General features: G+C 63.2%; 52 protein-coding genes and 2 pseudogenes (1 of these 54 cut by a window edge). 25 read left to right on the forward strand and 29 right to left on the reverse strand.

Going from position 1 to position 55,747, the window contains the following annotated elements; all coding sequences use genetic code 11:
* Positions 1 to 61: 61 nt before the first annotated feature.
* The 9 genes from BLQ09_RS29840 to BLQ09_RS29880 form a co-directional block, all read right to left on the reverse strand.
* A complete protein-coding gene (locus BLQ09_RS29840) occupies positions 62 to 1,861 on the reverse strand; it encodes a glycosyl hydrolase family 28 protein (RefSeq protein WP_092359631.1) in 1,800 nt (599 codons plus the stop codon).
* A gap of 192 nt (positions 1,862 to 2,053) precedes the next feature.
* On the reverse strand, positions 2,054 to 2,965 hold the full coding sequence (gene kdgD / locus BLQ09_RS29845; RefSeq protein ID WP_027603513.1) for a 5-dehydro-4-deoxyglucarate dehydratase: 912 nt from the start codon (positions 2,963 to 2,965) through the stop codon (positions 2,054 to 2,056).
* 197 nt (positions 2,966 to 3,162) lie between these two features.
* The gene (locus tag BLQ09_RS29850; protein WP_065939670.1) at positions 3,163 to 3,939 is read right to left on the reverse strand and encodes an ABC transporter ATP-binding protein; all 777 of its coding nucleotides are present in this window, start codon (positions 3,937 to 3,939) and stop codon (positions 3,163 to 3,165) included.
* A gap of 11 nt (positions 3,940 to 3,950) precedes the next feature.
* Positions 3,951 to 4,790 carry an ABC transporter ATP-binding protein gene (locus BLQ09_RS29855; protein ID WP_065923972.1) on the reverse strand — a complete coding sequence of 280 codons (840 nt, stop codon included), beginning with the start codon at positions 4,788 to 4,790 and terminating at the stop codon, positions 3,951 to 3,953.
* A 14-nt stretch (positions 4,791 to 4,804) separates the two neighbouring features.
* A complete protein-coding gene (locus tag BLQ09_RS29860) occupies positions 4,805 to 5,722 on the reverse strand; it encodes an ABC transporter permease (RefSeq protein ID WP_027603510.1) in 918 nt (305 codons plus the stop codon).
* Positions 5,723 to 5,764: 42 nt separating this feature from the next.
* Positions 5,765 to 7,375: an ABC transporter substrate-binding protein gene (locus BLQ09_RS29865; RefSeq protein WP_092359633.1), complete on the reverse strand. Its 1,611-nt coding sequence runs from the start codon at positions 7,373 to 7,375 to the stop codon at positions 5,765 to 5,767.
* A gap of 45 nt (positions 7,376 to 7,420) precedes the next feature.
* Positions 7,421 to 8,458, reverse strand: a complete 1,038-nt coding sequence (locus BLQ09_RS29870) for an ABC transporter permease (RefSeq protein WP_065923970.1) — start codon at positions 8,456 to 8,458, stop codon at positions 7,421 to 7,423.
* Between the two features lie 20 nt (positions 8,459 to 8,478).
* A complete protein-coding gene (locus BLQ09_RS29875) occupies positions 8,479 to 10,089 on the reverse strand; it encodes an ABC transporter substrate-binding protein (protein ID WP_092359635.1) in 1,611 nt (536 codons plus the stop codon).
* Between the two features lie 72 nt (positions 10,090 to 10,161).
* Positions 10,162 to 11,316, reverse strand: coding sequence for a mandelate racemase family protein (locus tag BLQ09_RS29880; RefSeq protein WP_092359637.1), 1,155 nt, complete (start codon positions 11,314 to 11,316; stop codon positions 10,162 to 10,164).
* Positions 11,317 to 11,675: 359 nt separating this feature from the next.
* On the opposite strand from BLQ09_RS29880, the gene BLQ09_RS29885 reads away from it, so the two are divergent.
* Entirely contained in the window at positions 11,676 to 12,401 is a 726-nt protein-coding gene (locus BLQ09_RS29885; protein WP_092359640.1) for an oligogalacturonate-specific porin KdgM family protein, read from the forward strand.
* A gap of 81 nt (positions 12,402 to 12,482) precedes the next feature.
* A complete protein-coding gene (locus tag BLQ09_RS29890) occupies positions 12,483 to 13,316 on the forward strand; it encodes an NAD-dependent epimerase/dehydratase family protein (RefSeq protein WP_092359699.1) in 834 nt (277 codons plus the stop codon).
* Here the strand turns inward: BLQ09_RS29890 and BLQ09_RS29895 are convergent.
* A complete protein-coding gene (locus BLQ09_RS29895) occupies positions 13,256 to 14,035 on the reverse strand; it encodes a FadR/GntR family transcriptional regulator (protein ID WP_027603503.1) in 780 nt (259 codons plus the stop codon). The two genes, BLQ09_RS29890 and BLQ09_RS29895, sit on opposite strands and share 61 nt — an antisense overlap.
* 221 nt (positions 14,036 to 14,256) lie before the next feature.
* Here BLQ09_RS29895 and BLQ09_RS29900 point away from each other — a divergent pair, with 221 nt between their 5' ends.
* A complete protein-coding gene (locus BLQ09_RS29900) occupies positions 14,257 to 15,120 on the forward strand; it encodes a sensor domain-containing diguanylate cyclase (RefSeq protein WP_092359701.1) in 864 nt (287 codons plus the stop codon).
* A 62-nt stretch (positions 15,121 to 15,182) separates the two neighbouring features.
* Here the strand turns inward: BLQ09_RS29900 and BLQ09_RS29905 are convergent, their stop codons facing one another.
* The 6 genes from BLQ09_RS29905 to hpaA all read right to left on the reverse strand — a co-directional run bounded on the left by BLQ09_RS29905 (position 15,183) and on the right by hpaA (position 21,541).
* Positions 15,183 to 16,631 (reverse strand): amidase, encoded by a 1,449-nt coding sequence (locus tag BLQ09_RS29905; RefSeq protein ID WP_092359642.1) that lies wholly within the window; start codon positions 16,629 to 16,631, stop codon positions 15,183 to 15,185.
* A gap of 16 nt (positions 16,632 to 16,647) precedes the next feature.
* On the reverse strand, positions 16,648 to 17,880 hold the full coding sequence (locus BLQ09_RS29910) for an MFS transporter (RefSeq protein WP_027603500.1): 1,233 nt from the start codon (positions 17,878 to 17,880) through the stop codon (positions 16,648 to 16,650).
* Between the two features lie 10 nt (positions 17,881 to 17,890).
* Positions 17,891 to 18,823: a SphA family protein gene (locus BLQ09_RS29915; RefSeq protein ID WP_175472343.1), complete on the reverse strand. Its 933-nt coding sequence runs from the start codon at positions 18,821 to 18,823 to the stop codon at positions 17,891 to 17,893.
* 68 nt (positions 18,824 to 18,891) lie between these two features.
* Positions 18,892 to 19,872 (reverse strand): helix-turn-helix domain-containing protein, encoded by a 981-nt coding sequence (locus tag BLQ09_RS29920; protein WP_065939661.1) that lies wholly within the window; start codon positions 19,870 to 19,872, stop codon positions 18,892 to 18,894.
* Positions 19,873 to 20,039: 167 nt separating this feature from the next.
* The gene (gene hpaR, locus BLQ09_RS29925) at positions 20,040 to 20,462 is read right to left on the reverse strand and encodes a homoprotocatechuate degradation operon regulator HpaR (RefSeq protein ID WP_027603497.1); all 423 of its coding nucleotides are present in this window, start codon (positions 20,460 to 20,462) and stop codon (positions 20,040 to 20,042) included.
* A gap of 173 nt (positions 20,463 to 20,635) precedes the next feature.
* The gene (hpaA, locus tag BLQ09_RS29930) at positions 20,636 to 21,541 is read right to left on the reverse strand and encodes a 4-hydroxyphenylacetate catabolism regulatory protein HpaA (RefSeq protein WP_027603496.1); all 906 of its coding nucleotides are present in this window, start codon (positions 21,539 to 21,541) and stop codon (positions 20,636 to 20,638) included.
* 161 nt (positions 21,542 to 21,702) lie between these two features.
* On the opposite strand from hpaA, the gene BLQ09_RS29935 reads away from it, so the two are divergent.
* From BLQ09_RS29935 to hpaI, 8 genes are read left to right on the forward strand one after another with little or no spacing between them, the layout of a single operon-like run.
* Positions 21,703 to 22,371: a fumarylacetoacetate hydrolase family protein gene (locus BLQ09_RS29935; protein WP_065939659.1), complete on the forward strand. Its 669-nt coding sequence runs from the start codon at positions 21,703 to 21,705 to the stop codon at positions 22,369 to 22,371.
* Entirely contained in the window at positions 22,368 to 23,138 is a 771-nt protein-coding gene (locus BLQ09_RS29940; protein ID WP_027603494.1) for a fumarylacetoacetate hydrolase family protein, read from the forward strand. The genes BLQ09_RS29935 and BLQ09_RS29940 overlap by 4 nt, the downstream gene beginning before the upstream one ends.
* Before the next feature lie 5 nt (positions 23,139 to 23,143).
* A complete protein-coding gene (hpaE, locus tag BLQ09_RS29945) occupies positions 23,144 to 24,604 on the forward strand; it encodes a 5-carboxymethyl-2-hydroxymuconate semialdehyde dehydrogenase (RefSeq protein WP_092359646.1) in 1,461 nt (486 codons plus the stop codon).
* 49 nt (positions 24,605 to 24,653) lie between these two features.
* Entirely contained in the window at positions 24,654 to 25,511 is an 858-nt protein-coding gene (gene hpaD / locus BLQ09_RS29950; protein ID WP_027603492.1) for a 3,4-dihydroxyphenylacetate 2,3-dioxygenase, read from the forward strand.
* Positions 25,512 to 25,556: 45 nt separating this feature from the next.
* Positions 25,557 to 25,949, forward strand: a complete 393-nt coding sequence (locus BLQ09_RS29955; RefSeq protein ID WP_092359648.1) for a tautomerase family protein — start codon at positions 25,557 to 25,559, stop codon at positions 25,947 to 25,949.
* Positions 25,950 to 26,000: 51 nt separating this feature from the next.
* Positions 26,001 to 27,305 carry an MFS transporter gene (locus tag BLQ09_RS29960; protein ID WP_092359650.1) on the forward strand — a complete coding sequence of 435 codons (1,305 nt, stop codon included), beginning with the start codon at positions 26,001 to 26,003 and terminating at the stop codon, positions 27,303 to 27,305.
* A 12-nt stretch (positions 27,306 to 27,317) separates the two neighbouring features.
* Complete coding sequence (gene hpaH / locus BLQ09_RS29965; RefSeq protein WP_027603489.1) at positions 27,318 to 28,121, forward strand: 2-oxo-hept-4-ene-1,7-dioate hydratase; 804 nt, start codon at positions 27,318 to 27,320, stop codon at positions 28,119 to 28,121.
* Between the two features lie 13 nt (positions 28,122 to 28,134).
* Complete coding sequence (hpaI, locus tag BLQ09_RS29970; protein ID WP_027603488.1) at positions 28,135 to 28,938, forward strand: 4-hydroxy-2-oxoheptanedioate aldolase; 804 nt, start codon at positions 28,135 to 28,137, stop codon at positions 28,936 to 28,938.
* A 41-nt stretch (positions 28,939 to 28,979) separates the two neighbouring features.
* Here hpaI and hpaR (BLQ09_RS29975) read toward each other — a convergent pair whose 3' ends face one another.
* Complete coding sequence (hpaR, locus tag BLQ09_RS29975; protein WP_027603487.1) at positions 28,980 to 29,402, reverse strand: homoprotocatechuate degradation operon regulator HpaR; 423 nt, start codon at positions 29,400 to 29,402, stop codon at positions 28,980 to 28,982.
* 239 nt (positions 29,403 to 29,641) lie between these two features.
* On the opposite strand from hpaR (BLQ09_RS29975), the gene BLQ09_RS29980 reads away from it, so the two are divergent.
* From BLQ09_RS29980 to BLQ09_RS30005, 6 genes are all read left to right on the forward strand, one after another.
* Positions 29,642 to 30,940 carry an NAD(P)/FAD-dependent oxidoreductase gene (locus BLQ09_RS29980; protein WP_027603486.1) on the forward strand — a complete coding sequence of 433 codons (1,299 nt, stop codon included), beginning with the start codon at positions 29,642 to 29,644 and terminating at the stop codon, positions 30,938 to 30,940.
* Positions 30,941 to 30,971: 31 nt separating this feature from the next.
* The gene (locus BLQ09_RS29985; RefSeq protein ID WP_027603485.1) at positions 30,972 to 31,337 is read left to right on the forward strand and encodes a cupin domain-containing protein; all 366 of its coding nucleotides are present in this window, start codon (positions 30,972 to 30,974) and stop codon (positions 31,335 to 31,337) included.
* A 57-nt stretch (positions 31,338 to 31,394) separates the two neighbouring features.
* A complete protein-coding gene (locus BLQ09_RS29990; RefSeq protein WP_065923952.1) occupies positions 31,395 to 32,054 on the forward strand; it encodes a response regulator transcription factor in 660 nt (219 codons plus the stop codon).
* Positions 32,055 to 32,139: 85 nt separating this feature from the next.
* A complete protein-coding gene (locus tag BLQ09_RS29995; protein WP_092359652.1) occupies positions 32,140 to 32,961 on the forward strand; it encodes a molybdenum cofactor biosynthesis F family protein in 822 nt (273 codons plus the stop codon).
* Entirely contained in the window at positions 32,954 to 33,754 is an 801-nt protein-coding gene (locus tag BLQ09_RS30000) for an SDR family NAD(P)-dependent oxidoreductase (RefSeq protein ID WP_092359654.1), read from the forward strand. The genes BLQ09_RS29995 and BLQ09_RS30000 overlap by 8 nt, the downstream gene beginning before the upstream one ends.
* Positions 33,747 to 34,517 (forward strand): SDR family oxidoreductase, encoded by a 771-nt coding sequence (locus BLQ09_RS30005; RefSeq protein ID WP_027603481.1) that lies wholly within the window; start codon positions 33,747 to 33,749, stop codon positions 34,515 to 34,517. The genes BLQ09_RS30000 and BLQ09_RS30005 overlap by 8 nt, the downstream gene beginning before the upstream one ends.
* 23 nt (positions 34,518 to 34,540) lie before the next feature.
* Here the strand turns inward: BLQ09_RS30005 and BLQ09_RS30010 are convergent, their stop codons facing one another.
* The 4 genes from BLQ09_RS30010 to BLQ09_RS30025 form a co-directional block, all read right to left on the reverse strand.
* Complete coding sequence (locus BLQ09_RS30010) at positions 34,541 to 35,170, reverse strand: TetR/AcrR family transcriptional regulator (RefSeq protein ID WP_092359656.1); 630 nt, start codon at positions 35,168 to 35,170, stop codon at positions 34,541 to 34,543.
* A 15-nt stretch (positions 35,171 to 35,185) separates the two neighbouring features.
* Positions 35,186 to 36,148: a transcriptional regulator FeaR gene (gene feaR / locus BLQ09_RS30015; protein WP_090402384.1), complete on the reverse strand. Its 963-nt coding sequence runs from the start codon at positions 36,146 to 36,148 to the stop codon at positions 35,186 to 35,188.
* 116 nt (positions 36,149 to 36,264) lie between these two features.
* A complete protein-coding gene (locus BLQ09_RS30020; protein ID WP_092359658.1) occupies positions 36,265 to 36,885 on the reverse strand; it encodes a DUF3156 family protein in 621 nt (206 codons plus the stop codon).
* Positions 36,830 to 38,329 (reverse strand): APC family permease, encoded by a 1,500-nt coding sequence (locus BLQ09_RS30025; RefSeq protein ID WP_092359660.1) that lies wholly within the window; start codon positions 38,327 to 38,329, stop codon positions 36,830 to 36,832. The genes BLQ09_RS30020 and BLQ09_RS30025 overlap by 56 nt, the downstream gene beginning before the upstream one ends.
* Before the next feature lie 291 nt (positions 38,330 to 38,620).
* On the opposite strand from BLQ09_RS30025, the gene BLQ09_RS30030 reads away from it, so the two are divergent.
* Positions 38,621 to 39,949, forward strand: coding sequence for an alginate export family protein (locus tag BLQ09_RS30030; RefSeq protein WP_092359662.1), 1,329 nt, complete (start codon positions 38,621 to 38,623; stop codon positions 39,947 to 39,949).
* 46 nt (positions 39,950 to 39,995) lie between these two features.
* Here BLQ09_RS30030 and BLQ09_RS32095 read toward each other — a convergent pair.
* Both BLQ09_RS32095 and BLQ09_RS31780 read right to left on the reverse strand, forming a co-directional pair.
* Positions 39,996 to 40,307 (reverse strand): annotated as a pseudogene (locus BLQ09_RS32095) (methyl-accepting chemotaxis protein); the annotation flags it as partial.
* Positions 40,293 to 41,261 (reverse strand): annotated as a pseudogene (locus tag BLQ09_RS31780) (PAS domain-containing protein); the annotation flags it as partial. The pseudogenes BLQ09_RS32095 and BLQ09_RS31780, both read right to left, overlap by 15 nt.
* Between BLQ09_RS31780 and BLQ09_RS30040 the strand changes: the two are divergent.
* The 4 genes from BLQ09_RS30040 to BLQ09_RS30055 all read left to right on the forward strand — a co-directional run bounded on the left by BLQ09_RS30040 (position 41,219) and on the right by BLQ09_RS30055 (position 45,537).
* Entirely contained in the window at positions 41,219 to 42,196 is a 978-nt protein-coding gene (locus BLQ09_RS30040) for a helix-turn-helix transcriptional regulator (protein WP_092359664.1), read from the forward strand. The pseudogene BLQ09_RS31780 and the gene BLQ09_RS30040 overlap by 43 nt on opposite strands.
* Positions 42,197 to 42,328: 132 nt before the next feature.
* Positions 42,329 to 43,210: a transporter gene (locus BLQ09_RS30045; RefSeq protein ID WP_092359667.1), complete on the forward strand. Its 882-nt coding sequence runs from the start codon at positions 42,329 to 42,331 to the stop codon at positions 43,208 to 43,210.
* A gap of 22 nt (positions 43,211 to 43,232) precedes the next feature.
* Entirely contained in the window at positions 43,233 to 44,396 is a 1,164-nt protein-coding gene (locus tag BLQ09_RS30050; RefSeq protein WP_092359669.1) for an MFS transporter, read from the forward strand.
* 34 nt (positions 44,397 to 44,430) lie between these two features.
* A complete protein-coding gene (locus tag BLQ09_RS30055; protein ID WP_092359671.1) occupies positions 44,431 to 45,537 on the forward strand; it encodes a class II histone deacetylase in 1,107 nt (368 codons plus the stop codon).
* Positions 45,538 to 45,587: 50 nt separating this feature from the next.
* Here BLQ09_RS30055 and BLQ09_RS30060 read toward each other — a convergent pair whose 3' ends face one another.
* Positions 45,588 to 46,520, reverse strand: coding sequence for a p-hydroxyphenylacetate 3-hydroxylase reductase component (locus BLQ09_RS30060; RefSeq protein WP_092359673.1), 933 nt, complete (start codon positions 46,518 to 46,520; stop codon positions 45,588 to 45,590).
* A gap of 56 nt (positions 46,521 to 46,576) precedes the next feature.
* Positions 46,577 to 47,746, reverse strand: a complete 1,170-nt coding sequence (locus BLQ09_RS30065; protein WP_092359674.1) for a p-hydroxyphenylacetate 3-hydroxylase oxygenase component — start codon at positions 47,744 to 47,746, stop codon at positions 46,577 to 46,579.
* A 262-nt stretch (positions 47,747 to 48,008) separates the two neighbouring features.
* On the opposite strand from BLQ09_RS30065, the gene BLQ09_RS30070 reads away from it, so the two are divergent.
* The 3 genes from BLQ09_RS30070 to BLQ09_RS30080 all read left to right on the forward strand — a co-directional run bounded on the left by BLQ09_RS30070 (position 48,009) and on the right by BLQ09_RS30080 (position 51,675).
* Positions 48,009 to 49,496, forward strand: coding sequence for an aldehyde dehydrogenase family protein (locus BLQ09_RS30070; RefSeq protein WP_092359676.1), 1,488 nt, complete (start codon positions 48,009 to 48,011; stop codon positions 49,494 to 49,496).
* Positions 49,497 to 49,633: 137 nt separating this feature from the next.
* Positions 49,634 to 50,695, forward strand: a complete 1,062-nt coding sequence (locus BLQ09_RS30075; RefSeq protein WP_092359678.1) for an aromatic ring-hydroxylating oxygenase subunit alpha — start codon at positions 49,634 to 49,636, stop codon at positions 50,693 to 50,695.
* Positions 50,696 to 50,724: 29 nt separating this feature from the next.
* On the forward strand, positions 50,725 to 51,675 hold the full coding sequence (locus BLQ09_RS30080; protein ID WP_092359680.1) for a PDR/VanB family oxidoreductase: 951 nt from the start codon (positions 50,725 to 50,727) through the stop codon (positions 51,673 to 51,675).
* Positions 51,676 to 51,681: 6 nt separating this feature from the next.
* On the opposite strand, the gene BLQ09_RS30085 is transcribed toward BLQ09_RS30080, so the two are convergent.
* From BLQ09_RS30085 to BLQ09_RS30100, 4 genes are all read right to left on the reverse strand, one after another.
* Complete coding sequence (locus tag BLQ09_RS30085) at positions 51,682 to 52,395, reverse strand: GntR family transcriptional regulator (protein WP_027603466.1); 714 nt, start codon at positions 52,393 to 52,395, stop codon at positions 51,682 to 51,684.
* Positions 52,396 to 52,462: 67 nt separating this feature from the next.
* Complete coding sequence (locus BLQ09_RS30090; protein WP_092359681.1) at positions 52,463 to 54,205, reverse strand: acyl-CoA dehydrogenase; 1,743 nt, start codon at positions 54,203 to 54,205, stop codon at positions 52,463 to 52,465.
* 28 nt (positions 54,206 to 54,233) lie between these two features.
* Positions 54,234 to 55,475, reverse strand: coding sequence for a thiolase family protein (locus tag BLQ09_RS30095; RefSeq protein WP_092359684.1), 1,242 nt, complete (start codon positions 55,473 to 55,475; stop codon positions 54,234 to 54,236).
* On the reverse strand, positions 55,472 to 55,747 hold the end of the coding sequence (locus BLQ09_RS30100) for a feruloyl-CoA synthase (protein ID WP_092359686.1). The gene runs 1,599 nt beyond the window's last position; only the last 276 of its 1,875 coding nucleotides appear in the window; its start codon lies beyond the right edge, outside the window; the stop codon is at positions 55,472 to 55,474. Before BLQ09_RS30100 ends, BLQ09_RS30095 begins: the two co-directional genes overlap by 4 nt.

Consider the following 55,747-nt stretch of genomic DNA (forward strand, 5'->3'; position numbering starts at 1 on the left):
CGCAGCCCAGCGCGGGGCAAGCCCGCTCACTACGAGGGTCCATTCGCCATAACGTTTGCGCTTACGGTGCCGGCTCCACCTCCTTGAACACCAGCCCTTGGCTATCGCTGACCTGCCATGGGTTGGCAGCGCCGGTCTGGCTGAAGACCACGTGGTCGAAGCGTGAGTCTTTCAGTCCATCGATACGCGCCTTGGCCGCGCCGCGAAAGCGCACGCGCTCAAACACCAGGCCCTGATGGTAGGCGTTGTGCAAGGCATCACCCTTGACCTCGATCGCCGCTCCCTGGGCATTCTCGACGCTCACGTCGCTCACCCGGATGTCCTTGAACTGCCCCGCGATGGTTGAGCGCTGATAGTCGAGCTTGGCGTTCGGGTCGTTGTAGTCGAGGGTAAAAATGAACGCCTGCTTGACGGTATTGCGGATCGCCGAGTCGCGGAATGTGACGTTGCGCGCGCCGCCGCCCATGAAGTTGGTGCTCTTCATGCGCAACCCGGCATCGGTGCCGTCCGACACGTTGTCTTCGGCCAGGATGTTCTGGATCCAGGCACCGGTGTGGCTGCCGGCGACCACCATGCCATGACCCTTGCGGAAGTAGTTGTTGAAAATCCACGCGTCTTCCTGCGGCGGCTGGTGCACGGCGTCGGCACCGGTGCCGGCCGCAAAGTTCACGCAGTCATCACCGGTGTCGAAGAAGTTGTTGAACACCATCGCGCCCTTGCTGTTGGCGAACTCGATGCCGTCGCCGTTGTTGGCGTCGTAGGTCGTGTGGGTGGTGTTGGCCAGCACCACGTTTTCGGTCTCCAGGTTCATGATGCCGTGGAACGCCGGGTTCACCACGGTGAAGCCGCCGTAGAACACATTCTTCACATTGCGCAGGGTAATCAGCGAGGAGCGCATCTGCCCGTAGGCGTCCTTGACGTTCATGCCGCGTGCCACGGCCTGTTCCACCTGCGCCTTGGCGAGGATGCCGTCCCGGGCATAGCGGGTATTGTCACTGGGCAGGTAGAACGGCAGTGCCTGGCCACGTTCGTCGACGACATCGGCGTTGCGCTTCCAGCCATTGCCATCGAGGGTGCCCTGGCCGACGATGCGGATGTTTTCGAATGACTGATGCTGGCGCGGATCACGGGGCAACGCGTTGATCAGCGAGGCCGGGCGCACAGTGGTGGAATACGGGTACTGGATGTAGCCGGCCAGCGGGTAATCTTCGGCGCGCTCGGAGCCGAGCAGGGTCGCGCCTTCGGCGATCTCCAGGGTCATGTTGCTCTTGAGGTAGAGCGCGCCGCTTTTGTAGGTGCCTTCAGGCAGCAAGACTTTGCAACCGACGGTGCAGGCATCGATGGCGTTCTGGATCGCCTGGGTATCGAGGTGACTGCCGTCGCCTTTGGCGCCGTATTTTTTCACGTCAAATACCGCCGCAACCGGGGTGGTGCGTTGCAGCACCGGGGCGCTGTCGGCGGACTCCTTGCCGTTGCCGTCCACCGAACGCACGGTGAAACGGTACACAGTGTCGGGCTTCAAGCCTCGGGCAGTGAAGCTATGAATGCCGATGCGATGGTGGAAGTTGGCGGTGTCTTGCCGATAAAACTGGTCGATGTAGGGTTTGGCCGGTGACACCTGGTCATTGTTGGCATTCGCGCTGCCCAGCAGCGTGCCGTTGGCGTAGACCCGGTAATCCTTGATGCCGGCATGCTCGGCAGGTTTTTCCCACACCAGGATGATTTGCCGGTCATCAAAGGCCAGCGTCGGTACCTGCAGGTTTGACGGGGCTTGCAGCGCCCATGACAGCGGGCTGCATCCAAGCGCCACGAGGGCCAGCGCGCAACGCACCGAGGTTTTTTTCGAGGGTTGATACGGCATGTTGTTCTCCTTGTTTTTGCCGGTATTCACACCGAGGTGCGCTACATCTGCCGCCCGGTTTTTTCGAGGTAGTTGATAAGGCGGTTGCAGGAGCGGGCTTGCCCGCGAAACGCGTCAACCAACACACAGCGTTACCGGGTGGCCCGAGTCGTCTGTGGTTTTTTCGCGAGCAAGCTCGCTCCTACAGGGGGCTTACTGGGCGCCCAATGCCTTGATCAGCACGTCCAACTGCTCCACTTCTTGAGGCAGCAAGTCGGTCAACGGCGCGCGCACCGGGCCGGCGTCGTGGCCGACCAGGCGTGCACCGGCCTTGACGATACTCACGCCATAACCTTCGCAGCGGTTGCGGATCGCCAGGTACGGCAGGAAGAAATCATCGATCAAGCGGCCCACGGTGGCGTGGTCGTCGGCGGCCACGGCACGGTAGAAATCCATCGCGGTTTTCGGGATGAAGTTGAACACCGCCGAGGAATACACCGGCACGCCCAGGGCCTTGTAGGCCGCGGCATAGACTTCGGCGGTCGGCAGCCCGCCGAGGTAGGTCAGGCGATCGCCGAGGCGACGACGGATCGACACCATGGATTCGACTTCACCGATGCCGTCCTTGAAACCGATCAGGTTCGGGCAGCGCTCGGCCAGCTGCTCGAGGCTGTCGGCATTGAGACGGCACAGGTTGCGGTTGTACACCACCACGCCGAAATCCACCGAATTGCACACCTGCTCAACGTGGGCCACCAGGCCTTTCTGGCTGGCTTCGGTGAGGTAGTGAGGCATCAGCAGAATACCGGCGGCACCGAGGCGCTCGGCCTCCTGGGCGTAGGCGATGGCCTGACGAGTCGGCCCCCCTGCCCCGGCGAGGATGGGCACCTGGCCCCTGCAGGTGTCCACGGCAGTCTTGATGATCTGGGTGTATTCCTTGGCTTCCAGGGAGAAGAATTCCCCGGTGCCCCCGGCCGCGAACAACGCGCTGGCGCCGTAGGGTGCCAGCCATTCCAGGCGGCGGGCATAGGTGTCGGCTCGGAAGTCACCGGCCGCGTCAAAATCGGTAACCGGGAACGAGAGCAAGCCGGAAGACAGGACTGTTTTTAGTTCTTGTGGCGTCATGTTCGCAAACCTCAAATCAAAAAATAAAGGGATACCTTAAGAGGTACGTCATCGTACAACTACAAATGATTGTTAGCTAGTCCTAAGTGCCTTAGTTCGCACCTTTAGATTTAACTCAATAAAAACAGCACATTAATCGCATTTCATAGTAATCAGCGCATGACCAATCAAGCATAGTCATACGATGACTACAGGAATCAGCCGACCCGCCGTCGCTCAGACTCCTGGCTGAAGTCACGACTGGCCTGCACCAGCATGCGCGTGTAGTCGTGCACGGCCTGGTCCTGGCTCAAGGCCTGGCAGTCGAGCAATTCGACGATCCGGCCGTGCTGCATCACCGCCACCCGGTCGCACAAGTGAGTGACCACCCCCAGGTCATGGGTGACCAGCAGATAGGTGAGTTTCTCGCGCTGGCGCAGGTCCGCCAGCAGGTTGAGGATCTCGGCCTGGACCGACACATCCAGGGCCGAGGTCGGTTCATCCAGCAACAGCACGCGGGGCTCAAGGATCAACGCGCGCGCGATCGCCACCCGTTGGCGCTGCCCACCGGACAACTGATGGGGATAGCGAAAGCGGAAGCTGTCGTTGAGGCCGACCTTGAGCAGGATCTCGTTGATCCGGTCGTCCTTGTCCCCTACCCCGTGGATAATCAGCGGCTCGCGCAGGGCGGTGTCGATGGTGTGCCTGGGGTGCAGGGAGCCGTAGGGGTCCTGGAAGACCATCTGCACTTTGCGAAAGTGCTCCTTGGGAATCTTGTGCTGCAACGGCGCGCCGGCGATGCTCAGCTCGCCGTTCCAATGCCGGTATTGCCCGGCCAGGCAGCGCAGCACGGTGGTCTTGCCCGAACCGGACTCCCCCACCAGGCCGAACGATTCGCCGTCGGCGACACTCAGGCTCACATCGTGCAGCACCTGGTTGATGGCAGCGCCGGTGCCGAAACTCAGGTTCAAGGCGTGCGCTTGGATCATAGGCATGGTCAGGTTCCTTATTGAGTCAGCCAGAGTGGATCGCGCTTGAGCACCGGCAGGTGCACGCGACGGTTATCCATGCTCGGCAGCGCGGCCAGCAGGCCACGGGTGTAGGGATGCTCGGCGTATTGCAGGTCGCAGGCAGCCAGGGATTCGACGACGCGCCCGGCGTACATCACTAGCACGCGGTCACAGTAGTTGCGCACCAGGTTGAGGTCGTGGCTGACAAAAATCAGCCCCATCTGCTGCTGGTCTACCAGTTCTTCCAGCACGTTGAGCACTTGCTGGCGCACCGAGACATCCAGCGCCGACGTAGGCTCATCGGCAATGATCACTTCCGGACGCGTGATCACCATCATCGCGATCATGATGCGCTGGCCCATACCGCCGGACACCTCGTGGGGGTACAGGTTGTAGACCCGCTTCGGATCGCGGATGTGCACCTGCTCGAGCATCTGCATGACTCGCTCGCGCGCATCACTGCGACTGGCCTTGTGGTGGGCCAGGTAGGCTTCGGCAATCTGGTCGCCCACCTTGACCACCGGGTTCAGCGAGTACTTGGGGTCTTGCATGATCATCGAGATACGCTGGCCGCGAATCTTCTGCATCGCCTTTTCACTGGCCGAGAGCAGGTCGACCTCGCCAAACGCCATGGCCTTGGCGGTGATTCTGGCGCTGGGCGGATGCAGCTTGAGCAGGCTGCGCCCGACGGTGGACTTGCCTGAGCCGGACTCACCGACAATCGCCAGTTTCTCCCGACCCAAGGTAAAGGACACATCGCGCACGGCGTGGGTTTCTTTCTGGCCACTGACGAAGCGCACATTCAGCCCTTCGACATTCAGCTTGATGGCAGACATAAGGTGTTCTCCGATTATTCGCTGCGCGGATCAAGGATGTCCCGCAGGCCATCGCCCAACAGGTTGAAGGCCAGGCTGACCAACATGATCGCCGCCCCGGGAACCGCCACCAGCCACCAGCACTCGAGCATGTAGCGGCGTCCGGTGGAAATCATCGCGCCCCACTCCGGCAGCGGCGCCTGGGCACCCAGGCCGAGGAAGCCCAACGCGGCGGCGGTGAGGATGATCCCGGCCATGTTCATGGTCAGGCGGATGATCACCGAGGACAGGCACATCGGCACGATATGGCGCAGGATAATCCGCGCCGGCGACGCGCCTTGCAGTTCCACGGCGACGACAAAGTCGGCGTTGCGCAGGGACAGGGTTTCAGCCCGCGCGAGCCGCGCAATCGGTGGCCATGAGGTCAAGGCAATCGCCACCACCGCATGCTCCAGGCCAGGGCCCAGGGCGGCGATAAAGGCCAGCGCCAGGACCAGGCTGGGGAAGGAAATAAAGATATCGGTCAGGCGCATGAACACGGTGTCGACCGCCCCGCCGAAGTAGCCCGAGACGGTGCCGATAAACAGCCCGATGGGACCGACGATCACGGTTACCAGGGCAATGATGTACAGCGTGATCCGCGAGCCATAGACCAGCCGACTGAAAATATCCCGACCGTATTCGTCGGTGCCGAACCAGTGCGCCGAGCCCGGCGCCTGCAAGGCTGTGGCGAGGTTTTGCGCGACCGGGTCGTGGGTGGCGATCCACGGCGCAAAGGCCGCGACCACCACCAAGAGCAGCGCAACCAGCAGGCCCGCCAGGGTCATGGGGTTGCGCAACAGGTGACGCAGCACCCGCAGGCCGCTCTTGCAGAAGGCATCGAAACTGGAGCCCGGCGAGCGATCCACCGGCCGCTTCGCCGCCGTGTCGATGGAAGACAGATTGGCATTCATAAGCATCTTCTCTGTGTGAATTCTGAAGGGCCGCAGCCCCACTCAACGCTGCTTGTAGACACCCAGGTAGCGGGTGGCCTCGGCATCGTCACCACTGAAACCCTTGACGTCGGCAGCGCTGACCACGGTGTCGGTCATCTGCGAGATCATCAGGATCGGCCCCACCTGCTGGTCATAGAGCCTCTGCGCCTGGTGATACAGGCTGACCCGCTGTGCCGAATCGCGCGTCACGCCCGCCTGGTCGATCAGGCTGTTGAGCTGCGGATTGAAGAACGAAGCGCGCCAGCCCTGGAAGTTCGGCAAGCCGGCGTCATCGCTGTTGTCGGGGTTGTAGGCGAAGGTGCGCAGGCTGAAATACGGATGGGGATAGCGCTCGGCGCCACGGGCCACGATGATCTCGAAATTGCGCGCGCGCATGGCGCCGTAGACCTGGTTGCCGGTGCCGGTGACGATGCTGGCCTTGATCCCGCCTTCGGCCAGGGTCGCTTGCAGGCGCGCGGCGATGTCAATGAACGGCGGCTCCGACAGCGTGCGAATGGTGGTGTTGAAACCGTCGGGGTAACCCGCCTCGGCCAGCAGCTTTTTCGCCTTGGCCACATCCATGTGATAGCCCGGATCCGGCAAGCGCGCTTCCAGCCCCAACTGCATCGGCTGCTGATTGAGCTTGCCGTAGTACGGCATCACCTGTTCATCCAGGCCCTTGTAGTCGATCAGGTTGCGCACGGCTTCCCGCACCTGAGGCTTGGCAAACTCGGGTTGCTTCATGCTCATCGCCACGTAGTACATGGTGCCGCGTGGCAATGACTGCACCTGGATCTTGTCCGAGCCGTCGATGGCGCGAATGTCCGGCGCCGCCATGCCGTAGGCCAGGTCGAGGTCGCCGCGTTCGAGCATCAGGCGCAAGGATTGGGATTCGGTCATGTGCCGCACCACCACGCGTTTGAGCTTCGCCGCGCCGCCCCAGTAGCCGTCGAAACGGGTCAGCAGCAGCGAATCGTTGGCGCTCCACTTGGTCAGCACGAAGGGGCCACTGCCGGCCTCGTTGGTCACCAGCCAGCCGGCGCCGAGGTCGCCGTTTTTCTCATGGGCCAGGGCCGTCTTGCGGTCCACTACCACGGCGCTCGGCGAGATCGCCAGGGAGTCCACCAGCAGCAGCGGGTCGATGGTCTGCGGCAGGTCGATGACCAGGGTGTGGGCGTCCGTGGCGCGGATCAGCGACTGGATATTCTCGACGCTGTAGCCGTAGGCCTTCCAGGTGGTGGCCAGGCCGAAATTGAGCTTCATCACCCGGTACAGCGACCACGCCACGTCCTCGGCGGTCAGCGGGTTGCCCGAATGGAATTTCACATCCTGGCGCAGATGAAAGGTCACCTGCTTGCCGTCTTCGCTGATGTCCCAGCGCTCGGCCAATTGCGGCAGGTGTTTTTCCGGGTTGCCCTGGTCACGCTTGATCAGGGTGTCGTAGAGGTTGGCGTTGACGCCGGAGGCATCCAGGCCAGGCGCATTGGCCGGGTCGATGGAGAACAGGTTGACCATACTCATGCCGACGATCAATTGATCGGCGGGGGTCTTGGCGCTGGCCGTTGTCATCGGCCCAAGGGCGAGCATCGCCGTCAACAGGCCAAGGTGCAGTGTTGAAAATACCGTCTTCATGCAAAATTCCTTCTTTTTATAGTTTTATCGGTACGGCGCAGTGCGTTAACGGGTGCGGGGGTCGAACACCTTGTACAAGGCGTCGCTGATCAGGTTGAGCGCGACGAAAATCAAGCCGATCACCAACACGCAGCCCATCACCGCGTTCATGTCGCCGAGCATCAGGCTGCTGGTCAGGTACTGGCCGAACCCCGGCCAGGCAAACACGGTTTCGATCAGCACCGCGCCCTCCAGCAACGAGCCGTAGGCCAGCGCAACCACCGTCAGCAACTGCACGAGGATGTTGCGAAACGCATGCCCCCACACCACCTGGCGCCGGGACAAGCCCTTGACCCGCGCGGTGATGATGTACTCCTGGGACAGCTGCTCGAGCATGAAGCTGCGGGTCATGCGGCTGATATACGCCACCGAGTTCAGGCCGAGGATCAGCGCCGGCAACACGATGTGGCGCAGGGCGCTGGCGAAGGCCTCCCAGTCACGTGCCAGGGTCGAGTCGATCAGCAGCAGGCCGGTGACCTCGGGCACCATGCCGTCATAGGCCAGGTCGATGCGCCCCGCTCCACCGGCCCAGCCGAGCCAGGCGTAGAACACCAGCAACCCCATCATGCCCAGCCAGAAAATCGGCGTGGAGTAGCCGAACAAGGTGATCACCCGCGCCACGTGATCGCCGAGGCGCCCCTGGTTGCTGGCGGCACAGACGCCCAGGGGCAAACCGATCAGCACGCCGAACAGAATCGCCAGGGTGGCCAGTTCAATCGTCGCGGGAAAGACGCGCAGGATATCGTCCAGTACCGGGTGGCCGGTCAACAGCGCATTGCCGAAGTCACCGTGGAGCAGGTCATTGAGGTAAAGACCGAATTGGGTCCAGATCGGCTTGTCCAGGCCCATCGACCGGTACACCTGATCATAGGTGGAACTGTCGGCATCCGGCCCGACTACCGCCAGCACGGGGTCGAGCGGCATGACCCGGCCGATGATGAACGTCAGGGCCAGCAGGCCGAGCAAGGTCACCAGCACCGTACCCGCGCGCCGGGCCGTGTTGGACGCGCGAGCGCCCATGACAGAGGCAGTCATAACAAACATAGTGAGCTCCTGATAATCGGTCAGCGCTTCTTGTAGACGTCTTTGTAGCGCGTGGTCGCGGCGGTATGGCCCTGGAAGTCGGCCACGTCTTCGTACACCACCACGGTGTCGGTCATTTGCGAGACCGGCAAAATGGCCCCGACCTGCCGGTCGACCTGCTCCTGGATGTCGCGGTATTGGGCCAGTTGCTTGCCTGTGTCAGGCTCGACTTCCGCGCGCTCGATCAGCTGGTTCAGCTCGGGGCTGTAGAAGGATGTGCGCCAGCCCTGGAAGTTGGTGAGCTTGGCCTCATCGCGGTTATCCGGGTTGTACACCAGCGTACGCAGGCTGGAGTGCGGATGCCGTTCGGCCCCGCCACCGCCGCGGCCGACGATGATGTCGAAGCTGCGCTCACGCATTGCGCCATAGATCTGGTTGCCCGTGCCGGTGATGATGCTGGCGTCGATACCGGCCTGGGCCAGGGTCGACTGCAGGTTGGAGGCAATGTTGATAAACGGCGGTTCGGCGAGCACGCGAATGGTGGTCTTGAAACCGTTCGGGTAACCGGCCTCGGCCAGCCAGGCCTTGGCCTGCTTGACGTTGAGCGTGTAACCCGGATCCGGCAGGCGCGCGGCCAGGCCCAGGGGCAGCGGCCGTTGGTTGATCACGCCGTAATGGGGCATGACGGTCTGGTTGATGCCCTGGTAATCGATCAGCGCACGCACGGCCTTGCGCACGCGCGCATCGGCAAACATCGGTTGCTTCACACTCAGGGCGACGTAGTACAGGGTGCCGCGCTGCAAGGTCTGGGTGCGGACCTTGGCGCTTTTCTGCAGGGCTTCAATGTCCGGCGCAGACATGCCTTTGGCGATGTCCAGGTCGCCGCGCTCGATCATCAGGCGCAACGACTGCGACTCGGTCATGTTGCGCATGACGATGCGCTTGAGCTTGGCCGGGCCGCCCCAGTACCCGTCGAAACGGGTCATCAGGATCACGTCGTTGGCGCGCCAGTCATTGAGCACGAACGCACCGCTGCCGGCGGCATGAGTCACCAGCCAGGCGGCGCCCATGTCGTTGTTCTTCTGGTGTTCGAGGACTTTCTTGCGATCGAGGACAAACGCACTCGGCGAGGTCGCCAGGGTGTTGAGCACCAGCAGCGGGTCGGTGGGCCGGGGCAGCTCGATCACGAAGGTCGTGGCATCCGTGGCACGCATGTAGCGCTCGACGTTCTCGGCGGTAAAGCCGTAGGCCTTCCAGGTGGAGGCCAGTGCGAGGTTGAGCTTGAGCACGCGCTGCAACGACCAGGCAACGTCTTCGGCACTCAGGTCATTGCCGGACTGGAATTTCACGCCGGTGCGCAGGTTGAAGGTCAGGGTCTTGCGGTCATCACTGACCTGCCAGCGCTCGGCGAGCGCCGGTACCAGGCGATCCGGCTGGGCGACGTCCTGCACCAGCAACATGTCATAGAGGTTGGCGTTGATCTCCGACACGTCCAGGCCGGTGGCCGCCGCCGGGTCGAGGGACAGCAGGTTGATCATGCTCATGCCGACGATCAATTGATCGGCCGGGGTTTTTGCGAAGCTTGCAGGTACAGCGGTGACAGCCAGCGCGGCGACGAACACCCGCGCCCACAGCGAAGGGAAAATGCTCATAACAAGAGTGCCTTTTTTATATTTATAGGGCTCTTGATCAGCCCGACTGATGCCGGACTGACCCTGTACACGTCAGAAGCTTTTAAGCGTATTGGTCTCGATGAAGTTGAAATCGATGTCTTCACCCAGGCCCGGCAAGTCGGACAGGTGCACAAAACCGTCGTTGTCCATCGGGTCTACCAGACGCTTGAGGTAGGCCGGTACTTCGTCGTAATCCAGGTACGGGTGCAACAGGCCACGCTCATACCAGGTGCAGTTCTTGATCGCGCCGACCACGGCCAGGTTGGCCGCACCGTTGCCATGAATCTCGCAATCCATGCCGAAGGATTCAGCCAGGTGCGCAACCTTCAAGCACGGCGCAATGCCGCCGACGCCCGCCACACCGGCGCGCAAGATATCGCACACATCGTGCTTGACCCAACTGGCACGGGCGAGGTGTTTGCCGGACAGGGTTTCCGGGCCCAGCACCGGAATGTCCAACTGCCCCGCCAGCCAGGCATAGGACTCGGCGGACTCTTCCATCATCGGCTCTTCGAACCAGGCGAAGTCGAGCTTCTCCAGCTCACGCCCGATGTACAGCGCTTCGGTGCGGCTGTACCAGTGATAACCGTCGAGCATCAGGGCGATGTCCGGGCCGACCGCTTCGCGTACCGCCGCACAAGCCTGCACGTCGATGCGCGGGCTCGGGGCGAAGGACACCGGCGGCATCCAGGTGTGCAGCTTGATGGCCTTGTAGCCGCGTTGCACCAGGGTCTCGGCAAAACGCCCGTAGTCTTCAGGGGTGGCCAGGCCACCGGGCAGTTCGTCGCCACACATGGTGGAGCCGTAGGCCGGCACCTTGTCGCGGAAACCGCCAATCAACTTGTGCACCGGCACACCCAGCTTGCGCCCGGCCCAATCCCACAGGGCCTGCTCCACCAGCGCCAGGGCGCGGTCGGTCAACTGGCTGGCACTGCCGCGCTGCCAGTGCGCGAGGTCGTGCCAGATCTTTTCGCGATCGAAAGCGTTCTGCCCCACCAGCACTTTGCGCACGAAACCATCCAGTACATACGGGCGAATCAGTTCAGGGGCGCCGAAGGCATAACCCTCGTGGCCGTCTTCGGTCTGGATGCGCAGCAAAGCCATCTGCGCCTGGGTGACATCACCGGGGTGCGCATGGCCGGCACTGTCCACTGCGCGGCGGGTCGGGTAGGAAAATACCTGGACGTTGACTGCTGTGATTCTCATGGACGTCGTAAGCCTTCTTATTGGATTTGTGACGGGAGTGTCGTCTGTTGCGACCGATCATAGGTCATCGTACAACACTTGAAAAGACCCAATAACCCGCCCCTCTTCTGCATGCATTTTCAATAAATCCCGACAAAACCCTTATTTTTAAAGACAACTAAGGAATAACTAGGATTACTGTAAAGCCCTATTCACTGGGCACATATATTTCAAGATGTTTCAAAACCACCGATAACCCATAGACGAGTCATCTTGTCGTACGATAACGTATATCGGCACATTAGATGAGAGCCATACGCAACAACCCACTGCCGTAGCAACCGTCAAACGACCCTAACAAAAACAAAAAAGAAGACCGTATGAACACCACCCTACGCACGCTCGTTACTGCCCTGACCCTCGGCCTGCCGCTGTATGTCAGCGCTGACTCTGCCAGCATCAACTACCGCCACCAGTTCACCGAGGAGGACAGCGCCCACGCTGACCGAATCAAGCTCAACTACCGCCTGGACAGTGGCCTGGGATTTGAAGCGGAAATGAAATACCGCACCGCCGGCGACCGTGAAGACGTCGCCTACGACAACATGGTCAACAACGGGCACGAGTTCACCGTGAGCTACAACTACAAACTCAGCGCGCAATCGACGTTGACCCCGGCGTTCCAGATGGACAGCTCGAAAGACTCGACCACCTACAAGTTCGGCCTCAAGTACAACTACAAGATCAACGACGCCTTCTACGCCGCCACGCGCTATCGCCTGGACGCCAAGAAGCTGGACCGCGACCAGGTCAACGAGGACTTGCCCGACCACATCAAGGATGACCAGACCACCCATCGTTTCGAGGGCTGGCTCGGCTACACGCCGGCCAGTAAGTGGGCGTATGAATATCAGTTCATCTACTTCAAGACTGACTACATCCGCTACGACAACAAGAAGAGCGATTACGAACAGAACCTGATCGTCAAATACAAGCTCAACAAGGAATGGGCCCCGTTCATGGAGATTGGTGATGTGAAGGTCAACGCCACGTCCGAAGACCGCCAGGCGCGGTGGCGCCTGGGCATCCAGTACAACTTCATGTAAAGCCCCCACGACTTGCCTGGCGAGTGCGCATCGCTCGACAGGCAAGCCACCTGCATTCAGCGTTCAATGGAAGACCTGACCATGACCACACCACCCAAACCCTTCACGCGCATCTTGCTCACCGGCGCTGCCGGCGGCCTGGGGCAAATCCTGCGGAACACCTTGCAGGCCCATGCCGACATCGTCCGCGCATCGGACATCAGCCCCATGGCCCCCAGCCGTGGAGAGCACGACGAGGTGATCACCTGCAACCTGGCCGACAAGGCCGCCGTGGCGGCGCTGGTCAACGGCGTCGACGCCATCGTTCACCTGGGCGGGATTTCCGTGGAGCGGCCGTTCGAGGAGATTCTCGACGCCAATATTCGCGGCACATTCCACATTTACGAGGCGGCGCGACAGCAGGGGGTCAAGCGGATTGTGTTTGCCAGTTCCAACCACGTCACCGGTTTCTATCTCCAGGACGTTGAACTGGACGTGCACTCACCGCGCCGTCCGGATGGCTACTACGCCCTCTCCAAGGCTTACGGCGAAGACCTGGCGGCGTTCTACTTTCACCGCTATGGGATTGAAACCGTGAGCTTGCGCATCGGCTCGTCGTTCCCCGAGCCGCGCAACCGGCGGATGCTGTCGACCTGGCTGAGCTACACCGACCTGGACCACCTGGTGGCGCGCGCCCTGCTGGCCAAGGATGTGGGACACAGTGTGGTGTATGGCGTCTCGGCCAATCGCGATCGCTGGTGGAGCACCCGGCACACCGAGCACCTGGGCTTTGCGCCCAAGGACAGTTCGGAAGCGTTTCGCGCCAAGGTCGAGCAGCAACCGCCAGCGCCGGCCGATGAACCGGGCAGCCGGCTTCAGGGCGGCGCGTTCACCGCGGCCGGGCCGTTCGACAATTCGGCGGCGGCGGCTTCATAGGCCCGACGCATACGCTCGCGGCTGTTGGACAGGTGCAGGCGCATCGCCGCCCGAGCCGCATCGGCGTCACGGCGCAGGATGGCTTTGTAGATGTCCTCATGCTCACGGCTCAAGCGCTCCAGGAAGGGCTCCTTGTTGGCGTTGGCCAGGCGTTTGGAGTGCAGGCGTGTACGCGGCAGGATGTTGAGCCCCAGGTGCAACATGATGTCAGTGAAGTAACGATTGCCCGTGGCCAACGCGATTTGCTGGTGGAACTGAAAGTCTGCCGACACCGCGTAGTCGGCACTCACCGCCCGCGAGTTGAGCGCATCCAGCGAGTCGCGCATCACCTGCAATTGCTCGTCGGTGCGCCCCACGCACGCCAGGCCGGCAGCCTCCACCTCCAGGCTGATGCGCAACTCCAGCACGGCCAGCACATCCTGCAAGGTCACGATGCTGTCCGGGTCGATGCGAAACCCGCTGGGGCTCGGGATATCCTTCACAAAGGTGCCGACGCCGTGTCGGGTTTCCACCAGGCCCGAGGCCTGCAGGCGCGAAATGGCCTCGCGCACCACCGTGCGGCTCACCCCATGTTCGGCCATCACTTCGGATTCGGTGGGCAGCTTGGTGGCACGCGGCAGCTCACCGGAACAGATGCGCCGGGAAAGCTCGGTGACCAGTTCTTCGGCCAGGCTGCGGTGCCGGCGGCGAACGGTGGGCTGGACGTTCGGGTTGTCCATCAAGAACGGGTATCTCGGTTGGCGGAGGAACGCGCATCATAGCGCATTCGGTTGTACGACAACTCTCCCTGTGGCTCCCAGCGCGTCCCACAACGCGAAAAGCCCCTGCCAGACCGCCCTCGGCAACTGCCGAGCGGACTAAAAAATGTGCAGGATTGCTCGACGCCCCAGCTCATGATCGGGCTATGATCGACCGATATGAACCGGACGCCCGATGCCCCATGCCCGTTGACCTGCAAGCGCTGTACCCGAAACTGATCCACCTGATGCTGGATACGGTATTTGTCGTCGACGGCGACAGCCAGATTGTCTTCGTCAGCGATGGCTGCGAGGCCCTGCTCGGCTACCGTGCCGACGAACTGGTCGGCACCCTGATCACCCACTACATGCACCCGGAAGACCTGGCGCGCACCCGGGCCTCGATTGTGCGGGTCATGAATGGCCACTCCCATGTCGACTTTCGCAACCGCTACATACGCAAGGACGGCAGCGTGGTGCACATCCTGTGGGCGGCCTTCTGGTCCAAAGAGGTGGGCGCGCGCATCGGCGTCGCACGGGACGTGACGGCGCTCACCCAGGCCGAAGAAGAACTGCGCTTCCTTGCCCACCATGATCCGCTGACGGGCCTGACCAACCGCTCACTGTTCAATGATCGGCTGGACCAGGCCCTGCACAGTGCCCAGTCCCACAACCGCGGCCTGGCGTTGCTGTTCCTGGACATCAATGACTTCAAGGGCATCAACGATGTGCATGGCCATGCCATGGGCGATCGCGTGCTGTGTGCGATCGCCCGACGCCTGGAACGCTGCGTACTCGACAGCGACCTGGTGGCGCGGATGGGCGGTGATGAGTTCACGGTGCTGTTGACCGACATCCCGTCGCGGGAGGCTATTTCTGTCAGGGTGGTGCAGATACTCGCGGTCATGGCCGAGCCGCTGGGGCCCGAGTTTGGTGGGGTGAAGATGCCGTCCTGCAGCATCGGCGTGGCGGTTTATCCCCAGGACGGGGAAGATGCCGATACCCTGCTCAGCCATGCGGACGGTGATATGTACCGGATAAAAAGGCAGCGATTCGCGGCTGAATGACCAGAAGGCGTTTTGCATCAGGCAGGTCGGTCCACCCGCCCGATGCAGAAGCCCTCAGACGCTCACAACCGACAGGCGTTGACCGGCGGAACCCGACCGCGCCAGGGCTGGGCCCGCTCCAACTGCCCCGCAAGGGCCAGCAGGGTACTTTCTTCGCCAAAGCGCGCGGCGAAGTGGGCGCCCATCGGCAGGCCGGCAGCGCTCCAGTACAACGGTACCGACATCGCCGGTTGCCCGCTGGCATTGAACAGCGCCGTGAACGGTGAGTAGCTGTGGAACCGTTCGATCAGTTCCTCCAGGCTCAAGCGGTCGTCTTGCAGGTCCAGCTCCCCGATCGGCACCGGCTCGCGGGCCAGGGTCGGCGTGAGGATCAGGTCGTAATCCTGCATGAACACCGCCAACTGCCGGCCCAAGGCATGAATCCATTCCACGGCACCGGCGTACTGCGCACCGCTGACGGCCCCTTTGCAGCGCAGGATAATGCGGGTGCGGGCTTCCAGCTCCTCAGGCTGTACGGCGGAACCGCGCATCTGCCCCAACACATCGACGTAGTGACGCGTGCTTGCACCGATGATGGTGAAGACCTGATCGAGAAACGCCGGCAGCGCCACCGGCAAGTTGACCGGTTCAACGCGGTGGCCCAGGGATTCACACAACCTGGCGGCCTGGCGTACGGCTTGCGCACTTTCGCCGGAGGTCGGCCAAGGCCCGAGCTGCTCGACCAGGGCGATCCGCAGCGGCCGAGGGTCCTGCTGCAGCGCGGTGACATAGGGCTGCGCCTGCAGCGGCGCGGCATAAGGTGCGCCCAGGTCGATCCCGGCCGTGGCATCCAGCAGCGCGGCGCTGTCACGTACCGACAAGGTAATCGCATGGGGGCTGCCCATGCCGGCCCAGCCCTCGCCGATCATCGGCCCGGAAGGCAACAGCCCACGGCTGGGCTTGAGGCCGAACACCCCACAGCAGGACGCCGGCACACGCAAGGAACCACCGCCATCGTTGCCATGGGCAAACGGTACGACGCGCGCCGCCACCAAGGCTGCCGCGCCGCCGCTGGAACCGCCGGCACTGTGGCCGATATTCCAGGGGTTGCGCGTGGCGCCAAAGCGGTTCGACTCGGTGGAATACGAGGTGCCGAATTCGGGTGAGGTGCTGGTACCGACAATCACGCACCCGGCACGGCGGATACGGCTTACGTGTTCGGCGTCAAAGTCAGCGCGAGCGCCTCCCAACGCCTGCGAGCCATGGGTCATCGCCGCGCCGTTGACCGGCGAAAACAGATCCTTGATCAGGGTCGGTACCCCGGCAAACACACCGGGGCCGGGGCGCGACGCGCGTACCGACTGGCGGGCCGAATCGTAAAGCCGCTCGGCCACCGCATTCAGCTGCGGTTCGACCCGTTCGATACGCTCGATCACCGCTTCCAGCAGCTCGCCGGGCTGCACCTCACCGCGCCTGACCCATTCGGCCAAACCGGTGGCGTCTTCGCTGTCCAGCAGGTTGTGGATGTCCATGCCTATCTCCTCTTGATTACGAATGACTTGATCCGAATGCCTGGGTCAGCGCTTTGCGCCGTGCTTGCAGGCCTGCCAGTGCCCAGGCCAGGGCCGACGCAAAACTGGCGCAGGCCAGCCACAGGATTGAACGACGCACGTCACCCGAATAAACGCTGAGCACGGCCACCACCAGCGGGCTGACAAATTGACCGAAATACAGAAACGCCGTGAACCCACCCAAGCCGCGCCCGCGGGTTTTCGCGCTCAGGGCATTCATCACCGGCGCCATCGCGTTGGGCACCAGCAGCCCGGCGCCCAGGCCATGGATCAGCACGGCCACCAGCACCATGCTGTAGCTCGGTGCGCGCATCAGCAGCCACAACCCCAGGCCCAGCAGGCTCAGCAACAGCGCATTGCAACCGGGGATGCCGATGCGCCGGCGCAGCAGCGGCCAGGCTAACGAACCGCCCAAGGTCGCCAGCAGACTGCCCCCCGCCGACAGCCCGATCATCGTGCTTGAAGTGATGCCGAGGCTGACAAGTAAAACCGGCGCCTGGATCGGCACGATAAAACTCAGCACCATCCCACTGAGGATCAGCAGATAACCGAGCACCAACGGCAGCACGGCCACCCTGCCCTGTTCAGCCACCTCGACGGGCTGGCGAGCGGCGGCGGGTTCCCACAGCACCTTGATCATCATCGGCACCAACAGCAGTGGCAGCAGGTACAGCAGGAATGGCAGACGCCAGGAGTGTTCGCCCAACGCGCCGCCCACGACATAGAACAGCGAGCCGACCAAACCGATGGTGACCACTTGCCGATTGATGTAGCGCAGCCGTTCCTCGCCGTGCCAATAGTCGGCAATCAGCGTCGCGCAACAGGTCATCACCGCCGCCTCCGCCGCGCCGAACAGCAGGCGTACAGCGACGATGGCGGGCAAGTTATCCAGCAGCGCCGGGATGGCCCCGAGCACGGCATACAACAGCGTGGCGATTATCAGCAACGCCTTGCGCCCGACCCGGTCGGCCAACCAGCCGGCCAGGGGCGCGCACAGCGCAATCGCGAGTGCCGGCCCGGTGACCGCCAAGGGCACCAGCAGGTCGGCGCGCGGTTCCAGTGCACCGAACTCGGCGCCTAGCTTGGGCAGGATCGGCGCGACCATGGCCGCGCCCATGATGGTCAGGCTGCTGCCCAACATCAGCACCAGCCCTTCACGGCGCCCGGTGGCTTGCCGCGGCGAGGGGGAATCGGAATGTGATGAGTTCATGGCCAGCCCCTTAGAAACTTTGAGAAATGCGCAGTGCCACGGTGTAACCCTCGGCACGGTTGCGGGCATCGGTTTCCTTGTAGGCGTGCAGCCAAATGGGCGGCAGGCCGGGCTTGAAGTAACTCACGGCCGGCCCGACAGCCAGCACCCGCGCCCGGTTGCCCGATTGCAACCCCGGGGCGTCGTCATCGCTGAACTGGCGGTAGTAGTAACCACCCAGGCCCAGGGTCCACGGCCCTACATGCTGGCCCACGGCAAATTCGTGGCGGTATTCGACACCGTTCTTGTAGTCGGTCGCGGGGTTGCGGGTATTGACGTCCACCTCAACGCTTGAGGAAACCTCGAAGCCACTGTCGGTGATGTAGGTGGCGTTGACGATCGGCGAGAACGTCCAGTGATTGAGCCCTGGGGAGATCAAACGATTCTTGTCGTAGTCACCGGTGGGCGCCTGGATCTGCAGTTGCGTGTTGATAAACAGGTTCGGCGACAGGTTCCATTGCAGGATCACCGGCAGAAACTGCATGTCGGCCATTCGAAACGGATCGGCCTCCAGGCTCAGCGGGCCGGCCGGGGTCGGTACCTTGACGGAAGCGTCCATCTTGAAGAACGGTACCACCACCCCGAAACCATAGTTGGCGCCCAGCACCGTGTGATCGGTCATGCGCATGTAGGCGACGCCGATGGACAACACATCCAGTGAGAAGTGGTTGTCGACGGAGCGACCGTTACGGTCCTTCTGCACATTGGCCGAGTAAAACGCCGTGCGCAGTCCCACGGTCCCGAACGGCGTGGCCGGCGGCATCATCCCCGCGCCGAAATCGTACACACCGACAGCGGTGGTCGGCGCACCGTTCTCGGTGGCCTGGACACTGGCGCAGCAACCCAGCAGCCCCAGGGTGAACAGCGTCATGCGTGTGGCGCTTGCATTATTGTGGTGAATCATCGAATGCCCCTCCCATCAAGTGGTGTGGGCCATCCTAGTAACGCGCAGAGTGCGGCGGTTATCCGTTTTCAGCAGAGTTGCGTGCGACGCAGGGTCTGGGAAGGGCTTTCGCCGAACATGGTGCGGTAATCGCTTGCGAACCGGCTCAAATGCCAGAAGCCCCAGCGCGCCGCCACTTCCTGTACGCCGTGGGCTTGGGTGCTGGTTCGCAGTTCGCGGCGCACCGCATTGAGGCGCAGTGCCCGCAGATAGGCCACCGGGTTGATGCCCAGCGTCTCCTGAAAACAGTACTGGAGTTTGCGCCGGCTGGCGCCGATGTGGTTGCACAGGTCGAGGATCGACAGCGGCTCGTCGAGGTGACTCAATGCATATTCGCGGGCGCGATCGACCATCCTTTTGCGCGCCGTGGGATTGAGGGGTGGCGCCTGGTCCGGGGCGATCAACTCCAGCATATGCAGCATCACCGCATCGCGGATGCCGCGGCGGATCGAGTCATGCCCGAGCACGGCATCGCAGCCCGCCAGCTCGTCGAACAACGCCGCGAGGTCACGTTGCACGGATGAATCACCCAAGCGGTAACACCTGGGAAGATCGGTAATTCGAAACTGAATGCCCTGGCACTCCAGCACATGTTCCAGGGCGTGCTCTTCGATGGCCACGCCGAGCAGGTCCAAGTGCTGTGGAGTGTGCAGCTCGGGCAGGTTTTCACCGTGGGCCACCAACAGGCTGGGCTCGTGGATCGGATGCCCCGAGCAATACACCGGGCCGTCGGCACTCAAGGGAATGCTGAAGGTGATCGCACCTTTCCAGGCCACACCACTCTTGACCATGGCCTGATTAGAGCGGTCGCGCACCAGTTGCATCCAGTCCGAGCGGAACTCCAGCAACTCACCGGCAAAGGAGCCAGGTGACAACTGATCGTAGCGAACCTGCCAGCCGCCCATATTGCGAGCGTGCTCGTCGATGTCGCTGGTCAGGAAACGCTGGAGGGGTAACGCCGGTGGAAGCACCACCGAGGCCGCAGGCATCTGCACATTATTATTGTTCATTGACCTAACCTTTTTCAGTTGCAAGGCTTACAGGTCGTATCGCACGCAAGTTCCATTCCGAACCCGGGGCAGCGCGTGCATGTGTGCCGAAAATGGATAGTGAGGATGTGCGCCGGCGATGCCAGCCTCGGGCAAATACGTTCACCTGTTAATGAATTTTTTCACCTTCAAGGCTTGATGTTTTTCAGCTCATTGAGCAAGTCCAGCAACTGCTGCATTTTCTCCGCGCCAAACTGCGCTTCGATTTTCTGGTAGTTGCTTTCCATGCCCTCGCTCATGGAGACGAAACACTGCTGGCCGCGCTCGGTGAGGCCCACGAACACCCGGCGCTGATCCTGGCTGGACTTCTGCCGGCGCACCAGGCCGTCGCGCTCCAGGCGCGTCAACACTCCGGTCATGCTCGGTTTCAGGATGCAGGCCTGCTGGGCGAGCTGGTGGCTTTCGAGTTCGCCCTGCTGGCGCAGGATCCGAATGACCCGCCACTGTTGCTCGGTCAGGGCATGCTTGTTCAACGCCGGGCGGAAGAACGCCATTGCGGCTTCACGGGCTTGCAGCAGGGTCAGGGTCAGCGAAGGTCTGGGGTTGGCCATATCGGCACCAATTGGATGGGCGAGTCGGCAGCTTAGTGTCGCCGGCCAACCGCTGCAAGCAGCCTGGGGGCTGTGAAAAGTACAATCGGTTCGGCGTAAAAGCCATTCTGTTGCACCGCGGCGATGCTCATGATGATCCGCACAAGATCAACAAGACCTATCTTATGCCTGGCTCAACGCAATCCCGATTGGCGCTGGCGGTACTCCCCCGGAGTGAGCTGGGCGTAACGCTGGAAAAAACGACTGAAATAGGCCGGGTCCTTGAACCCCAGCTGATAGCAGATCTCGTTGGCCGAGCTGCCGGTAAACAGCAGCAGGCGCTTGGCTTCCTGCATCAGGCGCTCCAGGATCAGGCGCTTGGACGGCAAGTCGGCAATGCGCCGGCACACATCATTGAGCCGTGCTTCTGTCACCCCAATGCCCTGAGCATACCGCGACAACGGCCAGTGTTGCTGGTAGTGCGCTTCGATCAGCTCGTTGAAGCGGTGGAAGATTTTCAAGTCTTCGTGGCGGGCGGGCGTGGCTTTCAACGAGTTCGAACACAGCCGCAACAGGCTGATCATGATCAACCGCGTCAGGCTGTCCAGGGCTGCGCTGCGCCCGGAACGCTGGGCTTTTACCTCTTCGCGCAGTTCCTCGAACAGATAATCCAGGCGGCGGATATCGCCCGCGTATTGCGGCGCCAACTGCGTCAGGGCGACACACGCGGCCGGCAATTGCACACCGGCCGGCGCCAGGCTGGCGTCGGCTTCGATCAGTTGCCACACCAGTTGCTGACGCACCGTCAGCACATGCCCGTCACTGTCGGCCTCGGTCACAAACGAGTGCGGCACCGTGGGTGGCGTGAGGAAGAACATCGGCCCGGACTCGACGTATTGCTGGTCGTCCAGGTACACGCGCACGGTGCCGCTTTTTACGTAGTGAACCTGGAAGAACCGGTCATGCCGGTGAACGGGCATGTTGCGCCCGAAGAAATCCGCCAGGTTGGCCAGCTTGTCGTAATGGACTTCGGCGTCGCTGTAGCGCTGGTCGTACACCTGGCCAATGTTGATGTTCGGGATGGGTTGACGGTCGCTCATCGCACGCTACTCGTTTTTATTGTGATTGCCCTGATGCAGCGGTGCTCACCCTGCAAGCACCCCGTGGACAGTCTACACCCTTGACGATAGTTAACATCTTAATTATAACTGTTAACACATTAACTAAATGCAAGGCCGCCATGGCCCTGCCAGGAGAACCCATGAGCCGTGCCTTGCATGACATCGCGACCGGCACCCTTTTCGGTGTCGCGCTGAACTACCAGGGGTTGCTCAAGCAGCGCCTCGCCGAATTCGAACAGCCGCCGTACCAGAAACCGCCGGTCAAGCCGGTGCTGTTCATCAAGACGCCCAACACCCGCAACCAGCACGGCGCCGAGGTGGTGCATCCCGGCCAGGGCGAGCGCCTGCAACCTGGGCCGGCATTGGGGGTGGTGATGGGCAAGAGCGCCAGTCGCGTCAGCGCGGCCGAAGCCCTCGACTACGTGGCCGGCTACACCCTCGTCAATGAGTTCAGCCTGCCGGAAGACAGCTACTACCGCCCCGCCGTCAAAGCCAAATGCCGCGATGGGTTCTGCGCCATCGGGCCCGAGCTGATACCCACCGCACAGGTGTCGAACCCGCACAATCTCGCGATCACGCTGTACGTCAACGGCGAGGTTCGCCAGCACAACACCACGGCCAACTTCGTGCGCAATATTCCATTGCTGATCGCCGAGATCAGCGAATTCATGACCCTGCACGCGGGCGATGTGCTGATCACCGGCACGCCCGAAGGCCGGGTGGATGTGCAGCCAGGCGACACCGTGGAGGTCGAGATCAGTGGCCTCGGCCGCCTGGTCAACCACATCAAGGCAGAGGAGCTCCCATGAAACACGCCCGTATTCGCTTTGAAGGTGAAGTCCATTCGGTACAGGTCGAAGCTGAAAACGCCGTGCGCCTGGCCGACGGCCGCCTGCTGGCCGAAGACCAGGTGCAATGGCTGCCACCGGCCACCGGCAGCATGTTCGCCCTGGGCCTGAACTATGCCGACCACGCCGCTGAACTGGCGTTCAAGCCGCCGACCGAACCCCTGGCCTTCATCAAGTCCGTGGGCACCTACACCGGCCACAACCAGGTGACCTGGCGCCCGGATAACGTCGCCTACATGCACTACGAGTGCGAGCTGGTGGCCGTCATCGGCAAGCCGGCGCGCAACGTCAAGCGCGAAGACGCCCTGGATTACCTGGCGGGCTACACGGTGTGCAACGACTACGCGATTCGCGACTACCTGGAAAACTACTACCGGCCCAACCTGCGCGTGAAAAACCGCGACGCCACCACGCCCGTCGGCCCATGGATCGTCGATGTGGCCGATGTGCCGGACCCGAGCAACCTGAAACTGCGCACCTGGATCAACGGCGAGTTGCGCCAGGAAGGCAGCACCAGGGACATGATTTTCGACATTCCCTACCTGATCGAATACCTGTCCAGCTTCATGACCCTGCAACCCGGCGACATGATCGCCACCGGCACGCCCGAAGGCCTGGCGGACGTCGTGCCGGGCGATGAAGTGATTGTGGAAGTCGAAGGCGTAGGCCGCCTGGTTAACCGAATTGTCAGCGAAGCGGCGTTCTTCAGCGCCCGTAAAGAGGCTTGAGCAGCATGATCAAACATTGGATCAACGGCCGTGAGGTCGAAAGCAAAGACGTGTTCGTCAACTACAACCCGGCCACCGGCGAAGCCATCGGAGAAGTCGCCAGCGGCGGCGCCGAGGAAGTCGCGCAAGCCGTGGCGGCGGCCAAGGAAGCCTTCCCGAAATGGGCCGGCACCCCGACCAAGGAACGGGCGCGCTTGATGCGCAAGCTCGGCGAACTGATCGAACAGAACGTGCCGCACCTGGCCGAACTGGAAACCCTCGACACCGGCCTGCCGATTCACCAGACCAAAAACGTGTTGATTCCCCGCGCCTCGCACAACTTCGATTTTTTCGCCGAAGTCTGCACGCGCATGGACGGCCACAGCTACCCGGTCGATGACCAGATGCTCAACTACACCCTGTATCAGCCGGTGGGTGTCTGCGCGCTGGTGTCGCCGTGGAACGTGCCGTTCATGACCGCCACCTGGAAAACCGCGCCGTGCCTGGCCCTGGGCAATACCGCGGTGCTGAAAATGTCCGAGCTGTCGCCGCTGACCGCCAACGAACTGGGGCGCCTGGCGGTGGAGGCCGGGATTCCAAAAGGCGTGCTCAATGTCATCCAGGGTTACGGCGCGACCGCCGGCGATGCCCTGGTGCGTCACCCCGATGTCCGCGCGATTTCCTTCACCGGCGGCACTGCCACCGGCAAGAAAATCATGCAGACCGCCGGGCTGAAGAAGTACTCCATGGAACTGGGCGGCAAGTCGCCGGTGCTGATCTTCGAAGATGCCGACCTGGAACGCGCCCTCGACGCCGCGCTGTTCACCATCTTCTCGCTCAACGGCGAACGCTGCACCGCCGGCAGCCGGATCTTTATCCAGGAAAGCGTGTACCCGCAGTTCGTCGCCGAGTTTGCCGCGCGCGCCAAACGCCTGATCGTCGGCGACCCGCAAGACCCGAAGACCCAGGTCGGCTCGATGATCACTCAGGCCCACTACGACAAGGTCACCGGCTACATCAAGATCGGTCTCGAAGAAGGCGCCACTCTCCTCGCCGGTGGCCTCGAGCGCCCGGCCAACCTGGCGGCGCATCTGAGCAAGGGCCAGTTCATCCAGCCCACGGTGTTCGCTGACGTGAACAACTCCATGCGTATCGCCCAGGAAGAGATCTTCGGCCCCGTGGTGTGCCTGATTCCGTTCAAAGACGAAGCCGAAGCCTTGCAACTGGCCAACGCCACCGAGTACGGCCTGGCGTCTTACATCTGGACCCAGGACATCGGCAAGGCGCATCGTCTGGCCTATGGCATCGAAGCGGGCATGGTGTTCATCAACAGCCAGAACGTGCGCGACCTGCGCCAACCGTTCGGCGGCGTGAAGGGCTCCGGCACCGGCCGTGAAGGCGGCCAGTACAGCTTCGAAGTGTTCGCCGAGATCAAGAACGTGTGTATCTCGATGGGCAGCCATCACATTCCACGTTGGGGCGTCTGAGCAACACCAGTCCCCCGATGACAACAACAACAATTTCAGGAGCATCATCATGGGCGAAGTCGTCCTGGCGGCGAAAATCTGCCACGTACCCTCGATGTATTTGTCGGAGCTGCCTGGCAAGCACCACGGCTGCCGCGAAGCGGCGATTGCCGGGCACAAGGAAATCGGTCGGCGCGCCCGCGAGCTGGGCGCCGATACCGCCGTGGTGTTCGACGTGCACTGGCTGGTCAACAGCGCCTATCACGTCAACAGCGGCGAGCACTTCAAGGGCATCTACACCAGTAACGAACTGCCGCACTTCATCAAGAACATGGCCTACGAATACCCCGGCTGCCCGGAGCTGGGCGAACTGATCGCCGCCGAGGCCAACGCCGCCGACGTGCGTACCCTGGCCCACAACATCCCGAGCCTGGAGCTGGAGTACGGCACCCTGGTGCCGATGCGCTACATGCACATGGGCGTACCGGACGAGCAGAGCTTCAACGTCGTTTCGATTGCCGCCTGGTGTGCCTGGCATCGCCTGCAAGACAGCTTCACCTTCGGCGCCGCCGTGCGCCGGGCCATCGAGAAGAGCGATCGCAAAGTCGTGGTGCTGGCCTCGGGTTCGCTGTCGCACCGCTTCTCCGACGACCGCAATGCCGAAGCCAATATCCATAACTGGACGCGCGAATTCGACAAACAGGTCGACCTGCATGTGGTGGAACTGTGGCGCCAGGGCCGCTGGAAAGAGTTCTGCGCCATGCTCCCGGACTACGCCGAGCATTGCTTTGGCGAAGGCAAGATGCACGACACCGCCATGCTTCTCGGTTTGCTCGGCGGGCCGGACTACGACAAGCCGGCCGAGATCATCACCGAACCCTTCGGCAGCTCGGGCACCGGGCAGATCAACGCCATTTTCCCTGTTTGACCGCATGGCCGCGCGGCATCCCCGCGCGGCCTGAAGGAGCCGTTCATGCCCCACTTCATCGCTGAATACACCGACAACATCGAACAGCAGGCAGACCTGCCGGGCCTGTTTGAAAAAGTCCACGCCAGCCTGGGCGACAGCGGCGTGTTTCCCCTGGGCGGCATCCGCAGCCGTGGCGTGCGCCTGGACACCTGGCGCATGGCCGACGGCAAGCATGACTACGCGTTCGTGCACATGACGTTGAAGGTCGGCCATGGCCGCGACCTGGCCACCCGCCAGCAAGTCGCCGAGCGCCTGTTCGAGGTCATCACCGAGCACTTCGCCGCGCTTCAGGCCCAGCGCCTGCTGGCCTTGTCGTTTGAAATTCTCGAACTGCACGAGCAGCTCAATTTCAAGCAGAACAACGTGCATGCGTTCCTCAAGGCGCAGGTCGGTTAAGGCGCCCTGCCCGTTCACACCCTCGGCCTCTCAGATAAAAAGTATAAGACCATGAGCACAGCCCATACCGCCGACAACCTCGGCCAGGTCGCACGCGACCGTACTCACAGCACCATCACCTGGCGGCTGATGCCGCTGTTGCTGGTCTGCTACCTCTTCGCCCATCTCGACCGCATCAACATCGGCTTCGCCAAGATGCAGATGAGCGCGGACTTGAACTTCAGCGACACGGTCTATGGCTTCGGCGCCGGCCTGTTCTTCGTGGCCTACGCGCTGTTCGGCGTCCCCAGCAACATGGCCCTGGACCGTGTCGGCCCAAGGCGGTGGATTGCCACGCTGATGGTGGTGTGGGGCGTGCTGTCGACCTGCATGTTCCTGATCGACAGCGCCATGGGCTTCTATGTGCTGCGCTTTTTGCTGGGGGTGGCCGAGGCCGGTTTCTTCCCGGGCATCCTGGTGTTTCTGAACCGCTGGTACCCGGCCGGGCGTCGCGCGCAAGTCACCGCCCTGTTTGCCATCGCGGTGCCGATGGCCGGGGTAATCGGCGGCCCGCTGTCCGGCGGCATCCTTGAACACTTCCACGACCTGGGCGGCCTGCGCGGCTGGCAATGGATGTTCGTCATCGAAGGCGCCCCCGTGATTCTGCTCGGGCTGGTGGTGCTCAAGTGCCTACCGGACAGCTTCGAGACGGTCAAGTGGCTGGCGCCGGAACAGAAGCAACACCTGCGCGAGCAACTGCACCGGGAAGAACACCGCAAATCCCTCACCTCGTTTTCCGCCATTCTCAGCAACCCACAGGTGTGGCTGCTGGTGGCGGTGTACTTCGCGGTGATGCTGGCGGTCAACACCCTGGCATTCTGGATGCCGACGCTGATCCACGGCGCCGGCATCGGCAGCGACGGCAAGGTCGGCCTGCTCAGTGCGGTGCCGTACCTGGCCGGGTGTTTTTTCATGATCGGCTGCGGGCGCTCGTCCGACCGCCAGCGTGAACGCCGCTGGCACCTGTGCGTGCCCTTGCTGATGTCGGCCGTGGGCATTGCCATCGCCGGGCTCGCCCCCGCCAACCCGGCCGTGGTGCTGGGTGGCCTGATCGTCGCCGGCATGGGCGCCAGCGCGGCGTTGCCGATGTTCTGGCAACTGCCTCCCGCGTTCCTCTCCAATAACACCCAGGCCGCCGGGATCGCCCTGATCAGCTCGTTCGGCAGCATCGCGTCATTCTTCGCGCCCTACCTGATCGGCTGGATGCGCGACACCACCCAGAGCGCCAGCCTGGCCCTGTACGTCCTGGCGCTGCTGATTGCTCTCGGTGGCCTGCTGGTGCTGCGCACCCGGGCGGCCATCGTCAACCCTCAATAAGAGACTCTTGCCATGCTTGATCAATCGCTCATTTTGCAAGCCGCCGCGCGCCTCGACCAGGCCGAACGTTCACGCGAACAGGTGCGTCAGTTTTCCCTCGATCACCCGGCGATCACCCTCGAAGACGCCTACGCCATCCAGCGCGCCTGGGTGGAACAGAAAATCAGGGACGGGCGCAAGCTGGTCGGCCACAAGATCGGCCTGACCTCCCGGGCCATGCAGGTCTCGTCCAATATCACCGAGCCGGATTACGGCGCGTTGCTGGACGACATGTTCTTCGATGAAGGCACCGACATCCCCTTCGAGCGCTTTATCGTGCCGCGCGTCGAGGTGGAGCTGGCGTTTATCCTGGGCAAACCGCTGAAAGGCCCGAACGTGACGGTGTTCGACGTGCTCGACGCCACTGAATGGGTGATCCCCGCGCTGGAGATCATCGATGCGCGCATCCAGCAGGTCGACCCGCACACCAAGGCGACCCGCAAGGTGTTCGACACCATCTCAGACAACGCCGCCAACGCCGGCGTGGTCATGGGCGGGCGGGCCGTGCGGCCCACCGAGATCGACTTGCGCAAGGTGCCCGCGGTGCTCTACCGCAATGGCGTGATCGAAGAGTCCGGCGTCTCCGCCGCCGTGCTCAATCACCCGGCCAAGGGCGTGGCCTGGCTCGCGAATAAACTGGCCGCCTATGACGTCACCCTGCAACCCGGACAAATCATCCTGGGTGGCTCCTTCACCCGCCCGGTGGCGGCCAACCCTGGCGATACCTTCCATGTCGACTACGACATGCTGGGTTCGATTGCCTGCCGATTCGTTTAACGGGAGAGTGCTCATGGACATGCCTATCAACACCTTCAAACGTCGCCTGCGCAGCGGTGAAGCCCAGATCGGCCTATGGCTGGGCCTGGCCGATGCCTATTGCGCGGAACTGGCCGCCAATGCCGGTTTCGATTGGCTGCTGATCGACGGCGAACATGCGCCCAACGACCTGCGCGGCCTGCTCGGCCAGCTCCAGGCCGTGGCGCCCTACCCCAGCCAGCCGGTGATTCGCCCGGTGATCGGCGACACCGCGTTGATCAAGCAAGTGCTCGACATTGGCGTACAGACCTTGCTGGTGCCCATGGTGGAGAGCGCAGAACAGGCGCGTACGCTGGTGAACGCCATCCACTATCCGCCCAAGGGCGTGCGCGGCGTCGGCAGTGCGCTGGCCAGGGCTTCACGCTGGAACAGCATTGCCGGTTACCTCGACCACGCCGATGAGCAGATGTGCCTGCTGGTGCAGATCGAAAACCGCGAGGGCCTGGCCAACCTGGAGGCGATTGCGGCGGTGGAAGGCGTCGACGGGGTGTTTATCGGGCCGGCGGACCTGAGCGCCTCGATGGGCCATCGCGGCAACCCCGGCCACCCCGAGGTGCAGGCCGCCATCGAAGACGCCATCGCGCGCATCCGCAACGCCGGCAAAGCCGCCGGCATTCTCAGCGCCGACCAGGCACTGGCGCGGCGCTACATCGAACTGGGCGCGGCGTTCGTGGCGGTGGGCGTGGACACCACCGTGCTGATGCGCGGGCTGCAAAGCCTGGCGGCGGCCTTCAAGGACTCACCGGCGCCTGCCGTCACAGCCGGCGGCGTCTACTGACGCAGCCTCGCTTGCGCTCGGCAGCTGTGGGGCTAGCTCAACTAGCGCTTGAGGGTTTTCAGTTCGTTGAGCAAGGTCAGCAAGGTCTGCAACTTCTCTTCGCCAAACCCCGCCTGCAAGCGCTGGTAATTGGCTTCCATGCTCTGGCTCATGGAGTCGAAACAGGCTTGCCCCTTCTCGGCCAGCCGCACCAGCACGCGGCGTTGGTCCTGTTGCGCCTTGCGCCGCTCCACCATGCCTGCCGCTTCCATGCGCACCAGCACCCCGGTCATGCTCGGCTTGAGGATGCACGCCAGCTCGGCCAGGCGGTTGATCTCAAGCTCCTCATGCTGGCTGAGGATCCGAATGACCCGCCATTGCTGCTCGGTCAGCCCGTGTTGATTGAGCGAAGGGCGAAAAAACCCCATGGCGGCTTCACGCGCATGGAGCAAAGTGAGGGTCAGGGATTGGCGCGGTTTGGACATGGATGGCGGCGTCGCAATTAGTTAACAGATTAACAACATTCTAGCATTGGCGATTGTTGCCCGTGTGCGGCTTTACCGCGCGGCCGGATTCAGGGTGGATGATTGGCAGCCACGGTCAAGAGCGGCGGCACACAGAATCAAGACACCTACCGCGCGGAAGGCACCTAATACACCCCAACAGGCACAGAGCTTCGTGTCGGCTCTGCAGTGAGTTTCCCTTCACTTTTCCAGGCTGCGCCATGATCAATATCGAAACGCCGACCTACTACTCGGCAACCAAGAAATACAACCTCAGTTTCCCCACCCTCGAACAGGACGTGGAAGCCGATGTGGTGGTGATTGGCGGCGGTTTCTCCGGCATCAACACCGCATTGGAACTGGCCGAAAAAGGCATCACCAACATTGTGGTGCTCGAAGCGCGCTACCTGGGTTTCGGCGGCACGGGTCGCAATGGCGGGCAGATCATGGCGGGGATCGGCCATGACCTGGAGAAAATCAAGAACCAGGTCGGCGACGAAGGCCTGCGCCAGATCTTTGAAATCAGCGAGCTGGGCGCCGGCATCATCAAGGATCGCATCGCCAAGTACGCGATCGACGCCGACTTCTGCCACGGCTACGGCTACATGGGCTTCAACGCCCGCCAGGAAAAAACCCTGCGCGCCTGGGAGAAGGACTTCAAGTCAATCAACACCAAGGACGAAATCCGCTTTATGGCGGGATCCGAGGTCAAGCAGATCATCGGTTCCGACGCCTACACCAGCGCGCTGCTGCACATGGGCGGCGGGCACGTGCACTCGCTGAACCTGCTGCTGGGCGAAGCCAAGGCCCTGGCCGGCCACGGCGTGCGCATCTTTGAGCACAGCCCGGCCCTGGAAGTCAGTTATGGCGAACGCATCACCGTGCGCACCGGCCGAGGCTCGGTCAAGGCCTCCAAGTTGCTGTGGGCCTGCGACAGCTTCCTCAACAAGCTGGAACCGGAACTGCACAAGACCACCGTCAATACCTATGCCTTCCAGTTGATGACCGAACCGCTATCCGACGAGCTGATCAACCGCATCAGCCCGATTCGCGGCGCCTACAGCGATATCCGCCCGGTGATCGACTACTACCGGGTCACCAACGAAAACCGTTTGCTGTTCGGTGCCGCCACGCCTTTCGTCGAGCACATCCCGCTGGACCTCAAGGCCTGGAACCGCAACCTGATGCTGAAGATTTTCCCCTACCTCAAGGACGTGAAGATCGACCTGGCGTGGGGCGGGCCGATGGCGACCGGGGCCAACCTGTTCCCGCAGATCGGCACGCTCAGCGGGCGCCCGAATGCCTTTTACGTGCAGGGCTACGCCGGCTTCGGGGTCACGCCCAGCCACATCATCTGCAAGGTCCTGGCCGAAGGCATGAGCGAAGGCTCGTCGCGCTACGACCTGATCAGCGCGGTCAAGCATGCGCAGATCCTGGGCAAGGACCATATCCGCCCGCTGCTGCTCACGGCCGGCAAAAGCCTTCATCAACTTTCGGGCTACTTCAACGGTCGCCGTTGAGCCCCGCTGTTTCATTCACAGGAGAACTGCCATGCCCGTTACCCCCCTGAAGAAAGACATCCAATTATCGGACCTCGATGCCTGGGGCACCGTTGCCGACCTCGGCTCCGAGATCCTCGAAGGCGAAGTCAAAGCCTTTGGCAAAATGACCTTCGGCGCCCCGACCGACGCCGTCAGCAGCGCCTATTTCGGCACCACCCAAGGCAAGTTCCGCATGGTCTACCCGTTCGCCGAACAAGCCACGGTGGTCACCGGCGAAGTGGTGCTGACCGACGAAAGTACTGGCCAGAGCACCCGTTACAAGGCGGGCGACAGCTGGTTCGTGACCCAGGGCACGCCGGTGCTGTGGGAGGTGGTGAGCGAGAGTTTTGTGAAGCACTATTTCGCGGTAGTCTGATCGCTCCCCTCTGCCGGCTTCGGCCGGCAGCGTTTGTTCCGGCGCAGGTGACTGACCATGCACGCCATCCCCGCTCAGGAAGTCGCCGGCCATTGCCTGCAGGCTTTCACTCAACTGGTGCCCGCCAGCCAGGCAGCGTTCTATTGTGTCGACCGCCAGCTGCAGGCCCGTGATTTCAGGCTGCAAGGCATGAGCGGTGAGATGCACCGCGACTACCTCGACAACTACCGCCAATTCGACCCGTTGCAACCGCGCAATTGCCTGTCCAGCGGGCTGGCGGTGGTGCCGCTGGGGTTCGCCATGGCCCGCCAGCCCCTGCGTGACAGCCGCCGCTATCAAGACTTCCTGCAACGCTATGGTGTGGTCGATGTGGTGGAGATCGTCGCCCATCGCGCGGACCAGCCCCAGGCGGCCATCTCCTTGCTGCGCACGGCGGAGCAAGGGGTGTTTACCCCCGACCAACTGGCTCAGCTCAATGCCTTGCAGGCGTTGCTGCAAATGGCCGTGGCCAATATGCAGCCCTGCGACGATGCATTGGCCGGGCTCACGCCCAAGGAACGCCAGATTGCCTGGTTATTGCGTCAGGGTGCGAGCAACAAGCAACTGGCCCTGGAGCTGGATGTCGGCCTGCCGACCATCAAGACGCACTTGATCCACCTGTTTCGCAAAACCGGTGTGAGCAGCCGTACCGAACTGGTCGCCGCGCTGTTTCTTTAAGTTGCCTCAACCCTTTGGTTGATAGGCGCGCCAGGTTGCCAACCGCATGATCCGGGGTGTCCATTCCCTCAACCGGAGCCATGCAATGACCACTTCATCCGACTGGATCACCGTAGGCGCTCTCGCCGACGGGTTTGCCCCCGACGCGTTTATCCTGCCCAACCTGGCCGACCTCAACGGCAAGGCCTTCACCCTGCACTTCGCCAACGGCTGGCAGATCGAGCATCGCTTCGACACCGAGCAGTTGCACTGGCACGCCGCCGACGGTCACTCCAGCGGTTCGGCCGCCTACCGCGCCACCTCGGTCCGCCCGGGCCTGTACCTGGTCGACTTCATCAAGCATGAAGCCGGCCAGGCTTGGTCGATCAGCCTGGTGCTGGACACCACCACGTCGTCGTTCACCGCCGTGATCGGGCGCATGCCGGACCGCGAACAAACCGAGCAAGGCCTCTACAGCCGCGCCCTGGCCGGCAAGGCCCTGACCTCGGTGGACGTGGACTTCCTGCACGGCAGCCTGGATCAACCCTGGCAGCCGGGCCAATGCCCCCACGCGCCCACCCAGGAACTGACCGGCCTGCGCAACCTGTATCGCTACAGCCCCAGCGAAGTCTACGAGCACATCTACCTGAACGATCAGTTCTATGCCTGGCAATGCCTCAAGGGCGTGGAGCAAGGCCTGTGCGATACAGATCGCTGCCACTACTACAAGATCGCCGATCAGCTGTACCTGTTCGTCTGGCGCGAAAAAATCATCCCGACCCTCGGCCTGGTGCTGATCGACCTGCAACAGCACCGCAGCGACGGCAAGATCTTCGGCTATGCCGGCGCGTCGTTCGATGAGCTGTCGAACTTTCCGATCAGCTCCTACTGCCAAGTGCTCAACCGCACGGAGTATCCCGATGCCTGATCCACGCACCGTTGTCATCACCGGTGCCGGCACGGGCATCGGTGCCGCCTGCGCGCGCTTATACGCCGCCGAAGGCGCCAACCTGGTGCTCATCGGCCGTCGCCGCGAGCCGCTGGAGCAGGTTGCGCAAGACACCGGCGGCCTGATGCTGGTCGGCGATGCGGCCTGCCCGGCCACCTGGGAGGGTTTCGTTGCGCAGATTGCTCAGCGCTACGGCCGCCTCGATGTGCTGCTGGCCTGCGCCGGCGGGCATGGCGTGGGCAGCGCCACCCAGACCAGCCCACACACCTGGGAGGCGGCCTTGCGCAGCAACCTGGACAGCGCGTTCTACAGCGCTCGCGCCTGCCTGCCGCTGCTGATCGAAAGCGCCGGCAATATCGTGCTGCTCGGTTCCATCGCCTCGCTGGCCGCCGGACCCGACGTATGCGGCTACACCACCGCCAAGCATGCGCTGCTCGGGCTCAATCGCTCCCTGGCGCGGGATTACGGCCCACGCGGCGTGCGGGTGAACGCGGTGTGTCCCGGCTGGGTTACCACGCCCATGGCCGACGAGGAAATGCAGCCGCTGATGAGCTTCCACGGCGACACCCTGCCGCAAGCCTATGCCCGCGTATGCGCCGACGTGCCGTTGCGGCGCCCCGCCAGCGCCGAGGAAATCGCCAAGGTGTGCCGCTTCCTGGCCAGCCCGGATGCCGCGATCATCACCGGCGCCAGCGTGGTCGCCGATGGCGGTTCGAGCATTGTCGATGTACCCACGCTGGCTTACGTCCATATGGAGCGTGCACATGCCTGAAGACTTGGATTTCAGCGGCAAGACCGTGCTGGTCACCGGCGGCGCCCAGGGTATCGGCCAGGCCATCGTCGAGGCGTTCGCCTGGCGTGGCGCCCGCGTCATGATCGCCGACCTGCGCCTGGCACAAGCCCAGGCATTGGCCGAGGGCTTGCGTGCGCGCGGCTGCCGGGTCGAAGCCATCGCACTGGACCTGGCCGAGGCGACGGCGGTGTTCGAAGGCATCAAGGCTATAGAACAGGACTGGGGCCGCCTGGATATCCTGGTGCACAACGCCGGCTACTTTCCGCTGACAGCGTTCGCGCAGATCACCCCGGCCGTTCTTGAACGCACGCTGGCGGTGAATCTCTCGGCCCTGTTCTGGCTGTCCCAGGCCGCCTTGCCGATGTTTCAACGCCAAGGCGGTGGCTGCGTGCTGGTCACCTCATCGGTCACCGGGCCACGGGTCGCCTATGCGGGGCTCAGCCACTACGCGGCGTCCAAGGCCGGGGTCAACGGTTTTATCCGCAATGCCGCACTGGAGCTGGCGCCTTACCAGGTGCGCGTCAACGGCGTCGAGCCAGGGATGATTGCCACGCCGGCCATGGATAACCTGGGCGACAGCCAGGTCAATGCCGACATCGCCAGCCGCGTGCCCCTGGGACGCCTCGGCGCCGCTCAGGATATTGCCGGGGCCATGCTGTTCCTGGCCTCCGACCTGGCGACCTACATCACCGGGCAGACCATCGTGGTGGACGGCGGGTCGACGCTGCCTGAGGTGAAATGACCTCTGTCGGGACGTAAACCGGATCAAATGTGGAAGGGGCGGTGTATCCGTTGAATAGCGCTCGCCCCTTCAAGCAGCGACAGTGAATCACTGAACACCCGCGACAACGCCGCAAGCCGCTTGACGTAACCCTGGGGCGTCGAATAGATCAGCTCCACATGCAGGCTGTCGACGATACCCAGGTAAGCGTCACAAAACACCTCGAGCGCCTCGGGCCGTACCATCCGGTACCGCCCTTGCGCGGCACGCTGGAAATCCTCGCGAATGCTCGCCAGGTACCCCTCAAATCCTGCCGTAATCACGCTGCGAATATCCGCCGGCGGAAAGTAGGCCGTGCGCAACAGGAAGCGCAGGTGCGCCGACCCTGCATAGCGCCCGCGCAACCGCTCAAGGTGCAATTGCCCAGGCACGCCGGGGTGCCCGGCCTCTTCCTTGAAGCACTGCGCGATGTACTGATGTTCATGGGCCAGGGCAATCTCGAAGACCGTCTGAAACAGCGCGTCCTTGCTGACAAAGTGCGCGTACAGCGAGGCCTTGCGCATGCCCGCCCCGACCGCGATTTCGTTCAGCGATGAAGCGTCGTAGCCGTAGGCGGCAAAGTGTTCGACCGCGACTGCGCAAATGTTATGGGCCGACAGGGTGAGCGGTTTCATTGATCCATCGATTCCCTACGCCGCACCCACCGCTTGCTGCAGATGAGTGGAACGAAAATCCTTGGGCGACAGCTCGAATTGCTTCTTGAACGAGCGGCTGAAGTGCGCGGAATCGGTGAAGCCCCACTTGTAGGCAATCGAGGTGATCGACTCGCTCTTGAGGAACGGGTTGGTCAGATCGTCCGCGCTGCGTTTGAGCCGCGCACGCTGGATGTAGCGGCAGACGCTGTCGTCCTGCTCTTCAAACAAGCGGTACAAATGCCGCACCGAGATGTTCAGGCGGCTGGCCAGGCCTACCGGACTGAGGCCGGGTTGGGTCAGGGACTCGTCGATGACTTTCTGCACATAACTGCGCAGGTTGCTGCCCTGCAAGGACACGGCGCTGTCGCCTGGGGCGTCATGCAGTTCGAAGGCTGAACCGAGCAGCGAAACAAACGCCGCTTGCAGCGCCTCGGCCTCTTCAATCGAATCCTGCCCCTCCAGGCCCTCGCGGCACAGCTGGTCCATCAACACGTGGAGCATGCGCCCGCAGGCCTTGCTCGAAGAGATCTTGCCGAAGGTTTTCGAGGCGCTGCCCAGTTGCTTGCACACTTCGTTGCGCGAGAGTGACAGCGAGGCATGTTCGATAAGGCCAAAGGGGCTGATCTCGATCGAACCCGTGGAGTCCATCAGCAGCATATCGCCGGGGGCCAATTGAATGACCTGGCCGTTCTGGGTGATCTGGCAATAGCCACTGCGCTGGCTGACCAGGAAGCAATGCTGGTCCATATCGTGATCGGCATTGGGCCGCTCGCGTTTGATCAGGCCGGCGTTGGTGCGCAGGTTGGCCAGTGACAGGCCGCCCCGGGAGTGCTTGGACACCTCACCGATGAACAGTGAGCGGTTGAAGGCCAGTTCCGTATCGAAATGGCCGCAGGCCGCTCGCAGATCCCGAGTCCAGGTTTCCAACCCATAGTGCGCAGACTGATAGGTGCTCATGGCATCTCCACAATGGTTTCTTGTTTTTGTTGGCTAATAGTTAACATGTTATCTATATAGGCGCAACAAGTCCGTGATACCGACTGTAGAAGCACTAATGATGCCAATTCCTCGACTCAGCGCGCGCCCAATACCCGCTGCAAACCCGCCAGCACCGTCAACAGCCCAGCACGTTGCGCGCCGCTCAAGGGGATGTAGCGCCGGAACGCCGGCATGCGGTTGACCACCTCGCTGCCGCCCATGTGTTCAAGCCGTACGTGCCATTGCTGCCCGCTCAAATCGAGGTGCAGGCGCTTGAAGTCCAGCCCCATCAACGCTTGATGCAGGCCGGGGTCATCGTTCAAGGCCGCCTGGAGCCTGGCCAGCAAATCCGACGCTCCCGCCCGTTGCCGACAGGCCAGCCCCGTGCGCCGGATCGACCCGCTGTGGTGCAGTTCAAAACGCGCGCTGCCCTGCTCTGAGGCAGGCACCGTGAACCTGAATTCGGTCATCACCAGGTGCATCAGCAATTGCGCTTCGGTGCGCTCGGCCACGTCGACCTGAAGGCCGATGTCGTCCAGGCAAAACCTTGCCTGGGCTGGCCCCGTCGAGGTGAAACTCGCCAGCCCGAGGTTGCGCCGCACGTACTCAAGCGTGACCCCAGGCCGGTAACCGGACGGGGCCCGTTGGGCGCTGAACAGCTCAGACAGCTTTTGCAGCCTGCTCGAGATAAGGGTTGTGAGGGTTGCCAGGCTCATGGGAAAACTCCTTGGCCAGCACTTCTTCTACCGAAGCCGGCTTGAATGGATTGACCTTCTGTACCACCAGTGTCCAGAACAGCGCGTATGAAGCCGTGATCCCGAGCATCACCCCGAACGGCACATAAATGTCCGCAGGGTTCATGCCCGGCGGGGTAATGAACCACATGCCCAGCAAGATGCCGACGCTGGAAAGAATCTGTGGCAACGGAAAGAACGGCGAGCGATAGGCCCGTGGCAGGTCCGGACGGCGAATGCGCAGAATCACCACCGACAGCGTCACCAGCAGATAAGAGAAACTCCACGCACACACCGCCGCCAGCACCAGGTGCATGATGTTATCGGTGTTGCCGCCCAGCCACAGGGCATACAGGCACGGAATCAGCATCGCCACCAGGATGCACAGCAGCGGCGTCTTGAAGCGCGGGTGCAAATATGTGAAGACCTTGGGCAACGCGCCGTCCACCGCCATGCCGTAGAGAATCCTCGGCACGCCCGCCATCAGCGTGTTGATGGTGGCGGCACCGGCGAACAGGAAACCGATCCCCAGCCACAGCGGGCCAATATCGCCCATGACCTGCTGGGCAAAGCGTGGGATCGCCATGGGCGTGTCGAGCAGGTGCACGCCGGTGGCGGCATCCAGCACCACGTTTTCCACCTGGCGCTTCATCGCCGCGCCATAGATGAACATGCAGGTGGCTACGCTCAACAAACCGAAAATCATGGCCTTGGGCATGACCTTGGCCGAGTTGCGCAGGTCCGGGGCCAGCGGCGTGACGAACTCGCAACCGACGAACATGAACATGGCCATGCCCACCAGCGACAGAATGGTGACCAGGTCGGTCCCCACCAGCGACACGCCGAACCAGCCCTCCAGTTGCACCGCCGGGGCCGCGATCAGGCCGAGCACGCCGAACACCATCAGGGTGGTCCACATGCCGAAGGTCAGGATGATCTCGGCCCTGCCGAAGGCGCTGACGCCAAAGGCATTGAGAACACCGAACACCACGACAAACCCCACCCCCAGCAACCAGGAGCCGCCGGCGGACTCCGCCAGGGTGTTGAGGTGTTCGAAGTTCACCAGGGCCATGACCCCGGACAGAATCGTCTCGGCCGTGCCGGCGAACACGTGCACGATCAGGTACGCCGACAGGGTGCCGGTGATCGCAAAGAAACGGCCCATGCCGCAATTGATGTAGTCGTAGACCGAGCCGGTGGTCGGCAGGATCGAGGCGGCCTCGGCGAAGGTGGTCGCCTGGGCCAGCATCATTACCACCGCAATCAGCATGGCCACCGCGAAGGCGCTGCCGCCGATACCGAAGCCCATGGTCGCGGTGAGAATCACCGGGCTGGCCATGATCAGGCCGATGGTGCTGGCCAGCGCGGTCGGAAACCCGACGCTGCCGCGTTTCAAATGCTGTGTGAGCCGGTCATTGATCGACATGGTGCGGATCCTCGAAAGCGGATTTCTGAGTGGATGCATCGAGCCGTTCAAGGAGCCGGCGATAAAGCCCTCCCCAGCCAGTCCCTGATCGAAACGGCATCGTGCGCAAAATCACTGTGCACTTCCCGAGCACCGAGCGTCTTGCCCATGTCTGCCGTGGCTTTTGTTGCTGCCTGCCAAGGCATACGGCTTGGCGGGCAGGATCAATTACGTGGCACGCAGGTGAAAGACTTCCTCCGCCTGGGGTCATCTTAATGCGCCCTCGACTTAACCAAGCTGGGGACTATAACAATGGAGCACACCTTGAAAATACGCACGCAATCCTTGGCCGTCGGCCTGGGTATCGCGCTGTTGATCGGCCATTCACCGGCCCAGGCCTATGAGCTGTACGCCGACGAGGACACCCACCTGAATGCGGACTTCCTGGCGGTCTACGGCCTGTTCAACAGCCGTCACAACTACGACGGCACAGCGGGCGGCTCGACCTGGCGCGAGGGTTTCATCAAGTACGGGGTGAGCGGCGACCAGGGCCTGGCCGGGCACGGCACCGCGTATGGCGCGCTCAATTGGGTCAGCTCCGGCACCTGGGGCGATGGCGATGCGGCGGGCAACACCGATGGCAGCGAACGCACCACCAAAATCGAAGACGCCTACCTGGGATGGCGCTCGGCCGACCTGTTCCCGGCGCTGGGCAAGGACGGTGTGGATTTTTCCGTCGGGCGCCAGGTGGTCAAGATCGGCCGGGGTTTCCTGATCAACGACGACGGACCCAACCTCGGCAAAGGCCCGGCTGACGGTGCACTGAACCGTGGCGGCGCCTATTACCTGGCGGCACGCCACGCCTTCGACCGCACGGCGGTGCTGCGCCTGGGCGGGCAAGAGGGCCTGCACGGCTCGGCGCTGTGGCTCAAGTCGGACAACCGCGCCCAGGCCGAAACCGAACTGGCGGCGGGCACCCTCGACTACACGGCCGCCGCCGGAACGCTGGGGCTGACCTGGGTCCACGGCATGAACGTCACCGACCAGTGGGCCAGCGACTTCCAGAAACAGCGTGAGGGCCTGGACACTTACAGCGTGCGCGGCGAAGGCAGCGCCGGTATCGACAACGCCAGCTTCGCCTTCGAATACGCCTGGCAAGACAAGGACGCGGGGCCGGAAAAAGCCTGGTACGCCGAGGCCGGCTACACCTTTGCCGATGTCGGTTGGTCGCCAAAAGTGACCTACCGCTACACCCGCTATTCGCAAAAATGGGACCCGCTGTTCACCGGGCTCAGCACCGGCTACGGCACCTGGTTCCAGGGTGAAGTCGCCTCCAACTATGCCGGCCCGTTCAACAGCAATACCGGCATCCATCACGTCGGCCTCAAGGCGACGCCCCTGGAGAACCTGACGGTCGGCGCGCTGTACTTCGACTTCAATACCCTGCGCAAACACGACGCGCTGAACCTCGACGCCCGGGAGCTGGACCTGTACGCCGAATGGGCGGTCAACAGCCACCTGATCATCAGCCCGCTGGTGGGCATCTACCAACCCAAGAAGGATGCCGACACCGGTGGTAACCAGGTGGGTGGCAACGGCACCAACCTCTACAGCCAGCTGACCGTGGCCGTGCCCTTCTGACCCCGTTTCAGGAGCTGCGCGACGCAGCTCCGTCCTAACGTTCGTGCTGGTGCAGCATCGTCTGGATCTGATGGGTCGCCTGACGGGTGTTTTCCGCCAGCTTGCGCACCTCATCGGCCACCACCGAGAACCCGCGCCCGACCTCGCCGGCCCTGGCCGCCTCAATGGCGGCGTTCAAGGCCAGCAGGTTGGTCTGGTCGGCAATGCCCTTGATCACACTCACCACCGTGGCGATCTGGCCGTAGGTGGCCTGATTGTGTGCGAGCAGCTGTTGATGGGTGGTCTTCGCCGACTGCTCATCGCTGATATCGCGTACCGCGCCGATCACCCGCGTCAAACGCCCCTGGGCATCGCGCACCGCTCGCCCACGCTCGCGGCACCAGATGTAGTCACGGGTCTTGTGGCGCATCCGGTATTCAAACACGTACTCACCGCTGCCCTGGGGCGCAAGGATTTCCCGGTCGAAGATCGCCATGATCTTCGGCAGGTCATCGGGGTGGGTGATGCTGACCTGCGCGTCCCAGCCGTCGGGCAGCTCATGGGGCGCGTAGCCCAGGAGCAGGCGGAACTGATTGAAAATCCGCATGCGGCTGGCGGGATCCTGCACGTCACCGTTGACCACGGTGATGTCCCAGCAGCCTTCGGTCATGGTGCAGAGCAGCAGCTCCCAGATCTGCGTCTCGTGTTGATGCGCAAGGGCGCGCTGCGCATGCTCACGCAACTCGGCTTCCAGCGCCTGTTCACGCTGCCCGGCCTGCTCCAATTGCCGGCGAAGCACGGCAAGTGCCTGTTCGCTGCGCGCCCCTTCGGCAGCCTGATCGCGGGCTGATTCCTCGAGCAACAGCAACTGCCGCGTAGCCTGCGCACGTTGTGTGGCGAGTTGCTCCAGGTCGGCCTGCACCGACGGATAAGCGTGCAGTGCCTGGGTTCCCAACACCTCCCCCGCCAGCAGTTGCTTGAGGACGGCGGCAAGGTCCTGCATCGGCTGTTTTTTCTTGAAGAACATCGGCCTGGCCCTTTCTGATCGAGTCGAAACCCCGGATCTGATCGCAAACCGAGCGTGATTGCTTGTACGAGCCTGCAAGGCCTTTGCGCGTGGCTGCCATCCAAAAAGCCCTGCGTCGGGCGCTATCGTGCATCTGTAGGATGGTGATCGGCTTTCAACCCGTCGATACTTGTCCCCAGGCCCTGCCCACGTCCAAACGACGTTCCGGCCCTTAATGACTTCGTGACGAAAACAATAAGAATGTCGCACAGAGGTACATACGAATGAGCCGTCATGATCATGGTCACGCCAGCCTGCTGGAGGCATTCAGCGCGATGACACTGGAGCTCCAACGCCTGGCGCAGGACAAAGACATAGAACACTTCCACGAAGCGGCGCTGAGCTGCATCCGCCAGTTGCTGCCCTTCGACAGCGCCTGGTGGGGCCGGGCTGCGCTGATTGACGGCCTGCCCGAAGAACACAGCGCCTACCTCTACAACCTGCCCCGCAGCTACCTGGCCGATTGGCAATCGATTCGCCATATCGATGTGACCATTGCCAGGGTCAACGACGTGCCGGGGCAAGCGGTCATCGTCGACATGCGCAACCCCGCCAACGGCCCGGGGCTCAACTGGCTCGGCTCGTGCTACGCGATCGGTGAGTTACTGTGCGTGGTGTACATCGACCCGCAAACCCACCTCAGCGATCACCTCACGCTCTACCGTGCGCCCGACGCCCCACGCTTTACCGAGCAGGACTGCCTGCTGCTGAACAACCTCATGCGGCACCTGGTGGCGGCGGTCTCGGCCAATCAGATTCGTACCCTGGTCGCCATGCGCGAAGCCCTCACCCACCCGCGCAATCTCGCACTTGCCGTGTGCGACCAGCGCGGCACCCTGCACTGTACGGAACGTGGCTTCGTCGACTTGCTGCTGAGCGAATGGCCGGACTGGACCGGCCCTTGCCTGCCGGTCGCGATGGACGCCGAGGGCTATGACGGCAAGCACCTGCAGGTCGAGGCCTCGACGGTCGGCGACCTGCTCCTGCTGGCGGCCCGCAGCCGTACGGTGCTGATGCAACTGAGCCCTCGGGAGAATGCGGTGGCCCAGGGTTTCGGCGAAGGCAAGACCTACAAGGAAGTCGCCCGCGACCTGGGCATGTCGCCCAATACCGTGCGCCATCACATCCGCGCCATCTACAGCAAACTCGGGGTCAAGGACAAAGCCCGAATCGCCCACCTGCTGCACGCCCCGCCTGATTGATCGGCACCACTGACCCGCGCTGACTTTTTCGCTGTCGTTTTGACGGCCACGGGACACCTGTGCGCTTTTTTTGTCCCCCCTGCCACCCACGGGCGAGCCGTTCGCCACACAACACCTCAAAGAAGAGATGCCATGCCCATGATCCACACCTTCACCCGCACCACCACACTGGCCCTGCTCGGCGGCCTGTCGAGCCTGCACGCCAGTGCGGCCGACCTCAACGCCCGGGACTTTTTCGGCGCCCCCTCGGGCACCAGCCTGGGCGTGCTGTACCTGCCGGCAAGCCGCGCCAGTGACTTCCATGGCCCGGCCGACAGCACCGGCAAGGCCGACCTGAAGGTCAACGCCGTGGCGTACCGCCAAGTGTTCTTCACCGACCTCTGCGGCACCCTCTGTACCCCACAGTTCATCGTGCCTTTCGCCGACATCAACGCCCGCCTGCCGGGTGCCGGCCAGCACAGCGCAGAAAGCGGTTTCGGTGATCCCCAGGTCGGCGGCACGGTGTTTTTCATCAACGATCCGGCCTCGCGCACCTACAGCGGCCTACTGACCCTGATCACCCTGCCTGTGGGCGAATACCACGGTAACAATCCCGATGTATCGCCCGGTGCCAATCGCTGGGGCACCACCTTTGTCTACAACTACACCCAGGGCATCGGCGAAAAGTGGGTGCTGGAAGCCAACCTCGAAGCCCAGCTCTACGGCAAGAACGACAACTACTTCGGCAGCGACCTGAAACAGGACCCGCTGTACCGCCTGCAAGCCTTTGCCTCCTACGACTTCACACCCAGCACCTACGGCGCACTGCGACTGATCCACGCCGATGGCGGCGAATTGCGGATCAATGACCAGCGCATCGACAACACCCACAAGCGCTACACCCAAGTGGGCTTCGAGGTTGGTCACTGGCTGGATAAACAGAACCAGTTGATGTTCGGCCTCTCGCAGAACGTCGCCACCGACAACGGCTATCACGGTACCGACGCGCTGCTGCGCCTGGTCCATGTGTTCTGAATCCCCTCATCGGAGCTTGCCCATGAACACCCAGACCCAACCGCTGACCGATGAACGCGCCCACGCCTCATCCCCATTGGCATTGCTGGCCGCCATCGTGCTGTTCGCTGCCATCACCCCGACCATTCTCATGACCGCACCGGCCGTGGCTGCGCAACTGGCGACGCAATGGCAGTTGAGCCCGTCACAGATCGGGGACCTGTTCTCCACCGAACTCGGCGCCATGAGCCTGGCCACCCTGCCCGCACTGTGGTGGCTCAAGCGTGTCGACTGGCGCCGCGCCGCCTTGCTGGCCGGGTTGCTGTTCATCGCCGCCAACCTGCTTTCAATGCTGGCCCGCGACTACCCGATACTCCTGGCACTGCGCTTTTGCAGCGCCCTGGCCGGTGGCTCGTTGATGATCATCTGCCTGTCCAGTGCGGCCTCCACGGCCAATCCCGGGCGTGTCTACGGGTTATGGGTGATGGGGCAACTGGTGGTCGGGGCGATCGGCCTGAGCATCCTGCCCCGGCTGTTCGAGCACTACGGGCTGTCAGCCTGCTACCTGATCCTCGCCGCCTTGATGACGCTCTTTCTGCCCCTGGCACGGCACTTTCCCCAGGGCAGCCCGGCGCCTGAAAAAGCCGCCGAGCGCATCGCCCTCGCCTCCCGGTGGAAAGCCGCACTGGGCATTCTGGGCCTGCTGAGTTTCTACGTCAGCCTGAGCGGTGTCTGGACCTTTATCGGTTCCATCAGCAGCCATGCCGGCCTCTCTGCCGAGGCCAGTGGCGAGATTCTGGCGCTCGCCACGGTGATGGGCATCGTCGGGGCCGGTTGTGCCTCGCTGATCGGCGACCGTCTGCCACGCCTGTTGCTGTTACTGCTGGGGTACGCGTTGATGGCAGGCGCCGTGCTGTTGCTGCTGGGCCAGCCCGACATGCTGCGTTTTGCCTTGGCGGCGCTGCTTTTCAAGTTCACCTGGACCTTCATCCTGCCGCTGGTCCTGGCCTGCCTGGCCGACCTCGACCGCTCCGGAAAATTGATGAACACCTCCAATCTGGTGATCGGTGGCGGCCTGGCCATCGGCCCGACCGTGGCTGGCCGGATGATCGAAGCCAGCGGCGGCTTCCAATCACTGCTGATCGCAGGGGCGTGCATCACCGTGCTGTCCCTGGTGTTGATACTGGGCAGCCGCCCAAATGCCTGACAGGCCCTTTTACCCCAACGAAAATGGAAAGACGATGAGCCGAAAAAGTGCATTTTTCTTCGACGAACTCAGCCTCTGGCACAGCGCCGGGTTGCACGCCTTGACCTTACCGGTGGGCGGGTGGGTGCAGCCGCCTGCCGCCGCCGGCCACGCCGAGTCACCGGAAACCAAGCGTCGCTTGAAGAGCCTGCTGGACGTTTCCGGCCTGACCCGCCACTTACAGGTGCGCAGTGCCAACGCGGCCACCGCTGAAGACCTACTGCGGGTGCACACGCCCAACTACCTGCAACGCTTCAAGGCGATGAGCGATGCCGGGGGCGGCGAATTGGGGCCCCACGCGCCCATCGGGCCAGGCAGTTATGAAATAGCCAGGCTCTCCGCCGGGCTGGCCATGGCGGCAGTGGATGCGGTGCTGTGCGGCGAAGTCGACAATGCCTATTCTCTGTCACGCCCACCCGGCCACCACTGCCTCGCCGACAACGCCATGGGATTCTGCTTCCTGGCCAACATCGCCATCGCCATCGAAGCTGCAAAAGCACGGCGTGGCCTGGGCAACGTCGCGGTGATCGACTGGGACGTGCACCACGGCAACGGCACCCAATCGATCTTCGAAGAACGCGGCGACGTGCTGACGATTTCCCTGCATCAGGACGGCTGTTTCCCGGCAGGTTACAGCGGTGAAGCCGATCGCGGGCGCGGCGCGGGGCTGGGCGCGAATATCAATATCCCGCTGCCCCCAGGCAGCGGTCATGAGGCGTATCTGCACGCGATGGAGCGTATCGTGATTCCGGCGCTGGAGCGCTTCGAGCCGGAATTGATCATTGTTGCCTGCGGCTACGACGCCAACGCGGTCGACCCACTGGCGCGCATGCTGTTGCACAGTGACTCGTTCCGGCACATGACCCGTCTTGTACGCCAAGCAGCCGAAAGCCTGTGCCAGGGCCGCCTGGTGCTGGTGCACGAAGGCGGCTACTCCGAAGCCTATGTACCGTTTTGCGGGCTGGCGACCATTGAGGAATTGGTGGGCGTCAGGACACAGGTCGGCGACCCCATGCTGGAGTTTGTGCAGTTGCAGCAACCGAACGCGGCGCTGGCGGCGTTTCAGTTGCGCGTAGTCGATGAGTTGGCCGAAGCCCGCTGAGCGTGACGCAAAAAAATCCGATGCCGTTGCCGGCATCGGATTTTGGCCAGTCAGCAGTGGCTGATCAGTCCCTTCAACACCGTCTTGAAGGTGTCGATCTGGTCCTGGCTGAACTCGGCGAACACCTTCTCCTGCTGTTCCCGTGCAATGGCCCAGAGGTCTTCGGTCTGCTCGATACCCGCCGCGGTCAGGCGCACGCCGTGTTCATCGTCGTCGACCAACCCCTTGCGCTTGAGGTTGGCCACGGCGTCGTCGATTTCCCGCACCGGCATCGCCACTTCACGCAGCAGGTCGCCAGCGCTCAGGCAGGCGTCGTTCTCCAGCACCATCAGCATCCGCGCCTCGTTGGTGCGCAGGCCGGTGGACAGTTGCCGGGGCTGGTAGCTGGACTGGTAGGCGCGTACCGCCTGGGTCATCAGGTAATACAGGTTATGGCTCAGGCGCCCCTGGAAGTGGCTGCTCGGCGGCTGGCTTTCGTCGCGCCTGGTCATGCGCGTGTGGGGCAGGACCATGGAGTAGGCGCCCTGGTGGTAGAGCAGCGGCGAGCGCCCGAAATCGTCGAAGGCCACCACCTTGCCGATCATGATCCAGTGATCGCCGCCATCCACCTGCTGGTATTTCTCGCAGTGAAAACGTGCCGCACAATCGGCGAACACCGGCGCCCCGCCCTCCCCCGGTGCATAGGCGATCTCGGCGAAGCGGTCGTCCTTGGGCCGGGCAAAATTGTTCGACAGGTCGATCTGGTCCGCCGCCAGCACGTTGACCGCGAAGTGGCTGGCCTCCTCGAACACCCCATGACTGCTGGAGCGTTTGTCGATGCTCCACAGCACCAGCGGTGGGTCCAGGGACACCGAGTTGAAGCTGTTGGCGGTAACGCCCACCTTGCGGCCGGAGGCGTCGGCGGCGGTGACCACGGTCACGCCCGTGGCAAAGTTGCCCAGGGCCCGGCGAAAGGCGCGTGGGTCGAAGGTCGATTCAGACATGCAAGACTCCCGGGCTGCGTCAGGCGCAGCCCTGATTGTTGTTTTCAAAAGCAGCTTCAGATCATGCTCGGATCGGGCTCCAGGCCCATCAGCTCGCGGCCGAGGATCTGTGCACAGACGTCGTAGTCGGTGTAGGCATGGGCGCCGGTCATGTGCGAGTCGCGGAACAGGCGCTGCATCTCGTTGTGCTCGAACCAGGCGTTGCCGCCGGCGGCTTCGAACAGACGGTCCACCGCCTGGATGCACATCTTGGTCGCGTAGGCCTGGTTGGTGCGCCAGAACGCCAGGGTCTGGCGGCTGGGGTAGCGCTGCTGCTCACTGTGTTCAGCGTGTTCGTCCCAGGTTTTTTCGAGGAAGGCGCGCGCGGCGGCCACCTGGTGCGTCGACTCGGCCAGGCGCATCAACGCCGGGGTCGCGGCACCGACCGCCGCGCCGGTGTAGGCGCGCACGCGGGTCCTGGTCTTTTCGCGGAACACCTCGAGCATCCGCTCGGCGACGCCCAGGCTGACGGTGGAAAAACCGCTGGCAAAATACGGCCGGTACGGTGAGTAGAAAATCCTGCTGTCGGGGTACAGCCCGAAGCCGGCGGACTTGCCTTCCATCATGTCCTTGGCTTTCTGGATGCGGTGTTCCGGCACCCAGGCCTTGTCGATGATCAAGGTCTTGGTGCCGCTGCCCTTCATGCCGGCGGCAAACCAGTCATCGCGGATCTGGTAGTCACTGCGCGGCAGCACCGCGAAGCAGTAATCCTGGGAGCCCTGGGGGTTGTTGCGGCGGAAACCCACGATCGCCCACTCGGCGTGATCACAGCCGCTGCTCCAGCCCATTTCTCCGCTGAACAGCACGCCGCCCTCGACTTCCTCGGTGCGCCCGAACGGCGCGATGCTGCTGCTGGCCGTGGCATCCGGGTCAGTGCCCCAGACCTCCTGCTGCAGTTGGGCCGAGAACAGTGCCAATTGATGGCTGTGGGTACACAACAGGCTCATGGCCCAGGCCGTGCTGGCGCAGGCCCCCGCGAGCAAGGCGATGCAGTCGGCAAACTGCGGCAGCGACAACTCCATGCCGCCGAACACTTTCGGCTGAAACACACGGTGCATGCCGATGCTCTTGAGCAGCGCAATATTCTCGGCGGGCACCTGGCGGTCCTGCTCGGCCACGAAGGCATTGGCGGCGATGGTCGGCAGGATGGACTTGAGGTCTTCAAGGAGCGGGTTTGGCTTTTTCATGGATGGCCCTGCTTATTATTGGATGTCCGGGCAACGCCAGGAATCAAGGCGTGGCGCCGGATGCAGGGCCAGTATGGAGCGTGCCTTCCTGGCAGGACATGCACCTTCCAGAGTCAAGATTGTACTTTTCAAAGGCTCAGGCTGATCCGTCGTGCACAGGCGCTGGCAGCCACAGACATGCCACTGGGCAGCCACAGTCAAGCCCGTTCCGGCCACTGGGATTAACCTCGGGCTTTTCAATCTCTGCCACCAGGAAAAACCCATGAGCGATATTCCACTGCTGCCCCAGGTTGAAGCCTTCCTCCGTCGAACCCATACGTTGTTCATTGACGGTGGCTACGTCGAGAGCCATTCCAGCCAGCGGTTGGAGGTGATCAACCCGGCCACCGGCCAGGTCATCGCCGATGTCGCCGACGCCGACCCGGCCGACATTGACGCGGCCGTGGCGTCCGCGAGCCGAGGCTTCAAGCAGTGGTCGCAGGTCGCACCAGCGGTGCGCGGCAACGTGCTGTTCAAACTGGCCGACCTGCTGGAGCAACACCGCGAAGAACTGGCACAGATCGAAACCTGCCAGTCAGGCAAGATCATCCAGATTTCCCGCGCCTTCGAAGTCGACCAGGCCGCGCACTTCCTGCGTTACTACGCCGGCTGGGCCACCAAGATCAGCGGCCAGACCATCACCCCATCGTTGCCCTCCTTCGCCGGCGAGCACTACACCGCGTTCACCCTGCGCGAGCCGGTCGGAGTGGTGGTCGGCATCGTGCCGTGGAATTTCTCGACCATGATCGCCATCTGGAAACTCGCCTCGGCGCTGGTGACCGGTTGCAGCATCATCATCAAGCCCAGCGAGTTCACGCCGCTGACCATCCTGCGCATCGCCGAACTGGCGATTGCCGCCGGCCTTCCCGCCGGTGCGCTGAACGTCTTGACCGGCGGCGGCAGCGTCGGCAAAGGCCTGATCGAACACCCCGGCACCGACAAGGTGTCGTTCACCGGCTCCGTGCCGACCGGGATTGCGGTGGGCCAGAGTGCCATGGGCGCCGGGCTGACCCGCGCCACCCTTGAACTGGGCGGCAAGAACTCGGCCGGGTTCCTGCCCGATGTGGACCTGGACAAGGCCGTCAACGGCATCATCGAAGCAGGCTTTTTGCACTCCGGGCAAATCTGCGCCGCCGCCGAACGCTTCTTTGTGCATCGTTCACAGATCGAAACGGTGATGGGCAAACTGGCCCAGCGCCTGAGCACGCTGAACATCGGCTCGCCCCTGGATGAGCGCACCGAATTCGGCCCGGTCACCAACCGCCAGCACCAGCTCAAACTCGGCGAGTTCTTCGCCAAGGCCCGTGCCGAAAACAACCGCATCATTCACGGTGGCAACCTGATCGACCGGCCGGGCTGTTACGTCGAGCCGACGATCATCCTCGCCAACAGCGTCAACGACACCCTGCTCAACGAAGAGACCTTCGGCCCCATTGCCACGTTCTTGCCGTACGACAGCGAAGAAGAACTGCTGGCCTTGATGAACAACACCCCCTATGGCTTGAGCGCCAGCCTGTGGACCAACGACCTCAGCAAAGCCCTGCGCATGGTGCCCGCCATCGAGGCCGGCACGGTGTGGGTGAACATGCACACGATGCTGGACCCGGCGGTGCCGTTTGGCGGCAACAAGTCCTCGGGGATAGGCCGGGAGTTCGGCAGCGCCTTCATCGAGGACTACACCGAGTTGAAGTCAGTGATGATTCGCTACTGAATCCAACCAGTGGATCCATTGAAACGTAATCGTCCGATAATCGCCCAATAAAGCAACCACAATAGATTGACTCTCCATCAGGCCAGCCATTTAATGGATCCATTAAATAAAAACAATCCGCCGCCTGGAGAGTCATCATGTACCCCAAGAACACCTGGTATGTCGCCTGCACCCCCGATGAAATCGCACACAAGCCCCTGGGTCGACAGATCTGCGGCGAAAAGATGGTGTTTTATCGTGGCCAGGAAGGCGCCGTGGTGGCGGTCGAGGACTTCTGCCCCCATCGCGGCGCGCCGCTTTCACTGGGGTATGTCGAGAACGGCAATCTGGTCTGCGGCTACCACGGCCTGGTCATGGGCGGCGACGGCAAGACCGTGGAAATGCCCGGCCAGCGGGTACGTGGTTTTCCCTGCAACAAGACCTTTGCCGCCGTTGAACGCTACGGCTTCATCTGGGTATGGCCCGGCGATCAGGCCCAGGCCGACCCGGCGCTGATCCACCATCTGGAATGGGCCGAGAGTGACCAGTGGGCCTATGGCGGCGGGCTGTTCGATATCCAGTGCGACTACCGCCTGATGATCGACAACCTGATGGACCTGACCCACGAAACCTACGTGCACGCCTCCAGCATCGGCCAGAAGGAAATCGACGAAGCGCCGCCCGTGACCACGGTGGACGGCGATGAAGTGGTCACCGCCCGGCACATGGAAAACATCATGGCCCCGCCGTTCTGGCGCATGGCCCTGCGCGGCAATAACCTTGCCGATGACGTGCCGGTGGACCGCTGGCAGATCTGCCGCTTCACCCCGCCCAGCCATGTATTGATCGAAGTCGGCGTGGCCCACGCCGGCAAAGGTGGCTATAACGCCGCCCCCGAACACAAGGCTGCCAGCATCGTGGTCGACTTCATCACCCCGCAAACCGACACCTCGATCTGGTACTTCTGGGGCATGGCGCGCAACTTCAACCCCCACGACGAGGCGCTGACCGCAAGCATTCGCGAGGGCCAGGGCAAGATTTTCAGCGAGGACCTGGAGATGCTCGAACGCCAGCAACAGAACCTGCTGGCCCATCCGCAGCGCAACCTGCTCAAGTTGAATATCGACGCGGGTGGCGTGCAATCGCGCAAGATCCTGGAGCGACTAATTGCCAAGGAACGCGCCCTCGAACCGCAACTGATCGCCACCACCACCGCCTGAACAGCGCGACAACTTTGCGAGGACTGAACATGATCGATGTGGTGGTGGTATCCCGTAACAACGAAGCCCAGGACATTTGCAGCTATGAACTGGCCAGTGTCGATGGCCAGGCGCTGCCGGCCTTCAGTGCCGGCGCGCATATTGACGTGCACCTGCCCGATGGAGTGATCCGGCAATATTCCCTGTGCAATCACCCCGAAGAACGTCATCGCTACCTGATCGGCGTGCTCAAGGACCCGGCGTCCCGGGGTGGCTCGCGCAGCCTGCACGAGCAGGTTCACGAGGGCGCCCGCCTGACCATCAGCGCACCGCGCAACCTGTTTCCCCTGGCCGACAACGCGCGACGCAGCCTGCTGTTTGCCGGTGGCATCGGCATCACCCCGATCCTGTGCATGGCCGAGCGCCTGGCCCATGTAGGTGCCGACTTCGAGCTGCATTACTGCGCCCGCGCCCGTGAGCGTGCGGCGTTTGTGCAGCGGCTCGAGGCGTCGCCGTTTGCCGCGCGGGTGTTCCTGCATTTCGATGAGCAGCCCCACACCGCGCTGAACATCGCCGAAGTGCTGGCAGCGCCCGCCGATGACGTGCACCTGTATGTCTGCGGCCCCGGCGGGTTCATGCAGCATGTGCTCGACAGCGCACGCGCGCAGGGCTGGCAGGAAGACTGCCTGCACCGCGAATACTTCAGCGCGGCACCGGTGGACAGCAGCCTCGACGGCGGCTTTTCGGTGAAGCTCGGCAGCAGCGGCCAGGTCTTTGAAATTCCCGCCGACAAGACCGTGGTCCAGGTCCTGGAAAGCCACGGCATAGAGATTGCCGTGTCCTGCGAACAGGGGATTTGCGGCACCTGCCTGACCCGTGTGCTGGAGGGCATACCGGAGCACCGCGACCTGTTCCTCACCGAACAGGAACAGGCCCTGAATGACCAGTTCACCCCCTGCTGCTCGCGCTCGAAAACCCCGCTGCTGGTACTCGATATCTGACAGGGTTCACGACGCGGGCAAAATCACCTTCATGCGCGCGGCGGCGGTGGCTGAGCTGAAGATCTCGGCATAGCGCAACGTCGCATTGGCGTGTTCGCGCATGATGGCTTCGGCCCGCGCGCCCTGGCGATTGACCAGGGCATCGAAAACCGAATGATGCTGCATGTGGGCATAGTTGAAGCGTCGGTACTCGCGGGCCATGTCCTCGCGATCCACCGCCAGCGCGGTCACCGAGGCGAACGGCAGGTGATCATTGCGGGCCAGCGCGTCGGCGATGGCCGGGTTGTGGCTGCCTTCGACGATGACCTGGTGAAAGCGCATGTTCAGGTCGTGATAGACCTCAAGGTCATCCTCGGTCACGTAGCCCTTTTCGAACAGTTGATCGCCTTCCACCAGGCAGCGCTCCAGCGCCGCACGCGCCGCAGCGGACAAGCCCTGCTCGGCGGCTTGCCGTGCCGCCAGGCCTTCCAGGACGCCGCGCACTTCGACGGCGCCGGCAATGTCGCTGGGGCTGACCGAGCGCACCTGATAGCCACGCCCGCCAAACGGCACCAGCAGTCCTTCCTGCTCAAGGGTACGAAAGGCCATGCGCACCGGCATGCGCGACACGCCGAACAGCTGCGCCGTGGGAATCTCCATCAGCCGCTCGCCCGCCGCCAACTCCCCGCTGGCAATCATCTTGCGCAGTGCAACCAGCACCAATTGACCGGGTTTACTCATCCAGGCAACTTCCAGAAAACGTGAGCCGCCATGGTACCGCAAGTAGTACCGCAAGCACCTGGCCGCGTCAGATGAACGCCAGCGCTGCCCGTGCCCCGTCTATGGCGCCCAGGTGCTGCGCCAGCCGCGACGGCAGGTAATCGAAAAAGAACCCGGCGCTTTGCAGCTTGGCGGCACGCAGCGGATCGTCTTCGCGCAGGGCCCTGGAGACCCGCGCGGCCCGCGCCCAGGCAAAGGCCAGCAACGCCACGCCACAGAGCTGGAGGAAATCCGGCGCCGCCCGATAGGGGTATTCACTGTCCTCATGGGTGCGTTCACGGATGGCGTGCACCACACTGGCCAACGCGTCGCACAGGCTGGCCAACGCATCGGAAAAGCCTGCGCATTCCTCATACTGCGCGCCCTGCGCGGCCTCGGCGCGCAACTCGGCCAGCAGCAGGCCAAAGGCTCGGCCGTCATCCCCCAGCACCTTGCGCAGCAACAGGTCATTGGCCTGGATCTCGTTACTGCCCTCATAGATCATCGCGATACGGCTGTCCCGCAGGGTTTGTTCGATGGCGAACTCGGTGACGTAGCCGTAACCGCCGAACACCTGCAGCCCCTGGCTGGCCTGGCGAAAGCCCTGTTCGGTGAAAAACGCCTTGATGATGGGGGTCAGCAGCGGCGCCAACTGCGCCGCCGACGGGTCCTGGCCGTGCTCGGCCTGATCAAGCAGGTGCGCCGCCCAATAGCCGATGGCGCGCATGCCCTCGCTGGTGGTGCGCAGCTCCAGCAACACGCGGCGCATGGCCGGGTGATAACGGATCGGGTCAGCCGCCTGGGCCACCACCTCTTCCGGCCTTGACGGCGCACGCATCTGCAAGCGCTCGGCGGCGTACTGGCGAGCGTTCTGCCAGGCCGCCTCGACATGCCCCAGGCCTTGCAGGCCCACATGCAGGCGCGCCGAATTCATCATCACAAACATCGCCGCCAGGCCGCGATTGGGCTCGCCGACCAGCCAGCCCTGGGCGGCGTCGAACACCAGGGAGCAGGTGGCGCTGCCCTTGATGCCCATCTTGTGTTCGATGCCGTCGCAGTGCACGCCATTGGCCTGGCCATCGTCCAGCTGCTTGGGCACCAGGAACAGTGAAATGCCACGACTGCCCGGCGGCGCATCGGGCAGGCGCGCCAGCACCAGGTGCAGGATATTCGCCGTGAGGTCGTGCTCGCCGCCGGAGATAAACAGCTTGCTGCCGCTGAGGCGATAACTGCCATCCGCCTGGGGCTGCGCGCGACAACGCAGCAAGCCGACATCGCTGCCGGCCTGGGGCTCGGTCAGGCACATGGTGGGCAAGGCCTGGCCGCTGACGATGTCGGGCAGGTAGCGCGCCTGCAACCATGGGGCGGCGTGGGCCTTGAGACACAGGTAGGCACCGTGGGCGATCCCGGTGTACATGGCCCAGGCGTGGTTGCTGGCATAGAGCATCTCTTGCAGCGCCGCATCGAGCAGTTGCGGCAAGCCCTGCCCGCCCTGCTCCTCGGCACACGCCAGCGCCGGCCAGCCCCCCTCGACATAGGCGCGATAGGCCTCGACGAAGCCGTCCGGGGTGCTGACCCGGCCCGCCTGCCAGCGGCAGCCCTGGCGATCACCGCTGCTATTCAACGGCGCCAGCACGCCCTGGCTGAAGCGTGCCGCCTCCTCCAGCACCTGTAGCGCCAGCGGCAGGTCCAGGGCCGCGAATGCCGGGTGGCGCTGCCAGGTATCGGGCGCCTGCAGCCAGTGTTCCAGGACAAATTGCATATCGCCCAGGGGCGCCTCATAGCTCCACATCGGGACACCTCATCGACTAAAAAAACCATCAAGCGCGGTAGACAGGGTTCTCGATCAGCAACGCCATGCCCTGCCCGCCGCCCACGCACGCCGCAGCAATCCCGTAGCGCAGGTTGTGCTGGCGCAGTTGCCGGGCCAGGGTCATCACCAGGCGCAGGCCGGTGGCGGCCAGGGGATGCCCCAGGGCAAGGGAGCCGCCCTCGACGTTGAGGCGGCTGCTGTCCAGCTCCAGTTCATGGGCAACCGCCAGTACCTGGGCGGCCTGGGCTTCGTTGATTTCGAAGCGGCCGATGTCGCCCAGGTTCAAGCCGCTGCGTTGCAGCAGCAGGCGGATCGCCGGTGCCGGGCCGATGCCCATGAACTCGGGGGCCACACCGACCACCGCGCTGGCCAGCAGCCGCGCCAGGGCCGGGCGCGTGCAGGCCGAGGCACGCCCCACCAAAGCCGCCGCCGCGCCATCGACCACCGCGCAACTGTTGCCGGCGGTTTGCACGCCGCCTGGATGCACGGCGCGCAAGCGCGTCAGGGCTTCAAGGTCAGTGGGTCGTGGGTGGCTGTCGGCGCTGACGGCACAGGCCCGGCGCGCGAGGCTGATGCCCCTGGGCTGGTACCCGTCAAGCTCGAACACCTGGTTATCGACCGTGACGATTTCTTCCGCCCACGCGCCGTCACGTTGCGCCTGCAAGGCACGCTGGTGGCTGTCGCAGGCGTAGCGGTCCACGGCCTTGCGGCTCAGGCCATAACGGCGCGCCAGGTTTTCGGCGGTGGCGATCATGTCCAGGCCGGGGGCCGGGTCGTACAGGGCCTCCCAGAGAAAATCCTTGAATTGCACCTCGCCGCCGAGGCGAAACCCATCCCGATGGGTGTAGGCCGCAATCGGGTTGCGCGACATGGATTCACTGGCCACGCACAGCGCCAGTTGCACCTCGTCGCGCAGTTGTTCAGCGGCCTGGCGCAGCAGCTCGAAACCGGTGGCGCAGATGCGCTGCACCCCCAGTGCCGGGACTGCTTGCGCCACCCCGCTGTACAGGCCGATATGCCGGGGCAGCAAGTAGGCATCGAAACTGGCCTGGGCCATGGAGCCGGCCAGCACGCTGTCCACCGCCAGGGGGTCGATGCCGGCCCGGGCCAGCACTTCGCGGCCGACCTTGATTCCCAAATCGATAGGCGACACCTGGGACAGTGCACCGCCAAGGTCGACCCACGGCGTGCGCACCGCCGCGAAAATCGCCGCATCGGCAAACGCCGAGTACTGCCCGGCGCAGTTCAAGGCTTGGGCCCGGCGCGCAGGATCGCAGGGTCTTCACCGCGATACAGCGCCTCGACCCTGGCCGCGCGCCATTGCAGCACGGCGCGCTGGTTGACCGAACCCTTGTCGGTGATTTCCCCGCGATCGATGGACGCTGGCTCGTCGAGCAGGGCAATCCATTCCAGGCGACTGGCATTGCCGGTGGCCTCGCGGTTGAGGCGCTGCAACCAGTCGCCGAACCACTGGCGTACCGGTGCGCTGCCCAGCACCTCAGCGTCGCTGGCGTCGGCGCT

It is taken from the genome of Pseudomonas sp. NFACC25 (assembly GCF_900100935.1).
GTDB classification, from domain to species: Bacteria; Pseudomonadota; Gammaproteobacteria; order Pseudomonadales; family Pseudomonadaceae; genus Aquipseudomonas; species Aquipseudomonas marginalis.

What these genes read in the sequence shown, in the direction of transcription:
- BLQ09_RS29840 (WP_092359631.1), bottom strand. Translation starts at nt 1,861, where the DNA reads ATGCCGTATCAACCCTCGAAAAAAACCTCGGTGCGTTGCGCGCTGGCC.
- kdgD (WP_027603513.1), bottom strand. Translation starts at nt 2,965, where the DNA reads ATGACGCCACAAGAACTAAAAACAGTCCTGTCTTCCGGCTTGCTCTCG.
- BLQ09_RS29850 (WP_065939670.1), bottom strand. Translation starts at nt 3,939, where the DNA reads ATGCCTATGATCCAAGCGCACGCCTTGAACCTGAGTTTCGGCACCGGC.
- BLQ09_RS29855 (WP_065923972.1), bottom strand. Translation starts at nt 4,790, where the DNA reads ATGTCTGCCATCAAGCTGAATGTCGAAGGGCTGAATGTGCGCTTCGTC.
- BLQ09_RS29860 (WP_027603510.1), bottom strand. Translation starts at nt 5,722, where the DNA reads ATGAATGCCAATCTGTCTTCCATCGACACGGCGGCGAAGCGGCCGGTG.
- BLQ09_RS29865 (WP_092359633.1), bottom strand. Translation starts at nt 7,375, where the DNA reads ATGAAGACGGTATTTTCAACACTGCACCTTGGCCTGTTGACGGCGATG.
- BLQ09_RS29870 (WP_065923970.1), bottom strand. Translation starts at nt 8,458, where the DNA reads ATGTTTGTTATGACTGCCTCTGTCATGGGCGCTCGCGCGTCCAACACG.
- BLQ09_RS29875 (WP_092359635.1), bottom strand. Translation starts at nt 10,089, where the DNA reads ATGAGCATTTTCCCTTCGCTGTGGGCGCGGGTGTTCGTCGCCGCGCTG.
- BLQ09_RS29880 (WP_092359637.1), bottom strand. Translation starts at nt 11,316, where the DNA reads ATGAGAATCACAGCAGTCAACGTCCAGGTATTTTCCTACCCGACCCGC.
- BLQ09_RS29885 (WP_092359640.1), top strand. Translation starts at nt 11,676, where the DNA reads ATGAACACCACCCTACGCACGCTCGTTACTGCCCTGACCCTCGGCCTG.
- BLQ09_RS29890 (WP_092359699.1), top strand. Translation starts at nt 12,483, where the DNA reads ATGACCACACCACCCAAACCCTTCACGCGCATCTTGCTCACCGGCGCT.
- BLQ09_RS29895 (WP_027603503.1), bottom strand. Translation starts at nt 14,035, where the DNA reads ATGGACAACCCGAACGTCCAGCCCACCGTTCGCCGCCGGCACCGCAGC.
- BLQ09_RS29900 (WP_092359701.1), top strand. Translation starts at nt 14,257, where the DNA reads ATGCCCGTTGACCTGCAAGCGCTGTACCCGAAACTGATCCACCTGATG.
- BLQ09_RS29905 (WP_092359642.1), bottom strand. Translation starts at nt 16,631, where the DNA reads ATGGACATCCACAACCTGCTGGACAGCGAAGACGCCACCGGTTTGGCC.
- BLQ09_RS29910 (WP_027603500.1), bottom strand. Translation starts at nt 17,880, where the DNA reads ATGAACTCATCACATTCCGATTCCCCCTCGCCGCGGCAAGCCACCGGG.
- BLQ09_RS29915 (WP_175472343.1), bottom strand. Translation starts at nt 18,823, where the DNA reads ATGATTCACCACAATAATGCAAGCGCCACACGCATGACGCTGTTCACC.
- BLQ09_RS29920 (WP_065939661.1), bottom strand. Translation starts at nt 19,872, where the DNA reads ATGAACAATAATAATGTGCAGATGCCTGCGGCCTCGGTGGTGCTTCCA.
- hpaR (WP_027603497.1), bottom strand. Translation starts at nt 20,462, where the DNA reads ATGGCCAACCCCAGACCTTCGCTGACCCTGACCCTGCTGCAAGCCCGT.
- hpaA (WP_027603496.1), bottom strand. Translation starts at nt 21,541, where the DNA reads ATGAGCGACCGTCAACCCATCCCGAACATCAACATTGGCCAGGTGTAC.
- BLQ09_RS29935 (WP_065939659.1), top strand. Translation starts at nt 21,703, where the DNA reads ATGAGCCGTGCCTTGCATGACATCGCGACCGGCACCCTTTTCGGTGTC.
- BLQ09_RS29940 (WP_027603494.1), top strand. Translation starts at nt 22,368, where the DNA reads ATGAAACACGCCCGTATTCGCTTTGAAGGTGAAGTCCATTCGGTACAG.
- hpaE (WP_092359646.1), top strand. Translation starts at nt 23,144, where the DNA reads ATGATCAAACATTGGATCAACGGCCGTGAGGTCGAAAGCAAAGACGTG.
- hpaD (WP_027603492.1), top strand. Translation starts at nt 24,654, where the DNA reads ATGGGCGAAGTCGTCCTGGCGGCGAAAATCTGCCACGTACCCTCGATG.
- BLQ09_RS29955 (WP_092359648.1), top strand. Translation starts at nt 25,557, where the DNA reads ATGCCCCACTTCATCGCTGAATACACCGACAACATCGAACAGCAGGCA.
- BLQ09_RS29960 (WP_092359650.1), top strand. Translation starts at nt 26,001, where the DNA reads ATGAGCACAGCCCATACCGCCGACAACCTCGGCCAGGTCGCACGCGAC.
- hpaH (WP_027603489.1), top strand. Translation starts at nt 27,318, where the DNA reads ATGCTTGATCAATCGCTCATTTTGCAAGCCGCCGCGCGCCTCGACCAG.
- hpaI (WP_027603488.1), top strand. Translation starts at nt 28,135, where the DNA reads ATGGACATGCCTATCAACACCTTCAAACGTCGCCTGCGCAGCGGTGAA.
- hpaR (WP_027603487.1), bottom strand. Translation starts at nt 29,402, where the DNA reads ATGTCCAAACCGCGCCAATCCCTGACCCTCACTTTGCTCCATGCGCGT.
- BLQ09_RS29980 (WP_027603486.1), top strand. Translation starts at nt 29,642, where the DNA reads ATGATCAATATCGAAACGCCGACCTACTACTCGGCAACCAAGAAATAC.
- BLQ09_RS29985 (WP_027603485.1), top strand. Translation starts at nt 30,972, where the DNA reads ATGCCCGTTACCCCCCTGAAGAAAGACATCCAATTATCGGACCTCGAT.
- BLQ09_RS29990 (WP_065923952.1), top strand. Translation starts at nt 31,395, where the DNA reads ATGCACGCCATCCCCGCTCAGGAAGTCGCCGGCCATTGCCTGCAGGCT.
- BLQ09_RS29995 (WP_092359652.1), top strand. Translation starts at nt 32,140, where the DNA reads ATGACCACTTCATCCGACTGGATCACCGTAGGCGCTCTCGCCGACGGG.
- BLQ09_RS30000 (WP_092359654.1), top strand. Translation starts at nt 32,954, where the DNA reads ATGCCTGATCCACGCACCGTTGTCATCACCGGTGCCGGCACGGGCATC.
- BLQ09_RS30005 (WP_027603481.1), top strand. Translation starts at nt 33,747, where the DNA reads ATGCCTGAAGACTTGGATTTCAGCGGCAAGACCGTGCTGGTCACCGGC.
- BLQ09_RS30010 (WP_092359656.1), bottom strand. Translation starts at nt 35,170, where the DNA reads ATGAAACCGCTCACCCTGTCGGCCCATAACATTTGCGCAGTCGCGGTC.
- feaR (WP_090402384.1), bottom strand. Translation starts at nt 36,148, where the DNA reads ATGAGCACCTATCAGTCTGCGCACTATGGGTTGGAAACCTGGACTCGG.
- BLQ09_RS30020 (WP_092359658.1), bottom strand. Translation starts at nt 36,885, where the DNA reads ATGAGCCTGGCAACCCTCACAACCCTTATCTCGAGCAGGCTGCAAAAG.
- BLQ09_RS30025 (WP_092359660.1), bottom strand. Translation starts at nt 38,329, where the DNA reads ATGTCGATCAATGACCGGCTCACACAGCATTTGAAACGCGGCAGCGTC.
- BLQ09_RS30030 (WP_092359662.1), top strand. Translation starts at nt 38,621, where the DNA reads ATGGAGCACACCTTGAAAATACGCACGCAATCCTTGGCCGTCGGCCTG.
- BLQ09_RS30040 (WP_092359664.1), top strand. Translation starts at nt 41,219, where the DNA reads ATGAGCCGTCATGATCATGGTCACGCCAGCCTGCTGGAGGCATTCAGC.
- BLQ09_RS30045 (WP_092359667.1), top strand. Translation starts at nt 42,329, where the DNA reads ATGCCCATGATCCACACCTTCACCCGCACCACCACACTGGCCCTGCTC.
- BLQ09_RS30050 (WP_092359669.1), top strand. Translation starts at nt 43,233, where the DNA reads ATGAACACCCAGACCCAACCGCTGACCGATGAACGCGCCCACGCCTCA.
- BLQ09_RS30055 (WP_092359671.1), top strand. Translation starts at nt 44,431, where the DNA reads ATGAGCCGAAAAAGTGCATTTTTCTTCGACGAACTCAGCCTCTGGCAC.
- BLQ09_RS30060 (WP_092359673.1), bottom strand. Translation starts at nt 46,520, where the DNA reads ATGTCTGAATCGACCTTCGACCCACGCGCCTTTCGCCGGGCCCTGGGC.
- BLQ09_RS30065 (WP_092359674.1), bottom strand. Translation starts at nt 47,746, where the DNA reads ATGAAAAAGCCAAACCCGCTCCTTGAAGACCTCAAGTCCATCCTGCCG.
- BLQ09_RS30070 (WP_092359676.1), top strand. Translation starts at nt 48,009, where the DNA reads ATGAGCGATATTCCACTGCTGCCCCAGGTTGAAGCCTTCCTCCGTCGA.
- BLQ09_RS30075 (WP_092359678.1), top strand. Translation starts at nt 49,634, where the DNA reads ATGTACCCCAAGAACACCTGGTATGTCGCCTGCACCCCCGATGAAATC.
- BLQ09_RS30080 (WP_092359680.1), top strand. Translation starts at nt 50,725, where the DNA reads ATGATCGATGTGGTGGTGGTATCCCGTAACAACGAAGCCCAGGACATT.
- BLQ09_RS30085 (WP_027603466.1), bottom strand. Translation starts at nt 52,395, where the DNA reads ATGAGTAAACCCGGTCAATTGGTGCTGGTTGCACTGCGCAAGATGATT.
- BLQ09_RS30090 (WP_092359681.1), bottom strand. Translation starts at nt 54,205, where the DNA reads ATGTGGAGCTATGAGGCGCCCCTGGGCGATATGCAATTTGTCCTGGAA.